This window comes from Elusimicrobiota bacterium, from assembly GCA_026388155.1.
In the GTDB taxonomy this organism is placed as follows: domain Bacteria; phylum Elusimicrobiota; class Elusimicrobia; order Elusimicrobiales; family UBA9959; genus UBA9634.
This window is the reverse complement of record JAPLKI010000017.1, coordinates 1-57671: the sequence shown is the minus strand read 5'-3', so window position 1 is coordinate 57671 and position 57671 is coordinate 1. Positions and strand designations below refer to the sequence as shown.

At 54.5% G+C, this 57671-nt stretch carries 56 protein-coding genes; 41 read left to right on the top strand and 15 right to left on the bottom strand.

Annotation, left to right across the window (positions count from 1 at the left end):
* The first annotated feature begins 237 nt into the window (after positions 1–237).
* From NTX59_07670 to NTX59_07625, 10 genes are all read left to right on the top strand, one after another.
* Positions 238–1374, top strand: a complete 1137-nt coding sequence (locus tag NTX59_07670; GenBank protein ID MCX5785552.1) for a hypothetical protein — start codon at positions 238–240, stop codon at positions 1372–1374.
* Positions 1375–1520: 146 nt separating this feature from the next.
* The gene (locus NTX59_07665; protein MCX5785551.1) at positions 1521–4910 is read left to right on the top strand and encodes a tetratricopeptide repeat protein; all 3390 of its coding nucleotides are present in this window, start codon (positions 1521–1523) and stop codon (positions 4908–4910) included.
* A gap of 139 nt (positions 4911–5049) precedes the next feature.
* Positions 5050–5667 carry a MotA/TolQ/ExbB proton channel family protein gene (locus tag NTX59_07660; GenBank protein ID MCX5785550.1) on the top strand — a complete coding sequence of 206 codons (618 nt, stop codon included), beginning with the start codon at positions 5050–5052 and terminating at the stop codon, positions 5665–5667.
* 75 nt (positions 5668–5742) lie between these two features.
* Positions 5743–6171, top strand: a complete 429-nt coding sequence (locus tag NTX59_07655; GenBank protein ID MCX5785549.1) for a biopolymer transporter ExbD — start codon at positions 5743–5745, stop codon at positions 6169–6171.
* A 105-nt stretch (positions 6172–6276) separates the two neighbouring features.
* Positions 6277–6696: a biopolymer transporter ExbD gene (locus NTX59_07650; protein ID MCX5785548.1), complete on the top strand. Its 420-nt coding sequence runs from the start codon at positions 6277–6279 to the stop codon at positions 6694–6696.
* Between the two features lie 135 nt (positions 6697–6831).
* Complete coding sequence (locus tag NTX59_07645) at positions 6832–7917, top strand: TonB family protein (GenBank protein MCX5785547.1); 1086 nt, start codon at positions 6832–6834, stop codon at positions 7915–7917.
* A gap of 39 nt (positions 7918–7956) precedes the next feature.
* Positions 7957–8901 (top strand): hypothetical protein, encoded by a 945-nt coding sequence (locus NTX59_07640; GenBank protein ID MCX5785546.1) that lies wholly within the window; start codon positions 7957–7959, stop codon positions 8899–8901.
* A gap of 450 nt (positions 8902–9351) precedes the next feature.
* Entirely contained in the window at positions 9352–9669 is a 318-nt protein-coding gene (locus tag NTX59_07635) for a hypothetical protein (GenBank protein ID MCX5785545.1), read from the top strand.
* A complete protein-coding gene (gene avd, locus NTX59_07630; protein MCX5785544.1) occupies positions 9654–10007 on the top strand; it encodes a diversity-generating retroelement protein Avd in 354 nt (117 codons plus the stop codon). The genes NTX59_07635 and avd overlap by 16 nt, the downstream gene beginning before the upstream one ends.
* A 232-nt stretch (positions 10008–10239) precedes the next feature.
* Positions 10240–10395, top strand: coding sequence for a hypothetical protein (locus NTX59_07625; GenBank protein ID MCX5785543.1), 156 nt, complete (start codon positions 10240–10242; stop codon positions 10393–10395).
* Positions 10396–10553: 158 nt separating this feature from the next.
* Here NTX59_07625 and NTX59_07620 read toward each other — a convergent pair whose 3' ends face one another.
* Positions 10554–10964 (bottom strand): hypothetical protein, encoded by a 411-nt coding sequence (locus NTX59_07620; protein ID MCX5785542.1) that lies wholly within the window; start codon positions 10962–10964, stop codon positions 10554–10556.
* A 187-nt stretch (positions 10965–11151) separates the two neighbouring features.
* Here NTX59_07620 and NTX59_07615 point away from each other — a divergent pair, with 187 nt between their 5' ends.
* The 4 genes from NTX59_07615 to NTX59_07600 all read left to right on the top strand — a co-directional run bounded on the left by NTX59_07615 (position 11152) and on the right by NTX59_07600 (position 14835).
* Complete coding sequence (locus NTX59_07615; GenBank protein ID MCX5785541.1) at positions 11152–12204, top strand: reverse transcriptase domain-containing protein; 1053 nt, start codon at positions 11152–11154, stop codon at positions 12202–12204.
* Positions 12205–12608: 404 nt separating this feature from the next.
* Positions 12609–13676, top strand: a complete 1068-nt coding sequence (locus NTX59_07610; protein ID MCX5785540.1) for a hypothetical protein — start codon at positions 12609–12611, stop codon at positions 13674–13676.
* Positions 13673–14557: a hypothetical protein gene (locus NTX59_07605; GenBank protein ID MCX5785539.1), complete on the top strand. Its 885-nt coding sequence runs from the start codon at positions 13673–13675 to the stop codon at positions 14555–14557. The genes NTX59_07610 and NTX59_07605 overlap by 4 nt, the downstream gene beginning before the upstream one ends.
* 71 nt (positions 14558–14628) lie before the next feature.
* Positions 14629–14835 carry a hypothetical protein gene (locus tag NTX59_07600; GenBank protein MCX5785538.1) on the top strand — a complete coding sequence of 69 codons (207 nt, stop codon included), beginning with the start codon at positions 14629–14631 and terminating at the stop codon, positions 14833–14835.
* 59 nt (positions 14836–14894) lie between these two features.
* Here the strand turns inward: NTX59_07600 and NTX59_07595 are convergent, their stop codons facing one another.
* Genes NTX59_07595 through NTX59_07585 form a run of 3 tightly spaced genes read right to left on the bottom strand, consistent with a single transcriptional unit; the run spans position 14895 to position 16020 of the window.
* Entirely contained in the window at positions 14895–15254 is a 360-nt protein-coding gene (locus tag NTX59_07595) for a type II toxin-antitoxin system PemK/MazF family toxin (protein MCX5785537.1), read from the bottom strand.
* Entirely contained in the window at positions 15251–15745 is a 495-nt protein-coding gene (locus NTX59_07590) for a helix-turn-helix transcriptional regulator (protein MCX5785536.1), read from the bottom strand. The genes NTX59_07595 and NTX59_07590 overlap by 4 nt, the downstream gene beginning before the upstream one ends.
* Positions 15742–16020, bottom strand: coding sequence for a hypothetical protein (locus NTX59_07585; GenBank protein MCX5785535.1), 279 nt, complete (start codon positions 16018–16020; stop codon positions 15742–15744). The genes NTX59_07590 and NTX59_07585 overlap by 4 nt, the downstream gene beginning before the upstream one ends.
* A 534-nt stretch (positions 16021–16554) precedes the next feature.
* On the opposite strand from NTX59_07585, the gene NTX59_07580 reads away from it, so the two are divergent.
* The 7 genes from NTX59_07580 (at position 16555) to NTX59_07550 (ending at position 25378) form a co-directional block, all read left to right on the top strand.
* A complete protein-coding gene (locus tag NTX59_07580) occupies positions 16555–18354 on the top strand; it encodes a tetratricopeptide repeat protein (GenBank protein MCX5785534.1) in 1800 nt (599 codons plus the stop codon).
* A gap of 75 nt (positions 18355–18429) precedes the next feature.
* Positions 18430–20037 (top strand): dehydrogenase, encoded by a 1608-nt coding sequence (locus NTX59_07575; protein MCX5785533.1) that lies wholly within the window; start codon positions 18430–18432, stop codon positions 20035–20037.
* On the top strand, positions 20027–21844 hold the full coding sequence (locus NTX59_07570; GenBank protein MCX5785532.1) for an ABC-F family ATP-binding cassette domain-containing protein: 1818 nt from the start codon (positions 20027–20029) through the stop codon (positions 21842–21844). The genes NTX59_07575 and NTX59_07570 overlap by 11 nt, the downstream gene beginning before the upstream one ends.
* Positions 21845–21916: 72 nt before the next feature.
* A complete protein-coding gene (locus tag NTX59_07565; protein MCX5785531.1) occupies positions 21917–22423 on the top strand; it encodes a DJ-1/PfpI family protein in 507 nt (168 codons plus the stop codon).
* Positions 22424–22536: 113 nt separating this feature from the next.
* Complete coding sequence (locus NTX59_07560; GenBank protein MCX5785530.1) at positions 22537–23514, top strand: ABC transporter substrate-binding protein; 978 nt, start codon at positions 22537–22539, stop codon at positions 23512–23514.
* Positions 23511–24224: a cache domain-containing protein gene (locus NTX59_07555; protein ID MCX5785529.1), complete on the top strand. Its 714-nt coding sequence runs from the start codon at positions 23511–23513 to the stop codon at positions 24222–24224. The genes NTX59_07560 and NTX59_07555 overlap by 4 nt, the downstream gene beginning before the upstream one ends.
* Positions 24221–25378, top strand: a complete 1158-nt coding sequence (locus tag NTX59_07550) for a SpoIIE family protein phosphatase (GenBank protein ID MCX5785528.1) — start codon at positions 24221–24223, stop codon at positions 25376–25378. The genes NTX59_07555 and NTX59_07550 overlap by 4 nt, the downstream gene beginning before the upstream one ends.
* Before the next feature lie 91 nt (positions 25379–25469).
* On the opposite strand, the gene NTX59_07545 is transcribed toward NTX59_07550, so the two are convergent.
* Both NTX59_07545 and NTX59_07540 read right to left on the bottom strand, forming a co-directional pair.
* Entirely contained in the window at positions 25470–27188 is a 1719-nt protein-coding gene (locus tag NTX59_07545; GenBank protein MCX5785527.1) for a SpoIIE family protein phosphatase, read from the bottom strand.
* Position 27189: 1 nt separating this feature from the next.
* Positions 27190–27867 (bottom strand): chemotaxis protein, encoded by a 678-nt coding sequence (locus NTX59_07540; GenBank protein ID MCX5785526.1) that lies wholly within the window; start codon positions 27865–27867, stop codon positions 27190–27192.
* A 329-nt stretch (positions 27868–28196) separates the two neighbouring features.
* On the opposite strand from NTX59_07540, the gene NTX59_07535 reads away from it, so the two are divergent.
* From NTX59_07535 to NTX59_07450, 18 genes are all read left to right on the top strand, one after another.
* Entirely contained in the window at positions 28197–30014 is a 1818-nt protein-coding gene (locus NTX59_07535) for an AGE family epimerase/isomerase (GenBank protein ID MCX5785525.1), read from the top strand.
* Between the two features lie 17 nt (positions 30015–30031).
* The gene (locus NTX59_07530; GenBank protein MCX5785524.1) at positions 30032–30376 is read left to right on the top strand and encodes an STAS domain-containing protein; all 345 of its coding nucleotides are present in this window, start codon (positions 30032–30034) and stop codon (positions 30374–30376) included.
* A 4-nt stretch (positions 30377–30380) separates the two neighbouring features.
* Positions 30381–32495, top strand: coding sequence for a glycogen debranching protein GlgX (gene glgX, locus NTX59_07525; protein MCX5785523.1), 2115 nt, complete (start codon positions 30381–30383; stop codon positions 32493–32495).
* Between the two features lie 47 nt (positions 32496–32542).
* Positions 32543–32863 (top strand): STAS domain-containing protein, encoded by a 321-nt coding sequence (locus NTX59_07520; GenBank protein MCX5785522.1) that lies wholly within the window; start codon positions 32543–32545, stop codon positions 32861–32863.
* Positions 32864–32920: 57 nt separating this feature from the next.
* The gene (locus NTX59_07515) at positions 32921–33325 is read left to right on the top strand and encodes an ATP-binding protein (protein MCX5785521.1); all 405 of its coding nucleotides are present in this window, start codon (positions 32921–32923) and stop codon (positions 33323–33325) included.
* Positions 33326–33342: 17 nt separating this feature from the next.
* A complete protein-coding gene (locus NTX59_07510) occupies positions 33343–33915 on the top strand; it encodes a DJ-1/PfpI family protein (GenBank protein MCX5785520.1) in 573 nt (190 codons plus the stop codon).
* A gap of 24 nt (positions 33916–33939) precedes the next feature.
* Entirely contained in the window at positions 33940–34269 is a 330-nt protein-coding gene (locus NTX59_07505) for a cupin domain-containing protein (protein MCX5785519.1), read from the top strand.
* A gap of 42 nt (positions 34270–34311) precedes the next feature.
* A complete protein-coding gene (locus NTX59_07500; protein ID MCX5785518.1) occupies positions 34312–35100 on the top strand; it encodes a DJ-1/PfpI family protein in 789 nt (262 codons plus the stop codon).
* A gap of 80 nt (positions 35101–35180) precedes the next feature.
* Entirely contained in the window at positions 35181–35405 is a 225-nt protein-coding gene (locus NTX59_07495) for a tautomerase family protein (GenBank protein MCX5785517.1), read from the top strand.
* Between the two features lie 95 nt (positions 35406–35500).
* A complete protein-coding gene (locus NTX59_07490; protein MCX5785516.1) occupies positions 35501–37153 on the top strand; it encodes a thiamine pyrophosphate-binding protein in 1653 nt (550 codons plus the stop codon).
* Between the two features lie 247 nt (positions 37154–37400).
* Complete coding sequence (locus NTX59_07485) at positions 37401–39413, top strand: DUF1566 domain-containing protein (protein MCX5785515.1); 2013 nt, start codon at positions 37401–37403, stop codon at positions 39411–39413.
* The gene (locus NTX59_07480) at positions 39410–40822 is read left to right on the top strand and encodes an MFS transporter (protein MCX5785514.1); all 1413 of its coding nucleotides are present in this window, start codon (positions 39410–39412) and stop codon (positions 40820–40822) included. The genes NTX59_07485 and NTX59_07480 overlap by 4 nt, the downstream gene beginning before the upstream one ends.
* Before the next feature lies 1 nt (position 40823).
* Positions 40824–41966, top strand: a complete 1143-nt coding sequence (locus NTX59_07475; GenBank protein ID MCX5785513.1) for a hypothetical protein — start codon at positions 40824–40826, stop codon at positions 41964–41966.
* A gap of 12 nt (positions 41967–41978) precedes the next feature.
* The gene (locus NTX59_07470; GenBank protein ID MCX5785512.1) at positions 41979–43511 is read left to right on the top strand and encodes an SUMF1/EgtB/PvdO family nonheme iron enzyme; all 1533 of its coding nucleotides are present in this window, start codon (positions 41979–41981) and stop codon (positions 43509–43511) included.
* Between the two features lie 22 nt (positions 43512–43533).
* Entirely contained in the window at positions 43534–45027 is a 1494-nt protein-coding gene (locus NTX59_07465; GenBank protein MCX5785511.1) for an outer membrane beta-barrel protein, read from the top strand.
* A 29-nt stretch (positions 45028–45056) separates the two neighbouring features.
* Complete coding sequence (locus NTX59_07460; protein MCX5785510.1) at positions 45057–46610, top strand: SUMF1/EgtB/PvdO family nonheme iron enzyme; 1554 nt, start codon at positions 45057–45059, stop codon at positions 46608–46610.
* A gap of 72 nt (positions 46611–46682) precedes the next feature.
* A complete protein-coding gene (locus tag NTX59_07455; GenBank protein ID MCX5785509.1) occupies positions 46683–47363 on the top strand; it encodes an ion channel in 681 nt (226 codons plus the stop codon).
* A 17-nt stretch (positions 47364–47380) separates the two neighbouring features.
* Positions 47381–47791 (top strand): VOC family protein, encoded by a 411-nt coding sequence (locus NTX59_07450; GenBank protein MCX5785508.1) that lies wholly within the window; start codon positions 47381–47383, stop codon positions 47789–47791.
* A gap of 94 nt (positions 47792–47885) precedes the next feature.
* On the opposite strand, the gene aroA is transcribed toward NTX59_07450, so the two are convergent.
* The 9 genes from aroA to NTX59_07405 all read right to left on the bottom strand — a co-directional run bounded on the left by aroA (position 47886) and on the right by NTX59_07405 (position 55253).
* Entirely contained in the window at positions 47886–49142 is a 1257-nt protein-coding gene (aroA, locus tag NTX59_07445; GenBank protein MCX5785507.1) for a 3-phosphoshikimate 1-carboxyvinyltransferase, read from the bottom strand.
* Entirely contained in the window at positions 49123–49575 is a 453-nt protein-coding gene (locus NTX59_07440; protein ID MCX5785506.1) for a 3-dehydroquinate dehydratase, read from the bottom strand. The genes aroA and NTX59_07440 overlap by 20 nt, the downstream gene beginning before the upstream one ends.
* A 112-nt stretch (positions 49576–49687) precedes the next feature.
* Positions 49688–50803 (bottom strand): 3-dehydroquinate synthase, encoded by a 1116-nt coding sequence (locus tag NTX59_07435; GenBank protein ID MCX5785505.1) that lies wholly within the window; start codon positions 50801–50803, stop codon positions 49688–49690.
* Between the two features lie 39 nt (positions 50804–50842).
* A complete protein-coding gene (locus NTX59_07430) occupies positions 50843–51175 on the bottom strand; it encodes a DUF4404 family protein (protein ID MCX5785504.1) in 333 nt (110 codons plus the stop codon).
* An 84-nt stretch (positions 51176–51259) separates the two neighbouring features.
* Positions 51260–51592 carry a phage holin family protein gene (locus NTX59_07425; GenBank protein ID MCX5785503.1) on the bottom strand — a complete coding sequence of 111 codons (333 nt, stop codon included), beginning with the start codon at positions 51590–51592 and terminating at the stop codon, positions 51260–51262.
* Positions 51593–51630: 38 nt separating this feature from the next.
* Positions 51631–52197, bottom strand: a complete 567-nt coding sequence (locus NTX59_07420) for a hypothetical protein (protein MCX5785502.1) — start codon at positions 52195–52197, stop codon at positions 51631–51633.
* Positions 52158–53183, bottom strand: coding sequence for a chorismate synthase (locus tag NTX59_07415; protein MCX5785501.1), 1026 nt, complete (start codon positions 53181–53183; stop codon positions 52158–52160). Before NTX59_07415 ends, NTX59_07420 begins: the two co-directional genes overlap by 40 nt.
* A 48-nt stretch (positions 53184–53231) precedes the next feature.
* Complete coding sequence (locus tag NTX59_07410; GenBank protein MCX5785500.1) at positions 53232–54074, bottom strand: hypothetical protein; 843 nt, start codon at positions 54072–54074, stop codon at positions 53232–53234.
* An 84-nt stretch (positions 54075–54158) separates the two neighbouring features.
* Positions 54159–55253, bottom strand: a complete 1095-nt coding sequence (locus NTX59_07405; GenBank protein MCX5785499.1) for a chorismate mutase — start codon at positions 55251–55253, stop codon at positions 54159–54161.
* Between the two features lie 172 nt (positions 55254–55425).
* Between NTX59_07405 and prfB the strand changes: the two genes are divergently transcribed.
* Positions 55426–56538: a peptide chain release factor 2 gene (gene prfB, locus NTX59_07400; protein MCX5785498.1), complete on the top strand. Its 1113-nt coding sequence runs from the start codon at positions 55426–55428 to the stop codon at positions 56536–56538.
* A gap of 66 nt (positions 56539–56604) precedes the next feature.
* Positions 56605–57423 (top strand): TatD family hydrolase, encoded by an 819-nt coding sequence (locus NTX59_07395; GenBank protein ID MCX5785497.1) that lies wholly within the window; start codon positions 56605–56607, stop codon positions 57421–57423.
* Positions 57424–57671 lie beyond the last annotated feature (248 nt).

Below are 57671 nucleotides of genomic sequence, written 5' to 3'. Positions count from 1 at the left end.
CCGTCATAATGTCAAGTATACAACGGAAAATACCGGAAGTCAATAGTTCGTTTAGCCCTGTCGTTTAGCCCCGCTCTTTTGGAGCAATCTGCCGGCATGGGTGCGGAAAAGGCAACAAGAGTCTGATACGCCGGCTTACGAAATTGCCGGGATGCCATGGCGCAGTAATTATTTCGGTTATACTTTTTGGTATAATACCATAAGGTATAAATTGATTCGGGGCACGGAGGCTGCGGTATGCTTAACCCTTTTTATTACGGACAAGTCGCTACAGGCGCGGATTTCACCGACAGGACAACGGAGCTTAAAGAGCTTGTGGATGAGCTTTACAGCGGGGCGAGGGTGTTTCTTATTTCTCCAAGGCGGTATGGGAAAACTTCGCTGGCGTTCAACACGCTGGCCGCGCTTAAAGAACGCGGCGTTATAACCGCTTATATGGATATGTATGACGTTTCCACTGTGGAGCAGTTCGCGGCGCATTACGCCAGGGCTGTCGCGAGGGCGGCGGAAACAAAAACCGAAAACATTATCGGTTTTATCAGGGAAGTTATCCCTTCGCTGCGGCCGAGCGTCACTATAAGCGCCGAAGGGGAAATATCGGTGGGGATAGAGGCGGCCCCGAAGAAACCGGAGCTTTCCCTGCTTATCAGGGATCTTCTGGAGATCCCGCAAAAAACAGCGGAGAGGAAAAGGAAGAAATTCGCGGTGTTTTTTGACGAATTCCAGGAAATAAGGAATGTGGGAGGGGAAGCGCTTGAAAAGGCGATGAGAGCCGTTTTCCAGCGCCAGAAGGATGTGGGCTACTTATTTGCCGGTTCAAAGCAGCATATAATGTCCGACATGGTGTTAAATAAAAACAAGCCTTTTTATAAAATGGGGAAAATTATTTTCCTGGGCAAAATCCCCCCGGGCGAGCTTGCCTCTTTCATTTCCGGCAAGTTCGGGGCTTCGGGCAAGACCATAGACGCCGGGACCACGGACGAGATAATAAGAGTTTCGCGGGTGGTTCCGTATTATACGCTGCATTTATGCCACGAAATATGGAGCGGCTGCGCGGACATAAAAAACGTGCCGCGCTCCGCAGTCGCCGAAGCTGTCGGCCGGATTACGCAGGGGCTGTCTCCGATGTTTCTTTCAATGTGGGATTCGCTGGCGCTTTCACAGCGGAAACTGCTGCAGGCTATGGCCGTATCCGGTGGAACCGACTTGTTCTCAATGGGGTTTATCAGTTCCTACCGCCTGGGGTCGGCGTCCTCTGTGCAGAAATCAGAGGCTCTTTTGACGGCTAAAGGTCTGCTTGAGAAGGAGGACGGCGTTGCGGTGTTCTCGGACATCTGGTTTAGCGAATGGATTAAAAAGAAGTATTTTGCTTAAAAAGGCGGCAGGAGCCTTTTCTAATCATCGTGATGCGCGAAGCCCAGCCCTTTTGCTTCAGCAACTGGCGCCGTATGCCAAAGTTTAGGCGGTTAAACTAAGCCAGGGGCAAAAGAGCTGGACGAAGCAGCCGGTTTTGATAAAATATGAAAAAAATGCCATATAATTCCAGAAAAGCGGTGTTGCTGGCCGCTCTGCTTGCCGCAACGGCCCTTCCGGCGCGCGCCCAGCTTGCGGCGCCGCAGCTTAGCGCGGATGAGTCGGCTTTCCAGGCCATTTCCGCGCTTTACCAGACTTCCGCCGACCGCGCGGCCGTAATAGAGGCATTCCGGCAATTCATAAAAAAATACCCGAAAAGCCAAAGGGCAGCGGACGCCCTGTTTATGACAGGGGAAGCGCACATGTCCAAAGCGCTGGAGCTGCTTCACCAGGAAAAAATTTCAAAAAGGGGTCCCGCCGCCGGGCCGGCCGGCGCAAAGCCGGGTTCCATGGCCGAATTCAACTCAGCCGCGGAAATATACGGTTCGGTGGCCGGCAGGTACTCCGGCAGCGGCCTTGAAGCTTCGGCCCTGTATCGCGCAGGCGAGGCATATTACAACATGGGCGACTGGGAACAGGCCGTTAAAGAATTTTCCAAAGTGGAAAGCGACTACCCCAAAAGCTATATAGCGCCGGAAAGCCTGCTTGGACAGGTTTACTCAAATATCGCCCTGAACCGCCGCCGGAACGCGCAAAACATATTTTTTCACTTTGGCGAGATCTATCTGGCCTACGCTTCCGACCCGGCTTTGGTGTTTGCCGGCGGCATAATAGAGCTGAGCCGGAAAAATTACCCGGCCAGCCAGAAGCTTTTTTCACGGCTTGACACTCCCCAGGCGCGGTTTTTCCTGGGGAAGGCCTATCTTTACGAGGGCAGAACCGATATGGCGGCGTCTGTTTTCGGGAAACTTCTCAAGAATTACCCCGGATTTGATTCCATAGAGGAGGCGGAGTTCCTTATATGCGAGTCTTTTTTTTATGCGCGGGATTTTGACGGCGCGATAAGCAAGTACCAGGACTTCATTAAAAACTATCCCGGCTCAAAGCTGAAAACGGCGGCGGTCTTCCGCATAGGCGTTTCGCAGCTTAACAGGAAAGATTACCTGAACGCCCGGCTGAATTTCCGGGCTGTTACAGACAAAAGCCCGTTTAATTATTTCGCGCCCTACTCGTGGTATTTTATCGGCGAATCTTATCTCGCAAACAAACAGACCGGCGACGCCCTATCCGCTTACGCAAAAATTACCGCCGGCTACCCCACCTCTTCGGCGGCGCCTGCAAGTTTTTATAAACTCGCGTGGTGCCGGTACCTACTGGGCGATTATCAGGGGGCCCTGCAGACCCTGGGGAATTTTATCGGCCTTTATCCCGCGCATGCGCTCGCTAAAAACGCTTATTACCTGATGGGCGCCGCAAACCTGGCGCTGAAAAAACCGCAGGAGGCGCTGGGGAATTTCCAGAGCGCGGTTGACCTTGCGCCTTCAAGCGAGGTCGCCGAGCAGGCGCTGTTTATGATCCTCCGCACGGAATACGCCAGGGGCGATTACAACAGTATCCTGACCTCTTACCAGGTGCAGTCTATTTTTAAAAACCCTCCGCCTGCCGGGTCCAAATGGCGGGCGCTGAGCCTGCTGTATGTCGCCGAGGCCTATCTGGCGCGGAACCTTTTTGACGACGCGAAGAATATTTATAACACAGCGGCCCGGCTTTCCCCCGACAAGGTGTCTTTGCTTTACGCCCAGGAAGGCCTGGTGTGGTGCTATGCGCTGTCCGGCGACAGCTCGGGCGCGGCCAAAGCCAGGGAAAAACTCAAAACCGCCAGAGCCGCTTTCCCGGATGCCGGGGCGCTCTCCGGCACGGACGCGCTGTCGGTCGCCGACAGCTATTTCAATGCCAAGGATTTTAAAAAAGCCTTCGGCCTTTACGACGCTTTCGCCTCCGATAACGCCTCAAGCAAATACGCTCCCGCCGCGCTTTATAAGGCCGGCCTTGCGCTTTACCGCCTGCATTATTACACCCAGGCCGTTGAAACCTGGGACAAGCTTGCCAGAAAATATCCGGGGACGCCTGAAACCGAGACCGCGGAGCTGCAAAGCGCCGATACCTGGTTCAGGGCGCAGAAATATGCCGAAGCCGTGACGGCCTATAACGGGATTATCGCCAGATATCCGAAAAACAAGCAGCTGGCGCTCGCCTACCTGCGCCTGGCCCAAATTGACTACAACCGGAAAGAAGACGCGAAAGCGGTGGAACAGTTAAAAACCGTGGTCACGCTATGGCCGGACGTTCCCGAGGCGGCGGATGCTTTTGACCTGATGGAAGCCGCTTTTGACCGGACGGCCGGGCTTGATTTTAAGGCCGAGCTTGGCGCTCTGGCCGCGCGCGAGCCCAAAGACCGGACTTCGGGGGAGGCGCTGTTCAGGCTCGGCAGGCGGCTTTTTGAAAAGAAGGATTACGCGCTCTCCGCCGAAAACCTTAAAAAATTCAGCGTGGATTATGTCGACCATCCTTCAATAAAAGACGCCCAGTTTTATCTTGGCGAGGCGTATTTTCAGACCGGAGACATGCAAAACGCGGCGGAGGTTTTTGAGCGTTTTGCCGTGAATTACCCGGACGCTAAAGAGCATCCGGTGGCGCTTTTCCGGCTTGGCAGCGCGTATTACAACCTTAAAAATTACGAGCCGGCTTCAAAGGCGTACGCGAAGCTCGCCGAGCTTTACCCCGCGAGCGAATATACACAACCCGCGCTTTTTAACCTTGCGCTGTGCTACAAAAACACCGGCTTAAGCGGCCCGGCGGAGGAAACTTACCGCAGATATTACAATCTTGCGGGCAGCTCCGGCGACGCTTTAAGCGCCTTGTGGGAAATTTTCAAGCTGCAAAAAGACAGGGGGGATGTTTCCGCCGCCGTGAAGACTCTTACGGAGATTTACGGGCAGGCGTCCGGCAGGGAGGATTCACTGGAAGCGCTTTACCGCATGGGCGAGCTTTACAGCGACAATAAACAGCCGGAGGAGGCGCTGGACTACTGGGGCAGGCTGGTTTTGCAAAAACCCTACTCAAGCCCATGGCGGCTGCAGGGCCTGATAAAAATCGGCGAAATTTACGAGGCTGAAAAAAATTACCCGGAGGCGGCCAGAGTTTATGACGATATATCCAAAAACTCCGCCGACCCGGAAACGGCCAAAGCGGCGGCCGAAAAAGCGCGGTCCCTGCTTAAAATGAGCGCCATCCCCCAGGCTTCCGACGCCGACGATGTCGTGTCGTCCGTGACAAATCCGGCGGAAGGCGCCGGTTCCCCTCTGACAGTTACAACCACGGCGCCCGCAGCGGGGGCCGGCGCGGATGAGACAACGCCAAAGGCCGGAGAAGAAGCGGCGCCGGTCCAGACCGCTTCTCCGGCGGTTAAAAAAAAGAAAAAGACTGTAAAACCGGTAAAGGCCGCAAAGAAGCGCCCGGCCGTGGCCAAGTCTTCGTCCACAGAGGCCGGACAATAGTCCAAAGGGAAAGTAACCAATAACCGGTAAAAGGTAAAAGGCAGGATAAAACAGCCTAAGCCCGAAAGTTGCAGTTGACCGCAACTTTCGCCCTTCGGGCGAATCCTTCAAGGATTCGGGTAAGTAAAAGGAGAACCATATGGCGCATATTAATTTTCTGGAGGTTTTTAAGGGCAGCTTTACGCTGGTAATTTTGTTTTTTTGCTCGCTTTTGTCTTTTACCTTCGCTTTTGAGCGCTGGTGGGTTTTCCGCAAGTCGCGCCCGAAAAAAGCCGAGGATTTAATGGCGCATGTCAACGGTATACTTGAAAAGGGCAATGTGGACAAGGCCCTTGAATACACCTCCAGAATTGATTCGCCCCAGGCCAGAATCGTGCATTATGCCCTGTTGAACAGGGCAATGCGCAAAAAAGAACTTGAGGAACTGCTGGCCACAAAACGCCAGGAGGAGCGCCTGGAGCTTGAAAAGAACCTCGGAGTGCTGGGCACCATGGGCAATATCGCCCCGTTTATCGGGCTTTTCGGCACGGTGGTCGGCATCATAAAAGCTTTTCAGGATTTGGCGCTTTCGGGTGTTGGAGGCCCCACGGTTGTGGCGCGCGGCATAGCCGAGGCCCTGGTTGCCACGGCGGCGGGCCTTGCGGTGGCTATACCTGCCGTTATCGTTTACAATTATTTCACCCGCAGGCTTAAAGTGGTGGCGAGCGAGCTTGAAATTTTTTCCACGCGCCTGGTGATAATGATAGGGAACCAGTGAAAGCTTTAAGCCATAAGCCGTAAGCCATAAGCTCTAAGGAAGTCCTTAAAGCCTATAGCCTAAAGCGTATGGCATATGGCAGAAAACATGTCCATATCTTCAAATAATTCCGACGGCCCCATAACCGAAATCAACCTTACGCCTATGGTGGATGTCTGTCTGGTGCTGGTCATTATTTTTATGGCCGTCGCTCCTTTCGCCATGCAGGCGGGCATCAGGGTTCTGCAGTCAAAAAAAGCCGGCGCCCGGATAGCCCTGATAGGCAAGGTGTCGCTTTCCGACAGCGTGCAGGTTAAACTTACAAAAGATGGCGTTTTGAGCGTTAACGGCGCGCAAACCGACGCCGAGCACTTCGGCGGAGTGATTTTAAACGCCCTGTCCGCCAGCAAAGACAAGTTTGTTATCGTTAAAGCCGACGAAGCCAATAAGGTCGGGGAAGTGGTCGGGCTTCTCGACGAGGCCAGACAGGCTGGAGCCGTCAAAATGGCGCTGATGAGGAACTGAGGGCGCTGCGCCCGCTGGACAGCTGGACGGCTAGGCAGCCAGAAGGTCTGCAAACCTTAAAAAGCCGCCCAGCTGCCCAGCCGCCTAGCGGCCTGGCAAGGATATATGTCTTTCAAAACTGATGACAACACTGAGATAACGAGCGGCATCAATATCACTCCCCTGGTGGATGTCTGCCTGGTGCTGGTTATTATTTTTATGGTTACGGCTCCGCTTCTCTCCGAACCGGCGTTCAAGGTTAATTTGCCCGCCGCCCGCACGCAGGAAGGGGAGGAAAAGGAGAAAATAATAATTTCCATCTCCGACGGTGAAAAGTATTCCGTAAATGAAGTGGTTTTTAAAACGAAAGAAGAGCTTTTTAAGGGGATCGATAAGGCGCTTGGCGCCAGCGACCTTAAGGTTGTGGTTATAAAGGCCGATAAGAATGCCGGCTTCGGCATTCTTACCGATGTGATGGCTAAAGCCAAAGCCGCCGGCGCCGTAAACATTACCATCGCCACCGAGCAGCTGAAGAAGGGTAAATAGTGAATTCCGTTAATGAGGATTTAAAAATCGGCCGGGCGGCGAGGCAGCTGGAAAGCTGGACAGTTTTTTAAGGTTTACAGATCTTATGGCTGCCAAGCTGCCTCGCCGCCTAGCCGCCAAGCAGTAAAATAAATTATGCACCCGCAGTCTGATAAATTGGTCTGGTTTTCCCTGGCCGGCTCCGTGGCTTTCCACGGGCTTCTGTTTTTTTTGTGCCTGAAATTCATCCTTTTGCGCCCTGAAACCAGGAAGATAGTAATCGGCAATGTCGACCTTATAATGCAGGAAAAAGCCGCCCGCGCGCAGGCGGGCCCGGCGCGGAACAAAATTTTTAAATTCCTCAAACTCGCCCTGCCGCAAATTACCCGGCCGGCCGCGCCGGAAATGCCCGCCCTGGATATAAAAACGCCGGAAAGCCGCCGCAGGATTTTTGAGCTTCCGCAAAAACTTTCGGAACGGGAGGGCAAGCTGAAAGTGGAAGAAAAGCTGGACATGGCTGGTTCCAGGCGGGCCGCTTCCGCTATTAAGGACGCCGCGCTTGTCATGGCGCCGGAACGCGGACAGGCGGCGCTCGCTCCAAAAATTGAGCTGGAAGAGGTGGGGCTGAAAAAAGCGCCTAAACTGCCTGAAAATCTTAAATTTGACGACGAATCGCGCGAGGCGGTACGGCCTCGCGACATGGCGGAACTTGACATCGCCATCAGGCGGGCCGCGTCCGCCGCGGCCGCTCCGCAGGCTCTCTCAGGCAGAGCCGGTTCAATAATCGCGCCCCATGAGGCCGCGCGGGCAATTCCCGCCGCGCCTGAGCGCCTGCCGGAGGCCAGGCAGGCCAAAGAGGCGGCCATAAACCCCCGCCGCGCTCAGCCTGTCATTTCGGCTTCCGCCCTGTTGGACAGGGCGGGGGGGCTGAAAACGGCGGATGAGGGAAAAAAGAAAATTAAAATTACCGGTCCGCTTTCAAAGCGTAAAATACTCAGGTATTACGCTCCGCCCTTCCCCGCCTGGGCGCGTGAGCGCGGCCTGCTTGAAGCCGTTGTGGCGCTTAAATTTTATGTTGACAACTTAGGCCGCGTACTTGATACCGTAACGGTGGAGAGCAGTTCCGGCTACGGCGCCCTGGACAGGCTGGCCGTTGAAGCCATAAAACAATGGGCATTTGAGCCGTTGGACGGCCCGGCGTCAAACCAGTGGGGAGTTATAACTTTCAGATTCGTGAATTAGGGCTTGTGACCACGAGCCCTAAATAAAGGAGTCTTATTTATGTTGAAATTTACCGGTGTATTTATCCTTATCCTGGCGGCCCCGCCGCTGGCCGCGGGCGCGGAAGTAAACGCCTCCACTGCGGCTTATGATTCAATTCCCCGGGAAGTGGTCATAAAATCCGAAACCGACTCGGAAATGCGCACAAAAAAACCGCCGCTTGAAATTAAAACCGATGAACTTGAAAGTATTGAAAAATCACTGGAGCCGGATACGGAACTGTTTCTTTTTGAGTCCGGCGATTTTGCCGGCTATTCCAGAAACTATCCTGAAACAATTTCCAGTTTCCGCGTTATAAAGCCCTGGCGCACGGGGTTCGGCGATATGCCGGTTATCACGTTTTATCCCGGGAAAAAATTCAAAGAGTTGTTCGGCCGCGCAGACAGCGGCCGCACCTCTAAAGAAATACAATGGACGCTGTCCGTAACCGACGAGGAGGGTAAAATCTTTCAAAAGTACGGCGGCGCGGGCTTTCCGCCTGAAACTATAAACTGGAGCGGTGAAAACGACCGGCATGACTGGCTGAAGGCCGGGCACAGCTACGCTCCCGTATATGTGTTCGTGGACGGGGATGGTTCATCCAAAACGGCGATAGGCGAGCGTATAAAGTACACCGCTATGGTTTTTCAGAAGGAAGGCGGTACCGGCATCGGCCTGGATTCGGCTGTGGTTTTCGGGTCTGACAAAGCGCTTAAAAACATAGAAACACCGGACGGGGAAGCCATGCTGGACGCCGCGACCGACCTTGTCAAAAGGCGCTATTACGGCCTGCCGATGAAAGTGAGTGTGTACGCGCAAACAAAGGAGCTGGCGGACTTGCAGGCGGAGTTGATAAGGAAATATCTTAAAACCGGGTTAATGGCGGCGGAAAATATAATTTCCTGCGAGGGTTTTGCGGACACTTTCTCACAGCAGCGCGTTGACATAATGCTGGCGAATAAGTAGGTTTTCGTGCTTTCTGTGCATGTTAATATATGGACAACTTATCGTTAAAAATTCATCTGCCTGCCTGCCTGCCTGCCTGCCTGCCTGCCTGCCTGCCTGCCTGCCTGCCTGCCTGCCTGCCTGCCTGCCTGCCTGCCTGCCTGCCTAGATTTTTTTGGCATTTTTTCAGGCTTTTGTCAATGCTTGCGCAGATGCCGTATCGGGGGTTATGCCCCGCTTTTTTGGGTTATAATGTTCAGCCCAAAAGGGCGGGACTATGCCCATCAGACGGCCGACAAAATTCACCCACAAACTTCCGCCCGCTATTTCAATACTTGCGTAGGTGCCGCAACACGCACGATGTGCATCAAGCGGCCAGCGGGCGCGCGTTGTACTGGCGAGCGTATATTTCGATGCAAACCCGCCCTCACACCAACCGGGTTGGTGTGAGGGTAAAAAGGCGGTATTTTTATGAGCATTAGCGAAGAATATAAAACAACCAAGGAAAAACACGCGGACGAGATCTTGCTTTTTCAGGCCGGGATTTTCTACAGGATAATGTTTGAAGACGCTAAAAAAGTAAGTGACGCGCTGGGCCTTAAACTGCGTGTTGAAGGAAACGCCGACGCGCCGCTGTATTTTTGCGGTTTTCCCAAAAGCGGGCTGGATAAGTATATAGGCAAACTTGTGAGAGCGGGCTTTTCAGTCGCGGTTTGCAGCCAGATAAAGCTGGATGGCGGCGGAGTTAAAAGGGAAGTTTCGGAAATAATAAAATGCTCAAAGACCTGATAGTTTTCCAAAAAGCGTATGAGCTTTTAAAATGGATTCATCTGGTGACGGCCAAATTCCCGAAATCGGAGAAGTTTGTGCTGGCGCAGAAAACGGAGAATGCGGCGCTGGACTTTCTTGAGGCGGTTATCGAGGCCAATGAAAGCGTTGATAAAACCGAGCCATTAAAAAAAGCCGTTCTGGCCCTTGAAAAACTGCGGATCTGGCTGCGCCTGTCCTTTGAAATGAGATATATCGCCATCAAGCAGTATGAATATGGTTCAAAAATGGTCGACGAGGCTGGCCGCCTGCTGGGCGGCTGGAATAAACGTTTTGGCGGCGCTGTGCTGCTGAAATAAAAGTAAGAGAGTATGGAGAATTAGTTTTCCTTGTTGTTTAGGAGATTTCTGCTTCGGGAGGTTCAGCGCAGCGACCAAGCGAAGCGCAGGAAGCAAGCGACGAGTTAACGGAGGGCAGAGCCCTCCTTGTGGAGCACCGGGCGCCACCTTATAAAGCCCGGCGGTTAATCCGCCCCGCGCGCTGTGCAGTGCGGCGCGGGGTGCGACAGAGGGGCAGGTCCGAAAGAAAGCGGTGATCCGGGGTGGCAACTGGAACAACGGCGCGAACGACGGGGTGTTCGCCTTCAACGCGAACAACGCCCCGTCCAACTCGAACGACAACATCGGGTTCCGCTGCGGCAGAGGGGAGCGCTCGTATTGTTTTATCGCGAGCGCTTGTGCCAGATGACGCGTCTTTACGGAGGCGCGTTCCGCGCAACCCTCCCTACGGCAGACCTGCTCCTTTCACCTCCCCAAGTTTGGGGAGATGAGAAAAACGAAGCGCCCCGGGGAGGCCTGGTAGTCCGCCTCAGGCGGACGAACGGCCGAACCGGGCGATTTGGATTATTATTTTGGGGTTTCCAGCAGGGTAATACGGCTTTCGTGGTTTTGCAGCTTATCGTGTTGCTCCATCAGCATATGGCCGCGTTCCAGATCCCTTCTTCTATAATTCCTGGCTTCGCCCGCGAATTTGTCTATCGCGGACAGGATTTCGCTTTTGAAACCTCTGAGCGCTGTCATCATATTGTTTTCTGCCCGGTCTATATGCAAATGCGTTTTAGCCAGTTCAACACCCAGTGTGTTTACTTTCTGGTCCAGCGTATTCACTTTCTGGTCCAAAAGGTCCATATTAGTTTTCAGTTCGGTTTTAACGGCCTGCAAGTCGCCTTTAACAGCTTGCAAGTCGCCTTTTGTGGCTGGCTGGTTTTCCCATTGATTATCCGCCATAACTTTTTCCCTCCAATTCTTTTCTTCCATTCTTTGAGTTCCCAGGCGAATGCATTGCGATCATCCTTTATTATAACGGCCAGCTTGTTTAGCGCGTCCAATATCCGGTTTATATCGTCTTTTGTGGCAAGTCAGTCCCAACTAAGTTCTGCCATGCGATTATTTTACAAGATTTCAGTTGACCGCGTAAGGGCCAAAAGGCCCATGGGAGTGGAGGATGAAAACCTATAAATTACTTTATGAGCAAGTGTGTTCCTTTGAAAATATGTATGAGGCCTTCCGCAAGGCGGCCAAGGGGAAAAGCCTGCGTCTGGACTGCGCCGGATTCGCCTATAACAGAGAGCGGGAAATTTTTAAACTTCAGGCGGAACTGCTGGACGGAACATATCGTCACGGGCCTTACAGAGAATTTGAGGTCAGGGACCCGAAGCGCCGCCAGGTAAAGGCGGCTCGCTTTTGTGACAGGGTGGTACATCATGCGCTTTGCAACATTATTGAGCCGATATTTGAAGCCCGTTTCATCCCAGACAGCTTTGCCTGCCGCAAAGGCAAGGGAACTTTTGCGGCTCTGGCGCGGTGCAGCGCGCTTGCGCGCCGTTTTTCAACCGGTTATGTTCTTAAGGCGGATATTTCCAAGTTTTTTTATAGCGTGGACCACGCTATTATGCTTAATACGCTGGGCCGCCGGATAGCCGATAAACGGGTGCTGGCCTTAATCGCCGAGATACTTGGTTCCTCCGAAGACAAGCGTTTCAGGAGTTATTTCCCAAATGACGACCTGTTCGCGCTTCAGCGGCCTACCGGCATTCCAATAGGTAACCTTACTTCGCAGTTGTTTTCCAATATCTATCTGACTGAGCTGGATTATTTTGTCAAACAGGAACTGCGTTGGAAGCCATACCTGCGCTATATGGACGATTTTCTGTTTTTCGGACCGGATAAAAAAGAGTTATGGTTTGTCCTTTCCCGAATTGAGGCGTTCTTGGCTGAAAAATTGAGATTGCGCGTTCACCCGGAAAAACGGACGGTTTCCCCTGTGAAATGCGGAATTGACTGGGTGGGGTATACAGTGTTTCCGGAGCGTGTGCGGGTCAGGCGGCGCAATATTTTCCGCTTCCGGTCCCGGAACCGGAAACTGCGCGAGCTTTTTAAACGCGGACGAATTCATGTGCGGGATATAAAGCAGTCCGTAATGAGTTTTTGCGCCTACACTTCGCACGCCGACGCGAATAAACTTACCCGGGATTTACTGGAGCTGGAAATTTTTTAATTCCAGGGACCGCCCTCGAAAAAGATGTGATATGATGAGAAACAGAAATCCGTTTCAACCGGGGATAAGAGTTCCTCAAGCACGACATCCGAGGTTGAAAAACAGCACCATGCTTTTGCGCCCGAAGATTATGGCCGTTTAAAAAACCGGGAATTCCTGCTTTTCCATGAAACCGGCGTCGCGCCCGGCCGGGTGCGCGATATCGACAGCCGGCAGAACGACGCTATAAAAACCATTGATTATACCCCCAGGACTGATTTGGTCGAATATATGAAGGATTTATGATAAACTAAGCGTATGGTGCCGCCGCAAGGGTTGTTTCCTATATAGGAAAACGGTATAAATAAGAAAAAGACCTTGAAATATTTCCTATTTTGTGCTATATTCCTATATAGGAGATAATTATGACATTTTCGCCCCTACTCACTGGAAAAGAAATTTTAGCCAGGATTGAAAGCCAAAAAAGTCTCTATGCCCCTCTTCAGATCGTTTCGATAGAGGAGCAGCCAGTGGTCGGCTTGGGCTATAGGCCGGATGTCAGAGTAACTTTAGGCTTGCAAAACCGCAATGTTGTTTTCTTTGCGGAAATCAAAAACAGGACTGCCCCAAAGATAATAGAGGAAACCCTCTGGCGCATCAAAAAAATGGCTGTTTCCGCCGGTTCAAACTTTTTGCTCATTGTCCCGTATCTGTCCCCCAGTATTGTGGAATTGCTTAACAGTGAGAAGGTAAACGGTATTGATTTGAACGGCAACTATCTTATACAGGTCCCGGATATGATAGCCATGCGTTTGGACCGGAAAAACAGCTTCCCCGAATCCCAGCCGATTAAAAACATTTTTGCCGGCAGTAGTTCACTGGTGGGAAGACTCTTTCTCGCTGCCGCCCGCCGATTCCAATCTGTTAATGAGGTTTTTTCCGGTATAAATAATCTTGGTGGTGGCCTTTCCATGTCCGCAGTATCCAAAGTCCTCAAAGGTCTTGAGGAAGAATTGATTATCGAGAAGGGGGCTGACGGGATATCCCTGCTTCAGCCGGAGAAGCTCTTGCAAAAACTCGGTGAAAATTACCGTCCGCCGAGAATTTTGGGTTCGGTAAAGTTGAAGATCCCGGGGATAACCGGCCAAACCGATTTAAAGATGACGGATGAACTGGCCGGCGCTTTAAAGGGAGGCCGGTGGGTTATCTCAGGGGAGAGCTCTGCGCGGCGTTACGCCGTCATGGCCGACGCCTCGGTGTTAAAACTATACGTCACGGATGACGCTTCCCTGTTGAAATACCAGGATGACCGGTTTTATAATGTGTTGGCGCAAAAGACTGATGCCGAGTTCCCTTATTTCGACACCAGGGAAAACAACGGCTTGCGCTGGGCCTCGCCGGTGCAATGCTGGCTGGAACTTTCCAGGCTGGACAAAAGAGAACGTGAAATTGCGGCCGGGGTGCGCGAGGTTATATTAGGGAGGTCAAAATGACCGCTGGTGATAACGATCCGCTGGTCTACCATCTGGCTGAACTGGCCAGGGAACTGGACACGGAAAACATTCCAATCATCCTTGGCGGCGGCATGTGCCTCTATCTGCGCCAGAAATTCCTGAGCGTCCGCAATCCGCGTTACCCTTTCGACCTCCCGGCGCGCTCAACCGCGGACCTGGATATATTTCTGTCTTCCCGGCTTATCATCGACGCCGGAAAAATTGAAAGTCTCAGGCGGGTGATTGGCCATTTGGGCTACAATGTTTTGCCGGAAGCCAAAAACTTCCAATTTGCGAAGAAAATCATGCTTTATGGTCAGGAACGAACAATTAAAATAGACCTTCTTGCCGCCCCGCCGCGCGATGAAGATCTGTCCCTGGTGTCCGTTCATGGGCTGCGGATCAAACCCAAGGGCGCGGCGGGTATTCATGCCTACTTAACGGATGAATCAGAGGGAATAGAATTCGGAAAGCTGTTCATAGACCCCGGACGCCTTGAACCTTCGCTCACTCTGAAAAACAAAATCCTCTTTATCCCGTCGGCTTTCAATTTCCTGATCCTTAAGTTCCACGCATTTAATGACAGGAAAAACGATGAGGCAAGAGATTTAGGGCGCTATCACGCCTGGGATATTTTCGCGACAGTAGTCAGAATGAGCGAAGTAGACTGGACGGACGCCAAAGAGCATTTGGCCGCCCGCGCCGCCCGCCCTTACATAAATAAAGCCGCCGAAATCCGTAAAACTGATTTTTCCGCCCGGACCGCTTTAGGCCTGCTGCGCCTTAGAGAGAACGAAGCCTATAAGCGGGAACGGGACCTTTACGACAAATACCTGGAACCGTTTATAGAGGACCTTGCCGCCCTGTTGCCAGATTTGTAATTTGGCATGGTGGGATGTCATAACCTGCCGTGAATTATTGGTGATGGAAAAGTGTCTTGAAAGGGGGTCTTATGAAAAACAAAAACGGAGCTGTCATAAGCGAGGAAATAGTTGTTCTGGGAAAGACGGTGAAAAAATCTGTTCTCCCGGAAATCTACCGCCTTGCAAGCGCTAATAAGGCGGCGCTGGAAGAAAATATAAAGGGTATGATGGCGGCGCAAGGCTTTACCAATGCCGGCAGTGCCATGGCGCAGTTGGAGAGCGACCTCGAAAGTTAAGGAAGAAAATTTGGACTGGTAAAGAGACAAGTTATCTGTAGAAGAAGAACGGGTGCGGGTTACGGTTGCTCTACGCTGATTCCCAGTGCGTTAAGGACAGCATCGGTCAAGGCTTCCACTGTTGACGAAGATAGCTTCCCTATGTGCGGACCGAGGCGGGCGGCGTCAAGCGCCCGCATCTGAAAGGCCAGAGCCACGCTGTCCCGCGAAAGCCCCCCGTCTCCCTGTCTAATAAGACATGTGCCGGGCAGGCCGAGGCGTTTAATATTGGATGTTAAAGGGATACAAAGTGCCGTGGAGGTGAACCGTGCCAGGTCCGGATTCTGAAAGACGACAATTGGCCGTGTTTTGCCCTGCTCAGATCCACGGACGGGTTCAAGGTTTGCGTTGTAAACTTCACCGGTAAGAACCTTGCTCATGACTTGCGGTCCTCCCTCTCAAGCGATTTGGACCACTCGTCCATGTCAGCGTTGATCCAATCTGAATCTTCCCTTGTTTTTTCGTGCCCCGGCATTTTTAATAGATCTGTTGTTTTTAAATCAAGTGATCGGGCCACGCGCTGGACAGTTGCTATCTTGGGCGCGTGGCGACCGGTTTCAAAACGGGCGATATTTGCCCGAGCAATCCCAGTCAGCTTTGCCAAGTCTTCTTGGGTCAAATTCTTTCTCTCACGCGCGGTCCGAATCTTTTGGCCTATGGACCAGGCCAGAGCGCCGCCTTTACTTGCTTTGGTTTGAATATAAATTCTGCCCCTGCGGTTGATCACGCCAGCGGCAGGAAAGGTAATAATCTGCTTCAAACCTTGAAGAATCTGCGGGTTGAATGCTTGGTTGAGTACCCCGATAATTCGTTTGGAATTATCGAACAAGCGTCTTTCGCCCGTTGATAGCTGAGTGATCGGCACGGTCATTTGGCTGGCTCCTTTGCCGCAATCTTACCGAGCAGATTGCTATTTTCGGCGCGCAGTGCGACAACCTCCACACGAAGATGCTCATTAACCTGCCGAAAGGCCTCATACTCACGATAGAGCATTTTATAATGCTCCACCAGTTTGTGATACATGGCGATCAGTTTATTACGCTCTATTTTGACGGTGGTCATTTCATTGGCCTGAACCAGATTGCCGATAATGCTCCCGATTGCGACAATACCCAGAAGATCGTGATTGGCAGAAATAGTTTTCATGGTATCCTCCTGTTATATTGTATCACAAATGATACATTTGTCAAGAAGTGGTAAAGGCGAGTACCCAAAATCCTTGGAGAGTAATAAACAGGGGAAGACGAATGAGGCGAAACAGAAGTGAAGGAGGGCTCCGGGGCAACTGTGAGCGCCGGGAGGAACTCTTATTGATAGGGATTAGGAAGAATTTTTGCGGGTATTCATTATCGGCTTTTCAAAGTAAGTTATCTCGAATTGTAAAAAGCAATGTGCCCACACCATGAGGCACATCTCTTCAAAAGTGGTGCAATTTTTGGTGCAACTCGGGAAACCCGGCCCATCATAAACTGGCATACACGGTCAAAGTGGGGTTTGGAATTTACGACGGGGAACCGAAACTGTCAAACGCCATCATAATACGAGTTTCGCTTACAAGGCGGTTGCTCTACCGCTGAGCTACGTCGGCGTTTGTATTGCTAATTTTACAATATTTATATGGGCTTTAATTCGAGGCAGCGGAGTACAATGTTGCCTGAATGAAAAAGTATAATAGCCTTCATGCCGCAGATCAGCCGGAATAATCCAGAAAGCGCGACGCTCAAACGCTGGCTCGAAGCCGCGGTACTTGCGGCCGCGGTGGCCGCCGCGTTCGCGAACTCTCTGCCCAACGCATTCGTCTTTGACGACCGCCGGGTCATCGTGGAAAATAAGATGGTGACCCGGGCGGATTTCAAGGGAATATGGACGCGGCATTCCTCATGGTTTCCGGACAAGGATGATATAGTCTGGAGGCCGCTGACCTCCACGAGTTTCGCCCTCAATTGGAAGCTGAAAGGATCCAATCCCGCGGACTTTCGCGCCTTCAACCTGCTTATACACACCGCCAACTGCGTCCTGACGGTCCATCTGGCCGAGTTTCTGGGACTCGCCGGACCCGTCCCCATGGTCGCCGGACTTCTTTTCGCCCTCCATCCCATCCATACCGAGGTTCTCAATTCCATTGTGGGCCGGGCCGATCTTTTGGCCACGTTCTTCGTGCTGCTCGCCTGCCTGGCCTATGGGCGCGGCTGGCGCTTCCGGGCCATGGTTTTCTTCGGTCTCGGCCTGCTCTCCAAGGAAAGCGCCGTTCCTTTCATTTTGCTGGTTCCTCTGATAGCCTGGGTCAAGTTTCCGGGCCGCCCCGACTGGCGGCGCATTTGGCGCGACTGCATACTGCTCGCGGCTATCGCGGCCGGGTATATTATTTACCGTGAGATGGCTATCGGGGCATTTGTGCCCCGCCTGAGCGTTCCCTTTTGCCACGGCGATGCCGCTGTCCTTGCCGGGAAATCCGCGCTGGCCCTCGACAACCCCCTGGCCGCCATGCCGTTTCCGGAAAGATTCTCGAACGCCCTTTATATACTGTGGCGCTACCTGCTGCTTTGCCTTCTGCCCTGGACGCTTTCGGCCGACTACTCCCCTAACGCCATCCCGCTCCTCGGGGTTTTTGCTTTCCGGAATATTTTCGCGGCCGCGGTACTCGCCGCTGCCTGCGGCCTTATCTGGAAATGGTCCCAAAAACGCCGGGAAGTCCTGTTTTCCGCCGGATTCTTCCTGCTGACTTTCACGCTGGTCTCTAACATTCCCTTCCCCATCGGCACCATCATGGGTGAAAGGCTCGTGTATCTCCCGTCTATAGGTTTCTGCCTGCTTGTGGCCATGGCCCTCTCGAAGCTTGGCCGGCGCCCCTTGATAGCTCTTGCCGCCCTGATCCTCTGTTTTTACGCCGGCCGCAGCTTCGTGCGCAACCGGGATTGGAAGGACGACAATACCCTTTTTCTTAGGACCGCGGAAACTTCCCCCGATTCCATCCGGGCCATGGTCAATGCCTCCCAGGCGCTGGTGGAGCGCAAGAAATTTCAGGAAGCGCGGGACCTGGTCCTGCAGGCCCTCAGGTTGTCTCCGACCACCGACAAGTTCCCCCTTCCCTATAACGTTCTGGGACTGGCCTACATGGGATCGGGAAACCTGAAATCGGCAGAATTTGCGTTCCAGGAGGCCGCTAAACGCGACCCGGGAGATTTGGACGCTCTGGTGAACATCGGCATCATTTTCGCCAAAGAGCGACGTTACGACGGGGCCATCTCAGCCTTTGAGACGGCTCTCCTGCAGGAGCCCGAGGCCGCGAAGCTTCACTATAATCTGGCGCTGGCCTGCAAGCAAAAGGGCGAAGTCGTATATGTCTGGGGGCAAAAAGACGAGGCCCGTGAACTTTTCCGGAAAGCCAGGGCCCATTACGATAAAGCCCTGGAACTTAAGCCTGACTATATGGAAGCCCGCGCCAGTTCCCAGGCGCTTCTGCCCTGGCTGCAGAAGTAAGGTCAAAAACAAAAACGCGTCTGCACTGCCGGTGAAAAACAGTAAAAGACCTGCCTGTATATCGTATTATCTACTATGGCTTTGGAGCTTATCATAGGCGGTTTGCTTGTTCCCGTTGAGATCGACGGGCCCGGAGAATACTTAACATCCGCCGCGCGCAGGCTTAAGGTCTCCGGGCATGAGCTCAAGGTCGTCCGGATACTTTCCAAAACGCTGGTTTCCGGCGACAGGCGGCAGTTCTACTACGAATTATCGCTGGTTATAAGCGTCCCCGCCGGTTACGAGAACAAAGACAATTTCCCTCTGTACGCCGGAAAACCGGCTGCGCGGCCTAAGCCCGCGCCGGCGGGCCGGCGGCCTGTAATAATCGGTTTCGGCCCGGCCGGGATGTTCGCCGCGCTTGAGCTTATCGAGTACGGGCTTAAACCCCTCGTCTTTGAACGGGGCAAAAAACTGGAAGAACGCCACGCGGACGTGCAAAGATTTATCAGCGAACGGACGCTGGCCCCGGAGTCCAACATTCAGTTCGGGGAAGGCGGCGCCGGCGCCTATTCCGACGGAAAACTGTTTTCAAGGCTTAACAATTCCGCGCACGCAAGCAAGGTGCTGGACACTTTTATTAAATTCGGCGCGCCGCCGGAAACGGGGTATGTCAGCAAGCCGCACCTGGGCACCGATGTGCTGCGCAAAATAACGGCCAATATCAGGAATTATATCCTTCAGGCGGGCGGCGAAATATATTACGGCTCAAAAATGACGGATATACTTATCTCCGGAGGCAAAGTTTCCGGCGTGATAATTAATGGTTCGACGGAGCGCCTTTGCTCAAGCGTCTACCTGGCTATAGGCAATTCTGCGCGTGACACCTTTGAACTGCTGCACAAAAAAGGCGTCAGCCTTGAACCCAAGCCCATCTCGGTGGGAGTGAGGGTCGAGCACCCGGCCAAGACCATCAACCTTATCAGATACGGCAGCAAGTATAGGGATTTTCCCGGCATAGGCGCCGCCACCTATTCCTTTAACTGTACGAACCGCAAAACCGGCCGCGGCGCGTACACCTTCTGCATGTGCCCCGGCGGCGAGGTTATAAACGCGTCCTCGGAAGAGGGCGGGCTCGCGCTCAACGGCATGAGCTACTCGGCCAGGGACTCCGCATTCTCAAACTCCGCCATCGCGGTAACCTGCACCACCGCTGATTACGGATCAAACAACCCAATGGCCGGAGTTGAGTTCCAGAAAGATATAGAGCGCAAAGCTTTCAGCGCGGGCGGGGGTAACTGGAAGGCGCCGGCGCAGAACCTCAGGGATTTCTTAAGCGGGACGCCGTCCGCCGCGTTAAACAGTAATTCCTACAAGATGGGGGTTAGCAGCGCGGACCTGAACCGCGTCTTCCCGGCTTTTATAAGCGAAACGCTTCGTTCCGCTTTTAACCAATGGAAAACGGAGTGCCCGTTATTCGTGGGCGACGACGCCATACTTATGGGTCCGGAAACAAGAACCTCCTCGCCTGTGCGGATCAGGCGCGGGAAAAATTTTGAATCGGTAAATATACGGAACCTCTACCCCATCGGCGAAGGGTCGGGGTATAGCGGCGGGATAACCAGTTCCGCCTCCGACGCCATAAAAGCCGTGGAAGCCGCGCTGCGGGGCGCGGGCGCGGCAAAAACCGAATGTGCGGTCTGACGCTGCCATGGCCATACTGCTAAGTTGTCAAAATCTTTCCAAAAGTTTCGGGGTGCGCCCGTTGTTCGAGGGGCTGTCCTTCGGTCTTTCCGAGGGCGAGCGTACCGGGCTCATAGGCCCCAACGGGGCCGGCAAATCCACGCTGCTGAAAATACTGGCCGGGAACGAAACGCCCGACTCCGGCGAGGTTACAGCCCGGCGCGGCCTGCGGCTGGGTTATCTGGCCCAGCAGGACCGCTTCGAAGCGGCCCCGCAGGACTGGAACGTCCGTGGCGAGGTCGTAAAGGCGCTGCAAGGCCTCGGTCTGCAGGACTATGAAATAGACATGCGCGCCTCGGCCGCTCTTGCGGCCGCCGGCTTCACGGACCCCGCGCGGCAGGTAAACGCGCTTTCAGGCGGCTGGCGCAAGCGCCTGGCCATACTTGCGCAGGTAGCGCGCGGGCCGGACCTGCTGCTGCTGGACGAGCCTACCAACCATCTTGACATAGAAGGCGTGCTCTGGCTGGAGAGGTTTATTTCGGAACTCAAATTTCCTTTTCTCGTGGTCACTCATGACCGCCGTTTTCTGGAGCGCGTCACCAACCGCGTGATAGAGCTGAACAAGCGCTACCCGGATGGGCATTTCAGCAGCGTCGGCAACTACAGCCAGTTCCTTGAAAACCGAGAGGCCTACTTTGATACGCAGGCTTCGCGCGAAGACTCGGTGCGCAATATCGTGCGGGGGGAAATAGCCTGGCTGCGCAAAGGCCCCAGAGCTCGCGCGACAAAGCAGAAGGCCCGCATAGACCGGGCGGGGGAACTGATAAATGAACTTTCAGAACTGGAATACCACAACGCGCAGGGCCGCGCCGCCGATATAGACTTTACGTCCGGGGACCGCCAGGCCAACCGCCTTATAAGCGCCGTGAAGGTTGAAAAAAGCCTGGGCGGCCGCAAGTTGTTCGGCCCGCTGGACCTGACGCTCACCCCCAGCGACAAGCTGGGCCTGCTGGGCGGCAATGGCAGCGGCAAAACGACCCTGCTTAAAATACTGGCCGGCGAACTTGCCCCGGACACTGGCACGCTGAAACAGGCCGAAGGTCTGCGCGTGGCCACCTTTGACCAACACCGCGCCCGCCTGGACCTGGACCTCACGCTCAAGCGGGCCTTGTGCGGCAACGGCGAGCATGTCTGTTATAAAGGCGCCAACATCCATGTGCGCGGCTGGGCCTCGCGCTTCCTTTTCCGCCAGGAGCAGCTGGACATGCCGCTGCGGCTGCTGTCCGGCGGCGAGCAGGCCCGCGTTCTTATAGCCGGGTTCATGCTGCGGCCCGCCGATGTGCTGTTGCTGGACGAGCCCACAAACGACCTGGATTTACAATCACTGGAGGTGCTTGAAAGCAGCATGCAGGAATTTCCGGGCGCCCTGGTGCTGGTCACGCACGACCGCTACCTGCTTGAGCGGGTAAGCAGCCGCCTGCTGGCGCTGGATGGCCGGGGAAACGCCCGCTTTTTTGCCGACCTCTCCCAATGGGAGAGCTGGATGGCGCAGCAGCAGGAAGAGCTGCCGCACGCGCCCGCTGTCGGCGAACCCCAGCAGGGCCCTTCCGCCAAAGAGACACGGGAGCATAAGAACTCCCTCCGGAAACTGGAAGCCGAAATACAGACCGCTGAGGATAGGGCTGCAAAGGCCCGTCTGTCCCTTGAAGACGCCGCCATAGCCACCGACGCGGAGGAACTTGCCAAACGCCACGCGAAACTGGACGCCGCCCTGCACAAAGTGGAAACCCTCTTTGCCCGCTGGTCCGAACTGCAAAAAGGACGATAAGGGGATTTGTTTTAAATTTTTAGAATGAGCAGAAAAGGCAGCAGGATTTTATAGAATATTTGCGGAGGGAAAATGAAAAAAGTCGCCATGTTCATAGCTTTTCAGGGTTTTCGGGACGAGGAATACATTGAGCCCAAAAAAATACTTGAAGCCGCCGGAGTAGAAGTGGACACGGTTTCAACCGCAAAGGGGCAGGCGAAGGGCAAGTTCAGCGCCGTCGCGCAGGTGGACAAGGTAATTGACGAAATAAACCCCGCCGACTACGACGCCCTTACTTTGGTGGGGGGGCCGGGCGCGCTTGAGCATCTGGACAACCCGAAGGTTCAGGCTGTTTTTAAAAAAGCCGAAGGGCTCGGCAAGCTTATAGGGGCCATCTGCATTTCGCCCGTAGTGCTGGCCCACGCCGGGCTCTTAAAAAATAAAAAAGCCACTGTCTGGCCCGACGGGTCCGGAGAACTTGAAAAAGCCGGGGCAGAGTATACCGGCGCCGAAGTTGAAATTGACGGGAAACTTATAACCGCGTCCGGCCCTGTTCCGGCGCGCGCTTACGGCAGGGCGCTGGCGGAAGCTTTAAAATAATCACCAGTTGTATAAAGGCCAGTTGACATCCGTTCTATTGTTTTGTAAAAAATATGACATTTTAATTTCGATCCAAGACAATGTTTACGCGGCATAAATTCTAAAGTGCGACAATGATAAAAAAGTTCATTTTCCTGGCCGGAGCCGTGCTCATTCTCTCTGCCGGCGTTTGCAGGGGGGAAGGGGCGCTTAAAAAGGCGTCTTTTGTTCCGTTGTGGAGCCCGCAGGCCCAGTTCGCGGGGTATTATGTCGCTCATGACAAGGGTATTTACAAAGCTCACGGGCTTGACGTAAATATCCTCCCCAGCGGGCCGAATGTTCCTCCCGGCCCGATGCTGAAAAGCGGCAAAACCGATTTCGCCCTCCTTTGGCTTTCAGCCGGGGTCAGGGAGCGCGCTAACGGCCTTCCCGTAGTCAACCTGTTCCAGTCAACGCAGCGTTCGGCGCTCATCCTTGTGGCGAGAAAGTCGAGCGGCATCACCAACCCCGGGGACCTGAACGGCAGGAAGATAAGCTATTGGGAAGGAGACCTCAGTATCCAGCCTAAAGCCTTTCTTTCAAAATACAAGATCAAGGCGACGAGTGTTCTGCAGGCTTACACCCCCAACCTGTTCCTGCGCGGCGGGGTCGACGCGGTCTCCGCCATGGTGTACAACGAATACCATACCATCCTTAATTCCGGCCTTAACCCGGAAGAGCTCATTCTGTTCCATTACGAACAGTATGGCTTGAATTTCCCGGAGGACGGCATTTATGCCGGGGAAAGCCTGTATAAACGCTCTCCCGCAATGTGCCGGGCATTCGTGGAGGCTTCTTTGGAAGGGTGGAATTACGCGTTCGCCCATGAAGAAGAGGCGCTGGATATTACCCTGAAATACATGAAGGACGCGGGCCTGCCCGCGAACAGGGCCCATCAGAAATGGATGCTGGAAAGAATAAAAGAACTGATGGCGCCTGTCGAAAAGGGAGGGGCCGCGGGGGTCCTTAAAAAGGACGATTATAACCGTGTAGCCTCCGAGATGCTGAAAATCGGCGTCATTAAGGCTATTCCCGATTTTACCTCATTTTATAAGCCGGTGCTGCCCCGATGATAAAATACAAAAGCCTGGCCTTCAAGCTTATTCTCTTCCTTTCGGGAAGCTGCTCGCTGATACTGCTGGTGATCTTCACGGTCAATTACCGGTTTTCCAGAAAGATGATATTGAAAAGCGTGGAAGAGAATGCGCGGAACCTCACGCTGCGGACCGTTAACAAAATAGACGCCGTCGCGCTTTCAGTGCAGAAGATCCCCAATGGCCTGGCCCGTTTCCTGGAAAGCGGGACCATTGACCGGCAGCGGATGCTTACCATGCTCCGCACTGAGGTGACAGAGAGCAGGGAGATCGTAGGAGGAGCGGTAATATTCGCCCCCTACGCTTTTCAAAAAGACCTGCGCTACTATGCCCCGTATTATTATGAGTCGGACGGGAAACTGCAATACTCCGACTACCCCAATTACTTCCTTGAAGACGTCTACCAGGTGCCCATGGAACTGGAGGCTTCCGTATGGAGCGAGCCTTACATCGACGCCAAGGCGAAAATACTTGAGGTTACCTATTCCGCGCCGTTCTACGGGCGGTCCGCGGGGAAAAGACAAATTAAAGGCATAGTTACCGCGGACATTTCCCTGGCATGGCTGGAGAAAGTGGTCTCGTCCATAAAGGTGCTGAAGACCGGTGACGCTTTCCTTATTTCCCGGAACGGCACTATCATAACCCATCCCGTGAAAGACCTCATCTCCGGGAAACAGGCAGGAAGATGATACGCGGCGAATCCGGCTTTGTGCGGTTTACGTCGCTTGCGAGGCATAAAGCAAGCTGGATGTGCTTTGAACCTGTGCCGTCCACCGGCTGGTCGCTGGGCGTGATATTTCCCGAAGACGAGTTTATGGAAGACATAACGCGGCTGAACCATGTTGTGGCCGCTGTCGGGTTTGCCGGCATGGCGCTGCTGGTCTTAGTTATTTTCATTATTGCGCGTTCCATCACCGGACCTTTGCACGGTATGGCGCATGCGGCGAAAGCTATCGGCGCCGGGAACCTGGACGCGGAACTGCCGGCGGTAACCTCCGAGGATGAAGTGGGGCAGCTGGCGGCGGCGTTCCGTTACATGAAAACATCGCTGAAAAAATATATCAGCGACCTCAAAGAAACGACCGCCGCCAAAGAGCGCATTGAGAGCGAGCTGAATATCGCGCGTGAGATACAGTCGAGCATGCTGCCGCACATCTTCCCGCCGTTCCCTCATAAGAAGGAGTTCGAGCTTTTCGCCGTGATGGTGCCGGCGAAAGAAGTGGGCGGGGATTTTTTTGATTTTTTCCTGACCGCGGAGAACAAGCTCTTTTTCCTTATAGGCGACGTTTCCGGCAAAGGGGTGCCGGCGGCCCTGTTCATGATGATCACTAAAACCCTGATGAAGAACGAAGCGCTGCAGCACCTGGCGCCGCATGAAGTGCTGTGCAAGGTCAATAAGATCATCGCTCTCGACAATGATTCAGCCATGTTCGCCACTATTTTCTGCGGCGTCCTGGATACGGAAACCGGCGAAGTGGAATTCGCGAACGCCGGGCATAACCCGCCGGTACTCTGCCGCAAAAGCCTTCCAAATGAGTTTCTCAAGATGGACCACGGCTTTGTGCTGGGCCCCATGCCGGACTCGCAATTCACCGTTCAAAAGACGCGGCTTGACCCGGGCGACACGCTGTTCATGTATACCGACGGCGTGACCGAGGCGATGAACCCGCAAAAACAGCTATTTTCGGAAAAACGGCTTCAACAGGTTCTGACGGGGCTGCAGGACAGGGATGTTACGGCTCTTATTAACGCTCTGCGCGCCGAGATCAAGCTTTATGCCGGCAATGAGCCCCAATCGGACGATATAACCATGCTGGCCCTTAAATTCAGGGGCGGGGCTTGAAATAAAAATCAAAATTAAAGAATGGCGGGGATCCGGGCGGCTTTCAAACGCCCGCGCCGCGGTTTGTTAAATCGCGGCGCGGGTTTTCCGTTCAGGACTTTTTAGGGCCGCGGTATTTAAGGACTATCATTGTGATGTCGTCGGACTGGGGGGTGCCGGCGGCAAAGGCCGCTATTTCCACCCGTATCCTGCGCAGTATGTTCTCCGCGCTTTCGTTTTTAAGCGTGTTAAGGACCGCCTGCAGTTTTTTCTCGGAGAACAGCGCGTTTTCAGGGTTCATCGCCTCGGTCACGCCGTCCGTATATAAAAACATGGTGTCTCCCTCCGACAGCCGGATTTTGCCGGAATTGTACGGGAAACTTTCAGCCACCCCGAGGACCATCCCGCTTTCCATTGTGAGGAATTCAAACCGGCCGGGGCCCGCGCAGAGCAGCGGCGGGTTGTGCCCGGCGTTCGCGAATTCCATTTCGCCGGTTTCCGTATCCAGAACGGCGCAGAATACCGTGGCGAACATGCAGGCGTCGTTGTCGGGGAAAAGGATGGCGTTGACGGCGGCCAGGATCTTGCACGGGGGGAGGCCCCTGAGGCCTTCGGTTTTAAGCAGGGTCTTGGTTATCACCATGTACAGCGCGGCGGGCACGCCCTTGCCCGATACGTCCGCGATGATGATGCAGAGCTTGTTTTCCGTGACGAAGAAAAAATCAAAAAAATCCCCGCCCACTTCCTTGGCTGGTTCCATTGAGGCATGCAGGTCGAATTCTTTTCTTTCCGGGAACGGGGGGAAAAGGCGCGGGAGCATGCCGGCCTGTATCCCCTTCGCTATTGAAAGCTCGCTTTCTATCCTTTCTTTGGCGGCGGTCGTTTCCTGGAGGTTTTTGATGTACACTTTCAGGTCGTCCGTCATCTTGTTGAAAGCTCTCGCCAGGTCCCCGACTTCGTCGCCTGAGGCTTCCGCCTGGTGGAATGAGAGGTCGCCTTTCGCCACTTTCTCCACCCCGTCGTGAAGGGCCAGGAGCGGCTTCATCATGGCGGCCGTAACCCTGTCGATCACTATCACCATGATCAGGAGCAGAAAGCCCATTATCAGGATGAGCTTGTTGCGCAGGCTTGCAGTCGCCTTTTCAGCCTTTTCCATGGAAAAGCCGACCCGGAAAGCTCCCCAATGCCGGCCTTTCACTAAAACCGGGAAGGTAACATCCCACATAAGTTCGCCGGTATCCCTCTTGTATATCTGGAGAAAATAATTGTTCTCCGCATGGGAGGCGCTTTTTATTCCCACTTCGTCGTTGAAAATACGCTTGGTCCTGTTGTGCAGAAGATCGAAGGCGAAATCCCCCGTCAGCGGCCTGTTGTAGATCGAGTTATGAGCGGGAACATAGCCGTTTATGTCGACCATGACCGCATAAGTGAACTGCGGATCCCTGAGGAATTCGTCTTCTACCGGCAAAACCAGATTGTCCAGATAGGAGTCCATTCCGGTTGCATAGTGGTATTTCTGCACGGAGGAAAGGCTTTTCGGCTCAATGCCGGCGGCGAGGTACTTCCGGGTTATAGCGGAAGGAAGCTTAATAGGGACCAGTTCCCGGTCAAAAACCTCGTTTATTGAAAAAATTCCGTTGTCGATCATATTGTCCAGCGTGTTGCCGGTAAATCTGGCTCCTACGGTGGCCGCCGTGATCCCCTTTTCCAGTATAAGCCGGTCCATTTCCTTCGTGCGGTTTCTGATAAGGCCAACGGTAAATAGCGCCATCAGGAGCGACATTATGGCGATCAGGGCCAGGGATATTTTTGTGGAAAGTTTCCTGAACATTTTACTCTCCTCTCCCGTATAGGATCCTCAAAGCTCCCCAGTGGCGGTTCAGCACGAAAACGGGGACCGAAATGTCGGCGGTGATTTCCCCTGTGTCCCTGCGGTAGATCTGTAAAAGGAACTCCCGGGTATTTATGGCGGCTTGGTAGCCGGTTACATCGTTGAAAATGCGTTTTGTCCTGTGGTTTTTCAAGTCAATTTCCGGGTTGCCGGTCAGGGGACGCGAATATTTTGAATTATGAGAAGGAAGATATCCGTTTATGTCCAACAGCACAACGGCAAGTATTGCCTTGTCTTTGGCCAGATACGAATCCTCTATCGGGGTTATGACCTTGTCCGTATAATCGTCGTAAAATGTTGAAAAGGCCGGGGGAGATGTAACGGGCAGCAGGGGAAAATAAAGCGTGCTGAAGATCTCTTCTTCGTTTTTTTGGCCTGATTTAACCGCGTTTTCAAGAGCCCTGGCGCATTCGCCGGCGGCCGCTTTCGCCAATGCCAGTATCCGCTTGTCCGTTTCCGTCATGTCTTCAATGCTTATCGCGTTTCTGGCCAGGCTCTCGGCCGGGGAACTTTTCCCGGCGCCGGCCCTGAGTTCTTTTTTCTGCGCGGCCGCGGCATGGGAAAGCGGGATGAGCGGGAAAACGAAAAAAAGCAGCAGTATGGAAATAATGTGTTTCATGCGTGGCTCAGGTAATGAAAGTCCAAGATTGATCAGCGAATTCATATCAGTCCGTCCTTCTGAAAGCTCCGGCCTTTCTGAAACCTTCGCGGATGAAGATCGGCCCGGCAGGATGCTTTCGCGTGGATCTTTAAGTTCCCGTGCTTCAATTTTAAAGTCCCCGGTTTCTATTTAAGCAAATACGGCATGGGGTAGAAAAGCGAAAAACATCGCGGCCGGGCCGGAATTGTTTCTTTTTCAAGGGCTTAAAATAATAACTTGCCGTATACCTGACAATTCTGCTATAAATTAACGTGCCGTTCCGGGTAAAACGGATTAAGGAGGAATCTATGGAGCTTATGCAATTCGAGTTTTCGGACCTTATCGCCGGTTATGTGACCAATTTTGACAAAGATAAAAAAATTTTCGGGCTGAAAACCACGGACGGCCGCGAGTTCCAGGTAAAACTGACCAATAACACTTTCGCCCGCGGGCTACGCAACCTGGAAGAGCCGTATTTCGACTGCACAGGGCAGCTTGCGGAACTGCTGGTTCCGGGGCAGTACATGTTCGCCTACGGGGTTTTCTATCCGGAAAAAGGGAGCCACGTTTTCGAAGCTAAGACGCTGGATTTCCCCGGGCGCAAGCTCGGAAAGTTCAGGTTCGAAGAGCCGGACTGGTGGATAAAACAGGCGCGCAGCATAGCGGATTTTTTTATCAGGGCGCAGTTCCTGGGCAAAGAGATAGATTACCGCAATTACCGCACGTTCCTGAGCCTCGGCGGCAACCGTAAAGGCGATTTCCGCCAGGAAACGGACACCATCTCGCGCCTGGTGTACGGTTTCGCCTCCACTTTCCTCCTGACCGGAGAGGACCGGTTCCTTGAGGCCGCGGAAAAAGGCACACAATACCTGCGCGACCACATGCGGTTCTACGATTATGACGAAAACATCGTCTACTGGTACCACGGCATCGACGTGAAAGGCGAGCAGGAGCATAAGATATTCGCCTCTGAGTTCGGCGACGACTGGGACGCCATCCCCATGTACGAGCAGATCTACGCGCTTGCGGGCCCCACGCAGACATACCGGATAAACGGCGATCCTTCCATCATGAAGGATATTAAGATGACGATCGACCTGTTCGACCGTTTTTTTATAGACAAAAAGGGAGAGGGGTATTTCTCGCACCTTGACCCCATTACTCTTGACCCCCGCAGCGACAGTCTTGGCCTCAACAAGGCCCGCAAGAACTGGAACTCGGTCGGCGACCACGCGCCCGCGTACCTTATCAACCTCTACCTTGCCACCGGCGACCCGAAATACAAAGATTTTCTGGCTTATACCGCGGACTGCATCGTAAATCATTTTCCGGATTATGAGAACAGCCCGTTCGTCAATGAGCGCTTTTTTGAGGACTGGAGCCACGACCTGACCTGGCGGTGGCAGCAGAACCAGGCGGTAATAGGCCATAATCTGAAGATAGCCTGGAACCTGATGCGCATTAACAGCCTGAAACCGGACAACCGCTACGTTGAGCTGGCAAAAAAGATAGCCGAGGTGATGCCGAAGGTCGGCATGGATAAGCAGCGCGGCGGCTGGTACGACGTCATGGAACGCACCCTCAAACAGGGGGAAGAAGCCCATCGCTTTTCCTGGCACGACCGGAAAGCCTGGTGGCAGCAGGAACAGGGGATTCTTGCGTATCAGATATTGTACGGAGTGCTGAAAGACAAGGAATATCTCAAATACGGCAGGGAATCGGCCTCGTTCTATAATTCGTTCTATCTTGACCATGACGACGGCTCCGTGTACTTCAACGTCTTAAATAACGGCCTGCCCTACCTGATGGGAAATGAGCGTCTTAAAGGCAGCCATTCGATGAGCGGCTATCATTCCATAGAGCTTTGTTATCTTTCGCAGGTGTATACTAACTTTCTCAACACCAAACAGCCGCTTGATCTGTATTTCAAACCTATGGTCGGCGGGTTTGGCAATGATGTGCTGCGGGTCCAGCCCGACATCCTGCCGCAGGGCAGCGTGCGCATCTCGGCTGTCTGGATAGACGGCAATCCGTGGACCAAGTTCGACGCCGAGAAACTGATCGTGGAGCTGCCTAACCTTACGTCCCGGCCCAAGATAAAAGTGCGGCTCGAGCCTGCGGCCTGAGCGAGGATATCAAAAATATGGAAATAAAGACCGCGATACACGATGAAGTCAACGTAATCAGCATTTCCGGGAGCCTTGACGGCGCTACGGCCCCGCAGGCGCAGGAACAGATCCTGCCTAACATCGCTTCCGGCTGCTGTCTGGTGCTCGACTTTGAAAAGTGCGTATATATATCCAGCGCGGGGCTGCGGGTGCTGCTGATGATAGCGAAACAGCTGCCCGCCAAAAACGGGTGCTGGGCCTTCGCGGGGCTCTCCGCCGAGATAAAAGACGTAATGGATATGACCGGCTTCAGCAGTTTTTTCTCCATCTTTGATACGGTGGCGGAAGCTGTGGCCTCGGTCAAGAACGTACACCGTTAAACATATGCTGCGCATCGATACACATCCGACACACACCGTTAATGGCTTCGAAGTGCGGGTAGGCAAACCGCTGCCTTTCGGGGCGACGATAGTGCCCGGAGGGGTGAATTTTTCCGTCTATTCCAGCCAAGCCCGCTCCTGCGAGCTGGTCCTTTTCAAAAAACACGGGGCCCGGCCCTTTGCCTCCATCCCGTTCCCCGACGAGTTCAGGATAGGCAATGTATTCACCATGGTCGTGTTCGATCTGGATTACGAGGATATCGAGTACGGCTTTCGCATGGACGGCCCGTTCGCGCCCAATGAGGGGCACCGCTTTGACAAGACAAAGATCCTGATGGACCCGTACGCGAAAACCATAGGCGGCAGGGACGTCTGGGGCGTGGACCCGGACTGGAGCGACATCTACCCGCACCGCGCCCGCGTGCTTCTGGACGATTTTGACTGGGAGAACGATCATCCCCTTGAAACTCCCATAGAAGACCTTATTATCTACGAAATGCACGTGCGCGGTTTTACCAGGCATCCGTCTTCCGGCGTAAAACATCCCGGGACGTTCGCGGGAATACGGGAAAAAATACCGTACCTCAAAGAGCTCGGAGTAAATTGCGTGGAGCTGATGCCGATACACGAGTTCGACGAGTTCGAGAATTCGCGCGTGTCAAAAGCCACGGGCGAGCGGCTGATGAACTATTGGGGCTACAGCAACGTCGGTTTTTTCGCGCCCAAGTCCGGTTTCGCCGCCACGGGAAAGTTCGGTATGCAGGCGGATGAGCTGAAAACCCTTATCAAGGACCTTCACAAGAACGGCCTTGAGGTTATACTGGACGTGGTTTTCAATCACACCGCGGAGGGCAACGAACGCGGCCCTTACATCTCGTACCGGGGCATTGACAACAAAACATATTACATCCTGACGCCCGACGGCTATTACTATAATTTCAGCGGCTGCGGCAATACCCTCAACTGCAACAACCCGATAGTGCGCAATATGATACTGGACTGCCTGCGCTACTGGGCCACCGACTACCATGTGGACGGTTTCAGGTTCGACCTCGCCTCCATACTGGGGCGCGATCAGAACGGCGCTCCCATGCACAGCCCGCCGCTTCTGGAAACGCTCGCTTTCGACCCGATACTCGGCAAATGCAAACTGATAGCCGAGGCCTGGGACGCGGGCGGCCTTTACCAGGTGGGTTCGTTCCCTTCATGGGGGCGATGGGCCGAATGGAACGGCAAATTCCGCGACGACGCGCGCAAATTCCTGAAAGGCGAACCGGGCCTTGCCGGCGCCATGTCGCAGCGCCTGCAGGGCTCTCCCGACCTTTATCAGTGGCAGAACAGGGGAACGCGCGCCTCTATCAATTTCATAACCGCGCATGACGGATTTACACTGATGGACATGGTTTCTTATGACGGGAAGCATAATGAGGCCAACGGCGAGAACAATTCGGACGGGTCCAACGACAACTACAGCTGGAACTGCGGCTGGGAAGGCCCGTCAACGGACCCCGGGGTCAACAGCCTGCGCGTGAAGCAGATAAAGAACGCTCTGGCCATGCTGCTGGTCAGCCGGGGGACTCCCATGATCCTTTCCGGCGACGAGATGGGCAATGTGCAGGGCGGCAATAATAACGCCTACTGCCAGGACAACGGGATATCGTGGCTGGACTGGGGGCTGCTGAAGGACAACGCCGGGCTATTCAACTACTGTAAAAAGATGATAGCGTTCAGAAACGCGCATCCGGCGCTGCGTTCCTGCCACCATTTTACGAACAACAACTTAAACAACGGCTACCCGGACATCTCCTGGCACGGAACAAAGGCCTGGAGCTGCGACTGGGCCCCTGAAAGCCGGGTACTCGCGTTCCTGCTGAACGGCGAAAGCGTGAAAGTCGGCGCCGTGTGCGACACTTTCATATATGTCGCGATGAACATGCATTGGGAGATGCGCGGTTTCGGGCTGCCCCAACTGCCGCAGGGAATGCGCTGGCACGTTGCGGTAAACACGGATATGCCGTCGCCGGAAGATGTCGCGGAAACAGGGCGGGAGAAAAAAATCGAAAATCAGTCCGAGTTCCTTGTCGGTCCTCGTTCGGTAGTGGTTCTCTTGGGAAAATAACGTAAGATAAGGGACCCGGCGGCAACAGACGGAGCAGGAGGAAAACAATGGCGGAAAATATTTCAGTAACATGCGCGGACGGATGTGCAAAGATCGTGCTTTCCGGCAGGCTGGACGCCACAAGCGCCCCCGGTTTGCAGGAAGAGCTGAAGAAACTGATCGGGCAGAAAATAGCGAAACTGGTGTTTTTCGCGGGCGACCTGGAATACATTTCAAGCGCGGGCCTCCGGGTCATTATCTTCGCGAAGCAGAAGATAGGCGTTGACTCAAAGGTGTATTTTATCGGCGGGCAGGAGGCGGTGGTCAATGTCATCAAAATGAGCGGGCTTGATAATTTTATGGCTATACAGCCGGTCTTTAATGAATAGCACCACATGAGAGGCGAGCGTATAGCGTATAGGGATTAGGGAAGGAGTCCCTTATTTATGGTAAAAATAGAAGCGCCCGCGATATTGGCAAATCTGGAAAAGATGACGGGTTTTACCGCCGGTTTCGCGGAAAAACAGGGCTTTAACAAGGAAGCCGTCGGCCAGATACGGCTTGCTTCCGAAGAAGCGCTGATAAACGTGATCAACTACGCCTATCCCGGCGCGGAGGGAACGGTGGAGGTAAGCTGCGATACGGCCGGGGGCGGGGCTATAAGGATAGAGATAAAAGATTCCGGCATACCGTTCGACCCGCTGTCGCTGCCGGCGCCCGACACAACGCTGCCCATGGAACAGCGGAAGATCGGCGGGCTGGGCATTTTTATGATACGCAAGCTAATGAGCGACGTGAAATACCGCAGAGACGGCGGATGCAACGTTTTGACCCTGATAAAAAACAAATAACATACGGAGATGCTTTTATGCTGCCCGCGAAAAAAATAGGGATTTTGCTTGAGAACAGGTTCATCGACCAGGAAATAGTCTATTATTCCCACCGGTTCAGGGAGGAGGGGATCGAAACGGAGTTCCTGACGCGTCTTTGGGGCCAGCCGCGCCTGACGTTCAAGGGGCTGGAACTCGGAATGCAGATGACGGTAGACAAGAGCTTCGAAACAATGGACGACGCGGCCCTCCGCGCTTATTCGGCTATCATCGTGCCCGCGGGCATGGTGGCGGACATGCTGCGTTACGCCGAGAAACCGGGCGATCTGGCCCCCGCCGTTCAGTTCATGCGGCGGGCCATGGCGGAGAAAAATATTTTAAAAGGGCTGATCTGCCATGCGTTATGGATCTTCGACCCTATTCCGGACGCGATACGGGGACGCAAGGTCACCTGCCACAACAACGTCATAGGCAGCGTCCGCAACACCGGCGCCCAGTATGTGGACCAGGACATAGTGGTGGACGGCGACCTGGTGACGGCCCGGACGGGAGGGCTGTTCGCGCCCTTTGCCAGAACTATTATCGGGGAAATTGCCAAGCGGGGCGGATAACGCGCCGCGCGGGAGGATGAAACTATGTTCTGCTACCATAAGAAAATAGCGAAGAAGGACCTGGGAAAAGGCGTGATCGTCCAGGAACTCGGCCACGGAGACAGGATGAATGTGCTGCACTGGAATATGGCGGATAAGAGCGTGGTCACGCTTCACCAGCATCCGGAGGAACAGTTCGGATACGTGATCAAAGGCGGTTTCAATATGCTCGTCGGAAATGAAACCACCGTGCTGGAAGCGGGAGACGCCTATTTCCTGCCCTCCGGCGTGCCGCACTCTTTTACCGCCATCGGGGAAACGGAAGCGATCGACATTTTTAATCCCATTAAAATAGACATGCCCTGGAGGAAATAGAACAGATTTCGGTCATATTAAGAATAATAAGGAGAAAAAATCATGAGCAACAGTAAAAAAGTGCTTATACTAGCCACGAACTACGGCACATGGGGCGAGGAATTGCAGGCGCCCTGGGACATCATTAAGAAAGCGGGGCATCAGGTGACCTTGGCCACGCCCCTGGGCAAAAAGCCCCTTCCCTTAGCGGTCAGCATGAATCCGGATTTTGTGGATCCGATCATCAACGCCAAGACCAACCCGCCGGAAGTCTGCAAACGCATCAAAGAGCTGACGGATGGGGACGAATGGGCGCACTCCATCAAGTTCAAGGACGCGAACATGAAGGACTATGACGCCATCGTACTGACGGGCGGCCTGGGCGCCATGATCGACATGTGCAACAACTACAACGTGCACAAGCTTATCCTGGACGCTTACAAATCCAACAAGCTTATAGGCGCCCTCTGCTACGCGGTGACCACGCTGGCCTTCTGCCGCGACCCGAAGGACAAAACAAAGAGCATCATATACGGTAAAAAGATCACGGCCCATCCCGCCGCCTGGGATTTCTACGGCCCGGATTTCGATTTTACCTACGATCTCTACGGCGTCACCCCCGACAACAAAGGGACCGACGTGCATACCCCCGGCTTCCTTTGGCCTATAGAGCACATCGTGCGCGACGCGGTGGGCCCGAAAGGGCAGTGCATCTCCAGGGAAAGCGCCAACCGGGCAAACCCGGAAGTGGCCTTCGACTGGCCCTTTGTCACAGGGACTTCCGTGGAATCCTCGATCGCCTACGGAGAAAAGATCGTCGAAGTTCTGGCGGGAGTTCTGGCGGCGAAGTAGAATCGCTTAGCGACAGCCGCGCGCGGTACGCCGCAGCAAAGGCGTACCGCGCGCAGCGCCGCGGAGAAAAGGGGTATAAAATGCCGGCTATCACCGTCCAGAGCCTGGAATTGACAGACGAACAAAAAGAGATCGTGGCCGACAAGTTCGGCGCTATCTTTTCTGAAATAACCAAAGTGCCCAAGGACAGAATATATATTTTCTTCGACGGCTATGCGCTTGATTGCGCGGCCGCCGACGGGGTGCTTTTTTCCAAAAGACCGCCCAAGGCGGCCATAGGCAAATTTAACCAGAAAAAAGACTGACCCGGAGTAAGTCATAACACGGTCGCACATTCATACTTTTACGCCATAGAACCGGCCAAGCCGTCTGTACAATTGCCGTAAACGGAGGACCTATCATGGATGTCAACGAAGCTATTGTAAAAACTCTGGAATCCATCGGGGTGGACCATGTGTACGGCGGTTCGGGGCAGGTCAACGGCAGTATGCTTCTGGCCTTGAAAAAATCCGGCAAGATCAAGACCGTCATCATCCGGAACGAGCAGGCGGCTTCGTTCATGGCGTGCGGCTACGCCATGTTCTCCGACAAACTCGGCGTATGCTTCTCCACCGGCGGGCCCGGGGCGTTCAACCTGTTCTCCGGCATGGCGGTGGCTTATTCGGATTCCTTACCCGTTCTGGGCATCACCGGCTACGTGTCGGCGGGCATCAAAGGCAAGGGGGCCTTGAACGAGTCGTCGGGTTTAAGCAGAACACCGGATTCCCACAAAATGTTCTCCCTCACCACCAAAAAATCTTTTATCATCGAAAAAGCGGAAGACACCTGCGATATACTTGAAGAAGCCATCAACCTCGCCTATGACGGACGTCCCGGCCCGGTGCATATCCACGTGCCCAAGGACATCACCATCGCTCCCGTGCCCAATTTCAGGCCTATCCGCCTGAACATCAAGCCGGTGCGGCCCGATCCGGAAAAGATCCGGAAAATGGCTGAAGACCTGGCGCAGGCCATGGCCAAAAAAGAGCCGGTGATGGCCTGGATAGGTTACGGCTGCATCCGGAGCCACGCCGAGAAAGAAATTCTTCATTTCCTTGAAACGTTCCAGATACCGTTCGTAACGACCATGGACGCCAAAGGCATTGTGCCGGAGGACCACGCTCTTTCTCTGGGCGTGCTCGGCACTTCGGGGGATCCCGGCGCGAAGAAATATTTTGAGCAGGCCAAGTTAATTCTGGCCGTGGGGAACTCTTTCGCCGAAAACGCGACCTATTCTTTTAAAAAAGACCTCATGAACGGCAAGACGCTCATGCATATCAATATAGATCCCCATGAAATCGGCAAAGTCTACCCGGCGGACCATGCCCTGGTCAGCGACGTCAGGCCGGCCATCGTCGCCTTGCAGGACGCCTTATCATTGAAAGTGAAATCGGTGGAGCCCGCAGCGGTCGAAAAGGATAAATATTGGGACAAGGCGCTTCCCTCAGACGGGAAGGCAATTCATCCCGGCCGGCTCGTGCAGGCCCTCTCGAAAAATCTGCCCGAAAACGCCATTGTTATGGGCGACGCCGGGTCCCACATGCTTTGGCTGAACTGCTATCTGCATCTGACTAAAAACCAGCGTTACCAGAACCCCGGCAGTTTCGGGCCCATGGCCAGCCACGTGAACGGCGCTATCGGAGTGAAGTGCGCCAATCCCGACAAGACCGTAGTCTGCGGCTGCGGCGACGGGGCCTATCTAATGGCCGGGTTCGAGCTGCTGACGGCGGTGCAGAACGACATCCCCGTCATCTGGATCATTTTTAAAAACGGGGAGTTCAACGTGATCAGGAAGTTCCTGCTGAACCTTTTTGGCGAAGAGGCGTTCATGCAGTTCAAAAATCCGGACTATGTGAAATACGCGCAGGCCTGCGGGGCGGACGGGTACCGGGTGGAAAAACTGGAAGAATTCGACGGCGTTTTTCAAAAGGCTCTGGCGTCGAACCGGCCTGCGCTGATCGACGTGGCCGTCGATCCGGACGTGTTTCCGCCGTTCAGTCTCGCCAAAGTTTAACCCGAATCCTGCAGTTAAAGCCGGTTTTTATTGGAAAATCGGCGGATAAAAAAATGCAGGATTCCCCGCAGAAGCGGGTCGTGAATTTCCAGCGCTATGCGAGGAAATTCACGAGGGCGGCCGCTTGATGCACACAGTGCTTGATGCGGCACCTGCGCACGCATTGTATCCACCGCGAAGCGGTCCCCGAGCACTGCGAGGGGGAATTCTTCGACTGAGGAATTCGGATTAATTTGCGGAGGATGTTATGACGAAAGGCGCTTCAGATTTCAGGCTGCCGGACACGGGAGTGCTCCGGTGTTTCGACGATGCGTCCCGGGAGATAGAGATCCCCCGGCCCGGAGAGCCGTTCTACGGCCAGAACGGCTGCTTTCAGGCGAACCCCCTGTCATTCTCAAAACTCGGGGCGCAGGGAGAGGAAATCGCCGCGGGCGCTTCGTGGGAAGACGGTCTGCGGATGGTTAAGGATAATAATACCGGGCTTGTGTGGGAAGTCAAATCCCCCCGGGCGGGAGACGTGAACTACGCCGACGACCGTTACACCTGGCAGGAAGCCCGGGACGTATACGCGGCAAAACTTAACCGCCAGAAATACGGCGGCTTTGACGATTGGCGGGTTCCTTTCAAGGATGAGTTAAGGTCCATAGTGGATTACGGCCGTTCCGGGCCCGCCGTCGACCCCGTATATTTCCCCTATTGCAGGTCGGACTTTTATTGGACGAATGCGGAATACAAAATGCATCCCACGCTTGCCTGGGGGATCGTTTTCGGCCTCGGAAGCGCCATCGTCCACGGCAAAAAGATGGCCCGCCACGTGCGGGCGGTAAGGGGCGGCGCCTCAGGGGCTTTCGGCCCGGCGGATGCCTCACGGTTCAAGGACAACGGCGACGGAACTGTAACCGACCCTCTCACGGGGCTCATGTGGCAGAAAGGCGAGAACGAGCGCATGGGCTGGTACGCCGCCATGAAGAAATGCCAGACCATGACCCTGGCCGGGCACACCGACTGGCGGCTTCCCAATATCAAGGAGCTCAACACCATCCTGAACCTCGACTACGCGGACGGCTGGTGGTATTATAAGAATGTTTTTCCCGCGGCCGGGCTCAAGCCGCCCCTGCTGCATTATTTTTCTTCAACGCCGCATGAAAATTATTACGTCTGGGTGACTAATTTCTGTTTCGGCTACGACGGTTATTACGCCGGCAAGAACGCCCCGCTGCTGTTCCGCGCGGTGCGCAGCGCGGCCCCGGCCCGCTTGAAAAGCCCGGAATTCAGGTTCCCGGAAACGGGCCAGCGCTCATTCTTCGACGATGACGGGAATTCCATCCCCGCCGGCTCAAAGGGGTCCCGGTTCTACGGCCAGGACGGCAGCTTCGTTACCGCGCCCATGTCGTTTTGCAAGCTTGGCGAAGGTGAAAGGCCGCTGCCCGGAGAAGCGCGGTGGGAGGACGGGCTGCGGATGGTGCGCGACGAGAACACGGGGCTTGTGTGGGAAGCGAAATCGACGGTCCCGGGAGATTTTAATTACAAGGACGACCGCTACAGCCGGGTGGATGCCGATGAAAAATTTATCGCCGAAATGAACCGTAAGGGTTACGGCGGTTTTTACGACTGGCGCCTGCCCAACCGCGAAGAGCTGCGTAGTATAGTGGATTATGGCGGCGCCTCTCCCGCGGTGAACGGCGGGTTCTTCCCGGACTGCGCGGCGGAATTCTATTGGGCCAAAGATACCAACGGGTTCGATCCCAAGTTGAACTGGGGGATCTATTTCGGGTATGGCTGCGCCATCAGCTATCCCAAGGTCAACAGCTACCGCGCGCGGGCCGTCCGCGGGGGATATTGCAGGGCTTTCGGAGATACCTCGCGGTTCGCTTTGAAGGATAACGGGGACGGCACTGTGACGGACTTCAACACCGGGTTTATGTGGAAAAAGGACGAGTCCCCTGAACTGACGGTGGAAGAGGCCCTGAAATACTGCGAAACGCTTTCACTCGCGGGGCACGCCGACTGGCGGCTGCCGAACATGAAGGAGATAGCCACCCTTATCAACCCCGCCTATAAGGACGGCGCGTGGTTCCACAAGGATCTTTTCCCCGGCGTTAAGACGAGCCCGCTCGGGTTCTACCAGTCTTCTTCCGTCTACGGGGGGACGTTCGGCTGGGGCGTTAATTTTCAGTTCGGGTATGACGGCTATTACGCGGACAGGAAGGCCGGCCGCTACCCTTTCCGCCCCGTCCGCAGCGTAAAAAAACAAATATGAACCGCCGATTGACCCTCAGCATTTTGTCCGTTTCCCTTCTTACCATCATGGCCTCGGCCGCCATTTCCCCGGCACTTGCCAAGATAGCGCAGGCGTTCCCGGGCGCGGACAAAACGCTGATCAAGCTGATACTTACCATGCCTTCCCTGCTGATCACCCCGTTCGCCCTTTTGTCCGGCTGGCTGGCTATCCGCGTAAGTAAAAAGTCCATCCTTTTCTGGGGACTGGCTATTTATTGCGTGGCCGGCGTCGGCGGCGGGTTCGCCCGGACCATTCCGCAATTGCTGGTCATACGCGCCATTCTGGGCATAGGCATCGGTTTGATCATGCCCCTTTCCACCACGCTGATCGCCGATTTCTTCGAGGGGGAGGCCCGCACCAAAATGATGGGGCTTTCGGGAGCGGTCAACAATATCGGTGGCGTGGCCTTTTTATCCGTTTCCGGCTGGCTGGCCTGCATAAGCTGGCGCCTGTCGTTCGGGGTGTACGCGCTGTCCCTGGTCACTATGGTCATGACCTTCCTGTGGCTTCCGGAACCCCGGGCGCAGGCGTCAGCCGGTCCGGCGCGTTTGAACGGCTCGGTGTTCCGCTGTTCCCTGTACGGCCTTCTGATGATGATCGCGTTCTACGCCCTGCCCACCAACCTGGCGCTCTTCATAGAAAGCCAAAGGACCCTCTTTTACTCCCAAAAGCCGCTGTTCAAGAACGCGGAAGACCTCCGCCAGCATTTGGAAACCGGGACAGTTTCGGATATTACCCTGGCGGCGTTCCGGGACAGCGGAATAACTCTTAAGGAGCCCGTCTTGTTATCGGCAGAGGAACCCGGGAAAAAATGGAAGATCCGCGACGCCGCCCGGGAATACCTGGTGCAGAAGGAAGACAAACGCCTGGTCATCCTCGCGGAAAGGCTGGGCCGCCCGGCCATCGCCGGCTATGCGCTCTCGGTCATGACGCTGGGCGGAGTTCTGTCGGGCCTGCTGCTGCCGTTATTGTCCCGGCGGATGGGAAGGTTAGCCTATCCCTTTTGCATCGCACTGATGGGACTCGGTTTTTATATTCTGGGACGGTCCACGTCGCTGTGGATGGTTTTTGCAAGCGTCCCCCTGATCGGTTTCAGCTCGGGCGTGCTGGTGCCGGCGCTATTTCTCACGGTCCAGAAAACGGTGGAGCCGCAATCGCGGGCACTGGGGATGGCCGTTGTCGGCGGCGGTATTTTCCTCGGGCAATTCCTTTCGCCGCTCGCCCTGAAGGTGACGGCGCTCTTTCCCGGGCGGGACCCCGGCGTGACGACGTTCATGACGGTGGCCGCCGGACTTTTTGCGGCCGCGATCGTCGGTCTTTTTATGTCGAAGCCGAAAGGCGGCCCTGCCGTAGCTGCGGGACCCGCCGTGAACGGGGGGAAAGCGTAGAATGGCCAGACTCAAAATTTTAATTGCGGCGGGATTGGTCATAATGGTATTCCGATGCGAAGCCCGGTCCGCGGATATCAAATGGGGCGGCGGGGGCCTGTTCCTGTGGGATTACGACAGCAGCGCCGAAGTCCGCAACAATAAAACCACCGGCGTCATGAAAAAAACGACACTGCGAAAGAACGTCGTTTTTAACATGTACTGGCTGGACGCCGACGCGAAGATCAACGACGACCTTTCCTTTTCCGCCCGCCTCAGCAACATGTCCGCCGCCAAGTGGAACGCGCTCATGGTGGAGGGCACCGGCTCCTCCGGTTCCGAGGTGGTGGCTTTTCAGCATGCTTATGCCAGTTTCAACGCCCCCTCGCATCCCTCTTTGAAGTTCAACGTGGGGCTTCTGCCCGTAGACCGCAACATGGAACCCCTGCAGGCGCATTTTACTCCCCAACAAACCTCCTGGAGCTCATTCTGGAAGGCGACCATGGGCAACATTGAAGGGGTGAACGTACAGTTCCCTGTTCATTCCGGCGCGACAAAGATAAAAGGCGGTGTTACCGTTTCAAAATTCCAGAACGGGACCGGGAGGAAAGTCGTCAGCCAGACGGGAGTGCCGGATGTTGTCGTTCCCGACAACGACCAGGTGGACACTATAGTCTCTTTTCCTGTTTCAAGGGGAGCTTTCCAGTTCACGCCTCTGGCGGCCTTGCGCTATTCAGTGAGCGGGCTGCCGCCCCGGGCGACCTATGGTTTCACCAGTTCTTATGTTTATTCGCCGAGGTTCAATATCTCGCTGGGAACGGGCTTCAGCTCCTGCGATACCGGCTATCCGCGGGGCTCTGCGGACCCGAACGCGCAGGACAACCGGACAATGTTCCTTCGCTTTGTTCCTGCCTTTGGACTGGGAAAGGGCCAGTTGATGCTGGATATGAAGTACTCCACCTATCTTGACAGGAACGCCGCGCGCAATGTTTTCTATCGCTACCCGGTAGTGGACCTGAAATACAGCTTCAAGATGCATGAAAATCTGACGATAGTATTTCCTTTTGTGCGCTACCTCGGGGCGTCTTATAAAGACCCTAACACAAATATTCATTATTCCAAGGACCGCGTATGCACCTACTTCGTGGTTGTAGTCGTGATCTGATTGGGGGGACCAATGAAAATTGATCGGGCGGTATTGGGAGCTGCGAACGCCGGCGGTGCGGCGGACATCCGTTTCGGCCTTTCCTGGGAAGGCGTTTGGAAAAACGACGTCAATTGCGACGGCGTGTGGGCCTTCGCGAAGTTCCGCGTTAAGGACGGCAACTGGCGCCATGTGACACTTGGCGCGGCCAGCGCCGTAGAGTTCGACGGCACGGACCGGTCCCCGGCGGGGTTTTCCGCGGGCTCAGCGGCGGAGGCGGGGCTTTGGGTGCCTGGATCCAAAAAAGGTTTTTTTGTTTTCCGGACGCGGGGCCGGGGTCCCGTCCGCCTGGAAAACGCGGTTTTCGCCTGGGATTACCGGAAAGACGGGGTGAAAGAAAGTGATTTAAAGGAAACGGAGATCCGTCTCTTCGGCCTTGAAATGGTCCATGTGCCGGAGGGAAAATTTTACCTGGGCGATCCGCAGGGCCCCAAAGGCCCCGACAACTGCTTTTACACCTATCCGGATAATGGAGCCTATCTCGTCGCTTCCGAAAATGAGATAACCATGGACGCGCGGGAAGGCTGCCTCTATTGCAACAGGGTTCCGCCGAGGCCAGAGAGCAGCCGGGACGAAACCCCCTTCGTTATCCCCGGGGCGTTCCCAAAGGGGTTCAAGTCTTTCTGGTGCATGAAATACGGGCTGAACACGCGCAACTACGCGGATTTTCTCAACACTCTGACCCGCCGGCAGCAGCAGGCCCGCGTGACTTCGGATATCAGCGGCGACCGGATAGAAAATTATTACGTAATGTCCGGCACAAAAGCCGAAACGCAAAGACAGCCCATAGTGTGCCCGCGCACCGGCAACGGGACCGACGTGCCGGTGAAATTTTATACGTCCGCGCCGGAGCGGGCGTGCAATTGTCTTTCCTGGGTGGACGTCGCGGCCTACGGCGCCTGGGCGGCTTTGCGGCCGATCACGGAACTGGAATTTGAAAAAGCCTGCCGGGGAACGGCCCAGCCGGTCGCCGGAGAGTACGCCTGGGGCAGCACCAGGATCGGGCGCGTGGACGCCTTCGCCGGCGCCGACGGCAGCGGCGCGGAAACCAAAATTCCGGTGACGGGCGTTGTCAACTGCGCCTATGAGGGCGGCATCGCTCCGTACCACAAGGCGGAATGGAAGGAACCCAAAAATCCGGGATTCGAAGGGCCGGTGAGCAACGGCCTTTTTTCCCGGACGCGGCACGCGGGCGTACCCTCGCGTGAGAACGACGGCGCCACGTTCTACGGCATCATGGAAATGTCCGGCAATCTTTGGGAGCCCATCGTTACCGTCGGAAATCCCAAGGGACGGCTTTACACAGGAGAGCACGGGGACGGCTCGCTGGACGCGGACGGCTATGCCGACGTAAAAAGCTGGCCGGACCGCACTGCCACGGGCGCGGGCATGCGCGGCGCGACGTGGGAAAGCGACCCCAGATACCTTACGCTGGCCATCCGCGAGGTGGCTAATTTCCCAAGGCCGGTCCGCGGCACTAAGAGCGGCTGCCGGCTGGGGTTCTGATGCCTTTCAGGGAGGAGCACTTATGAAAAACAAAATATTATTCGCCGCGGCGGCTTTACTGTCCGTCAGCGGAGCCGTGTCTGCCGGCGAGAACAGGTCTTTGCTAGAGGGACTTAGTATTACCGGCGGACTGACCCACGTCGCGGAGTCCGACAGCCGTATAGACGGCGTTCACAACCGGGAGGGGAATGAAGGGTCCATTCAAACACAGGACTTTGACCCTGTAAAGCACCTCGGCTATTCCCTGGGCGCAGAATACCTTTGGCCGGCGGGGGGCGGATTTGTGCTGGGCCCGGGCGTCGAATATAATTCCCCGGGCACGCTCCAGCGTATTTACGGCAATAACATGCTGAAGCGGCGCATTTCGGCGCAGGAAGAAGTCTACAAAGACCTCTCGAACATACCCGTCTACTTCACATTAGGCTATCATTTTAAAACCGCCTCCTCCGCCAAGCCTTTTATATTCGGGCGCTGGGGATATTCTTTCAACCGGATGGGTTCCTATTCGATGACCCTGTATGAGGAAGGACCCATGCCGCTGACCGGGCCTCCCGTCGAAGCGGCCGGGGACAACGTTACCCGCACTTCAGACGTCAGGGACCTGGCGGCCAGCCCGTATTATGGTATAGGAATGGGCCTCCGGTTCAAGGACCGATATTTCATCCAGGCCCTGTACAGCTACACCAGTATGCGGTTCAGGGCTTTCTATCCGACCAGCTACACGTATTACAACGTCCCGCAGGCTGCTACCGTAAACGAGTCGTTCCAGGTCATTGAAACGCATCAGCTTAATTACAGCCGGGTGCAGTTCAATCTGGGCTACAGCTTCGGGCCCTTGGAGAATTCCGATAGCGCGGCCGGCGGCGGCGAACGGGAAAGAAATTGGCGCAACGGATTCAACCTGAAGATCGGGTTGAACAAAAATCTTCCCATGACGTCCCAATTGACGCATATTAACGCGACCGTTATTAACCAGTACGGCCAGGTGGCCCGTTCCGTTCAGAATGTAGTCAGCCGTCCGGTGGAAGACCTGTCGGGCTCGGTGTCGCTGGAATATCTGCATCCCGTATTCCGGCGCTTCGATGTGGGCATCGGCGTCATGCATAACTTAAAACATACGTATGAGAAAGTGCAGACCACCGCGACCGGCGGGTACACTCAGATCCGCATTGAGGATTTTACGAATACGGTGCCGTATGCGGCGCTGCGTTACTGCTTCAAACCCGACTCCGATCTGGAGCCGTATCTCGTCGGACGGATCGGCTATTCCTACAACAAGTTCAAATATAATAAATACAACAACGAGGCGGTCATGGCCGGGGTTTCGGCGGCGGATATCAAGAACGGGCTTTACACGGCGCTCGGCATAGGGTCCAGACTCTCGCGGCATGTCTTCGGCGAACTCGTCTATGATGTCACCAAGTCGGGGCATACAAAACCCCCTTACAACGGAGACAGTGAAGAGTTTAAGACAAAGTTGCAGAGTATTCACTTCGATCTGGGTTACAATTTCTGACAGTTCAATAATAAACTAGGGAGGTCTGAATGAAACTCAAATGGCTGGAAATTAAAAATGTTTCCTTGCAGAAGGGGGACGGGAAGATCGTTTGCGACGTTTCCTGGCCCGGAGCATGGAAGAACGACGTGAACTGCGACGGGGTTTGGCTGTTCGCAAAATACCGCGCAGGCAGCGGTCCCTGGAAGCATGTTACGCTTAAATCGGCCAGCAAGGCCGAGTTCAATTACACCGACCAGTCCCCGGAGGGCTTTTCAAAAGGCTCCGGCGGGACAAGCGCGGAGATGGGGCTTTGGGTCCCGCCCGCGAAGAAAGGTTTTTTTATCTTCCGTACCCGGGGACAAGGGGACGCCATTGCTGAAAAGGTCACCCTGGCCTGGGACCTGGCCGCGGCCGGCCTGTCGACGAAAGACCTTGAGAACTTCCAGGTGCACGTGGCGGGCCTGGAGATGGTGCACGTTCCCAAGGCTCCCTTCTACCTCGGGGACCCCGACGGGCCGGACGGTCCGGTCAATTGTTTCTACACTTTCTATAATGCGGGCGCCTACTATGTGAAGTCCGAAGACGCCATCCTGGTGGATGCCAAGGAGGGCTGCCTCTATTCCGGCATAGGCTATCCGCCCCAGGTGGGAAAGAACAGCCGGGACGAAGTTCCGTTCACCATCCCGGCGGAGTTCCCCAAAGGCTACAACGCCTTCTGGATAATGAAATACGGGATGGACAGCCGGCATTACATTGAATTCCTGAACCTGCTGACCCGCAAACAGCAGCAGGCCCGCGTAGCCTCCGACATCAGCGGCGACGCCGTGGCGAACGTTTATGTGATGACCAACACCCCGCAGGAACGTCTCAGGAACGAAATCGTCTGCCCGGCGTCAGGGAACGGGACGGACAAGCCTGTGATCTTCATCACCAGCGCGCCAGCCCGCACGGTTAACTTCATAGAATGGGCCGATCAGGCCGCTTATGCCGCCTGGGCCGGCCTTCGCCCCCTGACCGAGATGGAATACGAGAAGACCTGCCGCGGCACGGCCGCGCCGATCCCCTACGAATACGCCTGGGGGACCACCCGCATCGGCCGCGTGGAGGGGTTTGCGGGAGTGGACGGCGGCGGCGAGGAAACTAAGCTGCCTGCGACGGGCGTAGTCAACGCCTGCTACGACGGGGGCATCGGGCCTATGCACCGCGGCAAGCAGACCAAACTGAAGCATGAGGGCTTTGTGGGCGCGGTCAGCGCCGGGCTGTTCGCCCGGACGCGGCACGAAGGCGTGCCGCAGCGTGAGAACGACGGCGCCGGGTTTTACGGGGCCATGGAACTGTCGGGCAACGCCTGGGACGTTTTTGTGACCCTGGGCCATCCCAAAGGCCGCGCGTTCACGCGGGTCTACGGCGACGGAGAGCTGGATGCCGACGGCTATGCCAATGTTCCCACGTGGCCCGCCAGGGACGCCCAGGGCATAGGCGCGCGCGGAGGTGTGTGGGTCAGCCCGGGCTGCATCTATCTCTGTATGGCACGGCGGCAGGCCGGAGCCGACGGCCATGTCGGCCGCCGCGAAAACGGCAGTATCCGGATCGGGTTCTGAAGAACGTGGTCTATACGGTCATTCCCCCGGAGAGGGTGCGGATCCTCTCCGGGGGATTTATAAAACCAGAACATGCTCGAAACCTTCAAGAAAATATTCGTCGGCCCTAAAACGGTTTTCCATGCGTCGGCCTATGGGACTTACCAGCAGCAGCTCCTCGATATAAAACAGCTGTGGAACGACGAGAAAACTCCTTCGTGCGGTCTGGAGCGCGTGTTCCGGCTGTTTTTGTGTCTGGTGCAGTTCTTCTATCCCACACTCCTGATCCGGACATTGGCGGGGCGCACAACCACGGCGCGGAAATTGTCGATGGAGTGTTACGCGCTTTTCAAGTTGTTTTTCCCCGTTCTGCTGCTTACTACGGGCTTATACATCAGTAAGCCCGCGCTTATCCTCGTCGTTTACTTTCTCACTGAAACTGTTTTCAGCGTCCTGGGCCTTATTTTTCTTTCCGACGTCTATTCCGCGCTCCTGACGTTCAACCGCTCCATGATCCTGATTCTTTTGAACTATTTCGAAGTTACTCTGGACTTTTCCGTGTTCCATATGAAATACGAAGCGTTAAATAAGGCCTTGTCTCCTCTTTCGGCGGTCTATTACAGTTTCGTGACGGGTGCCACTCTGGGGTACGGAGATCTTTACCCTGTAACCGCTTTCGGGCAGTTCCTGGTCATAGCGCAACTGGCCATTTTCGTGCTTTTTATCCTGCTCTTCGTTAATTATTTCACTGCGAGGTCCGGCGAGGATGAGTGAAGGCCGGAGGAACTAATATGGAAAAAGCCGCGTTTTCCCACATCGGGCTTACCTGCGCGGACCCGGAACGCGTCGAAAAGTTTTACACCCGCTATTTCGGGTTCAAAAGGGCGCGGGTTTACGCGCCGGGCCCCGGCCAGGTGGTGATGATAAAATCGGGCAATTTTTATCTTGAGCTTTTCAAGGCGGCTGAAAAATCTCCCGTTCCTCCGGCAAAAGGGGCGGGCCCCGACTATCCGGGCTGGAAGCATATCTGTTTTCTGGTCGCTGACCTTGACGCGAAGCTGAAAGAATTGGGGAACGCCGTAAAAATAACCAAGGGCCCTGTGGACATGGGCGGTTTGATACCGGGTATGAAAGTGTGCTGGGTAGCCGATCCGGAGGGGAATATAGTTGAACTGAACCAGGGATATGTGGATGAATGCTGATTTGAACGGTTCCGCAAAGATAACCTGACAGAAAACCTGAAAACGCAGGCACAGCATTAACCTGAAAAAATCAGTTAAAGGCGAATTTTTTGGGTTATAAAAAAACTTTTTTAAAATCGGAAAAAAAAGCCGGATATGATTTTTTTACGCAGCCGGCGTTCTTGATCTTTACGGGTTTTTCAGCCAGCAGGCTTCCGACCGCCGCCGCCATAGCTATGCGGTGGTCATTGAAGGTGTCGACCGGTTTTCCGCCAATAATCTTCTGCGGTCCCCTGATAGTAAGGGCGTCTTTTTTTATCTCGGCTTTAAGCCCGAATGCCTTTAAAAGGGCCAGGGTACTTTGCACTCTGTCGGATTCCTTAAATCTAAGTTCGCCCAGTCCCGGCAATACCGTGGTTCCTTCGGCCTGGGTTGCCACCAGCGCCAGCAGCGGTATTTCGTCTATCATGGCCGGTATCCGCGCTGGTTTTATGCGGATTCCTTTCAGTGCGGAGCCCCAGATGAATATGTCCCCCGCCGGCTCGGGGTTTGAGGTTTTAACGGTCAAACCTATATTGGCCCCCATGGCGCTGAGCGCCTGTATAAAACCCAGCCGTCCGGGATTGAGGCCGGTGTCCTTGATTATATGTTTTGACCCTTTCAGCAGGCAGGCCGCCGCCAGGAAAGGCGCGGCCGAGGAAATGTCGCCGGGGATCTTGATGCGGCCGGCTTTAAGAGGCCCCGGCTTTAAAATCGTTTTAAGGCCGATCACTTTTATTTTGGCGCCAAAGTGCTTAAGCAGCCTTTCCGTGTGGTCGCGGGTTTTAAAGCGTTCCGTCACCGAGGTGCGGCCCGCGGCGTAAAGTCCCGCGATCAACGCCGCCGATTTTACCTGCGCGCTTGGCGCGGAAAGTATAAGGCGGGTCCCGGCAAGAGGAGAGCCTGTTATTTTTAGCGGCGGCCGGCCGCCGCGGGAACTTATTCCGGCCCCCATGGCCGAAAGCGGCTCCGTTACGCGCGCCATCGGCCTTTTTAAAAGCGAGTCGCGTCCGGTAATTACCGAATCGAAACCCTGCCCGGCCAGCAGGCCTGCCATAAGCCGCATTGTGGCGCCGGACTCTCCGGCGTTAAGCGGGCGCATCGGGGGGGTGAGGCCCTTAAGGCCGCGGCCTTCCACAGTTATCTGTTTTTTTGAAATATGGAACTTTACCCCGAGAGTTTTGAGGCAGCTTAGGGTCGCGGAGGTGTCTTCACACAATAGCGGGTTTTTAATGTTAACGCGGCCTTCCGCTATCGCGCCTAAAAGCAGCGCGCGTATGGTTATGGATTTATCAGGCGGAGGGGTATAGGTTTTATCCGGGTTTTTTTCCATTTTTCCCCGCCGAGGCCAGGCAGAAGTCTATGGCTTTGAGATAGGAACCGGAACCAAAACCGGTTAGCTGCTTAATGCAGACGGGTTTTATAACAGATATTTTACGGAACGGCTCGCGCTTTGAAATGTCGCTCAAATGAACCTCTACCGCGCTCAAGGCCAGGGCCTTTATCGCGTCGCGGATGGCGTAGCTGTAATGGGTGTAAGCGGCCGGGTTTATCACCAGCATATCGGCCCAGGCGGCGTTAGCCGTCAGCAGGTCGATAATGGCGCCTTCGCAGTTGCTTTGGAAACAGCGGACTTTAGCCCCGCGCGCGGTGGCGTGTTTTTTTATCAGCGCGTTCAGGGTTTTGAGCGTGGTTTTCCCGTAAACTCCGGGTTCACGCTTTCCAAGCAAATGTAAATTCGGGCCGTGTATGACCAGTATGTTCATAAAAATCAGCTCCAGTTTAAGATTCCGGCTTCAAGATTCCAGATTTAAGATTCAAAATTTAAAATTTACCCCTCCAGCCCCCAATCTTGAATCCGGAATCTTGAATCTTAAATCATTTTAGCCTTAGTGTTCTTTCCAAGGCGATCTTCAATATGACCGGCTTTATGTTTTCCACCGCTTCTATAAGGCCGGGGGCTTTTATCAGCAGAAAACGGTTGGCCAGCCCGCGCGCTTTTTTGTCTTTTGAAACAAGCGCGAGGAATTGTTGAAAATTTCCGCACGCCCTGCACGGGTGGGGAAGGCCGATCCCGCTTATCAGGGAGTTTAATTTATTAAATTCTTTTTCCGGCAGCAGGCCTGTTTCTTTTGAAACTATCAGCGCAAAACGCAGGCCGTGCGCCACGGCTTCCCCGTGGGGCAGTTCGCCTTTTGAAAGCGCTTCAAAAGCGTGCGCGGCCGTGTGGCCGAAATTCAATATCTCGCGCCGGCCGTCTTCGTCCTTTTCGTCCTTTGAAACAACGAACATCTTGAATTCGGCGCAGGCTTTGACGCATTTAAAAAGGGCGCGCCGGTCGCCTTTGAGGGCGGCATCCAGGTTCGTGAGCACGGTTTCGCGCAGTGGGGGCTCGCCTATAAAGGCGTATTTTAAGAGTTCCCCGGCGCCGGAGAGCAATTCCTTCCGCGGCAGGGAATCCAGAAATGCGGTGTCGCAGACGGTCAGGCCCGGCTGATGAAAAGAGCCGAGTACGTTTTTTACGCCGCCGAAATTAACGGCGGTTTTACCGCCAAGGCCCGCGTCTATCTGGCCCAGAAAAGTGGTGGGAACGCTTACCCAGTTTATTCCCCTCATGTAAATCGAGGCGGCAAACCCGGCCAGGTCCGTAACCGAGCCGCCCCCGACCGCTATTATAAGCGATTTGCGCGAAAAATTGTTCTGGAGCAGGAAAAGGCACAACTTTTCAAGCTCGGCTATCGTTTTTCCTCCGTCCCTGGCGGCGAGGCCGTAATAAAAAAATTGTTCGCGCCCCGGGCCAAGCAGGCGTTCCAGATTTTTTTTGATTTTTTCCCCGGCAAGCGCCTCCGTTACCACGCAGACCCTGTCCGCTTCGTCAAAAAGCCCGCTGAAAATACCCGGCAGATCTTCGATCCCCCGCGCAAAAACCGTTTTGACGGTTTTTTCATCTTTGATATTCAAAGCGAGTATTTCAGTTTTTATTCTTTCTTCCATAGTCTGCCGTGTGTGCGGCTGTGTTCCGTTACGCCCTGATCATATCCCCATGCGGGCCAGCATCATGCAGAGTTCGTTGGTTATCTCCACCAGCCGCGGGTGGGAGACTTCAAAGCTTTTTACAGAAAGCCCCATGCCGGAGATGGAAAGATCTTTAAGTTCCGCGCTCCTGTTTACCCTGGTAACTTCGTGGGCGGCGGTTTCGGTAAAATGGGCCACGCTGCGCGCGTCATCCATCCTGGACTCGGGCAGCGCCGCGAGCTCGGCCTTAAGCTGATTAAGAAGGGAGACCAGCCTGGCCTTCTCCTTCCCATCGACCGCCTGGATCTTGGCTATAGCCGCCTCTACCTTCGACAATGTCTCTTTTATCATAAGCCTCCCGCTTTATAATTCAAATATTTATTTTTAATCCTTGGGTTTCCGACTTTTCAATCATGAAGACTTGAACCAGCATCACTATTTAAGTCTGGAAAGAAAGGCATTGATTATCCACAATACCAGGGCAAACACCAGCGCCCACCAGAAGTTCGCCACGTGGAAGCCCGGCACCAGCCAGCTGACCAGCTGCACCATCCCGCCGATGATAACGAAAGTGAACAGCCCCAGTGTCAGTATGTTTATAGGCAGGGTAAGGATTATAAGTATAGGCCGCAGCACAGTATTTACCGCGCCCAAAACCACCGCCACCACCAGCGCGGTTACAAAGCCGTCCAGCGTTACGCCCGGCAGAATTTTGGCGGTGACAAAAACCGCCACCGTGCTTAAAATCAAATGGACAATTATTTTCATAACCCTATAATATCAATTTCCCGGCCTGCCCTCTAACTTTATAAAAGCAGGCGCAGCTTTCTAATATTCAGCTTCCGGGCTATAAGAGCCGCCGTTTGGGCCGGGGTGAGCCTGCCGGCGTTTATTTCCAGATCTGCCAGCCGGTAGAACGGCAGCCTTTTTGAGTAAAGTTTATTGGCGCGCTTGCGCGCCTGCTCCCAATGGCCGCTAAGCCGCGGCCTCAGGTCCCGCGCGATCTTAAGCCTTTTTTCAAGCTCCGGCCAGGCACAGTGCAGGTAAACCGTCACGCCGGTACTTTTTAGTAACCCCGCCCATCTGCGCGAGGGGTAAATTCCGCCGCCCAAAGCCGCCGCGAGCCCGCGTTTTCCGGCCAGTGCGCGCACGGCCCCGGCTTCAAGTTTTCTGAACGCTCTCAGCCCCTTAGTATCCACCAGTTCAGCTATTTTAATTCCGGCTTGTTTTTCAACCAGCCGGTCCGAATCCGCGAATTTGCGTTTAAGCAGCCGCGCCAGGGCTTTGCCGGTAGAAGTTTTGCCGGCGCACATGAAGCCGGTAAGATAAATGTTTACAGATGTCTGAGTATTTTTCCGGTTTTTGTCCGCCATAGGTCCACCCGCTGTTTTATTTCCTCAAAAGTGTCGCCGCCGAATTTCTCGAGCAAGGCACCGGCGAGCGCCAGCGCGGCCGCGTGCTCCGCTATAACAGCCGCGGCGAATACAGCCGTGGTGTCGGAGGTTTTTGAAACGGCGCGGGTATTTTTAAAAGTTTTCAGGTCCATTGAAGGCGCCCCAGCCGCCAGCCCCGGCACGGGTTTTACCGCGCAGCGCATTACCAGAACCCGGCCATTCGTCACTCCGCCGTCCAGCCCGCCTGAAAGTTCGGGGTTTTTGGCGGCTTCGCGCCCGCTTATAGCCGCAAGCGCAAAACCGCCGCCCAGCTCAAAGCCCTTAACACCGTTTATGCTCATAAGAGCCGCGGCCAGATGCGCGCTTAGCTTCGCGTCCCACTGGTTAAAATTGCCAAGGCCCGCCGGCAGATTCTCGGCCGTTATCTCAAAAACTCCTCCCAGAGTGTCGCCCGCAGCGCGCGCCTGTTTGATTTCCTCCGCGGCGCTTTCAGCTGTAATTGCATTCATTCCGCCTAAAGCCACAACCCTTGAGTTTATGTAAATACCCAGAAGTTCATTAAGACGCAGGGCGAAAGAGCCCAAAGCCACCCGGGCCGCGGTTTCGCGGGCGCTGGCGCGTTCGCGTATAAGGGCGGCGTTTAAAGTGTCGTATTTAAGCATTCCCGCCAGATCGGCGTGCCCCGGCCTTGGAACGCTTGAAAAAGGCAATTCGCCCAGGACCTTGATATTTTTTATCAGCGCGGTTATGGGCGCGCCGGTGGTTACATTCCCGGTGATGCCGGAAATTATTTCAAAGGAGTCGGTTTCAACCGCCTGACGCGCGCTTCTGCCCGGCGCCTGGCGCCTGCGTTTCAATTGAGCGGCTATATATTGCTTTGTAACCCGCACGCCGGCCGGAAATCCTTCCAGAATACCGGCCAGATATTTTCCGTGCGACTCTCCCGCGGTAAGGTATCTCAACATTTAGAGGCTCCTGTTAAAGCAGCGAATAGCGAATAGCCAACCTGAATCTTAAATCTTGAATCCGGAATCTTGAATTTTTAATTTTCTTATCGTTTCCCTTTTCAATTCTACAATTTCCGCGATATGTTTATCAGTCCAGAATTCAAGCGAGCGCGCGGCCTGATAAACCAGTATTTCCTTGCCGTCTATTAGCGTTTTGGCTCCTGCTTCGCGCGCCGAACGGAGGAACCCGGTTTCGCCGCCCAGGTAAGCCAGGTCACAATAAGCGGACTTCCGGTTAAAAGCGGCGTTCAGCCGTCCGGGCTCGTACATCCCTACCGGTGTGGCGTTTATAAAAATATCGGTTTTTTCGGACCTTTCACGGAAGCTGCGGACCTTAAATTTGATCTTCGGAAAAAGCCCGGAAAAGATAACAGCAAGGGCGCGCGCTTTTTCAGTGTCGCGGTTATGCAGGCTTATTTCCGCCGCTTTATTCTCCGCCAGAAACCAGAGGGCGGCTTTTGCCGCTCCGCCGGCGCCCCACACAACGGCGGTTTTGCCTTTTACCTTAATTTTTTTTTCGCGGAAAGCGTCGGCGAGCGCCCGCGCGTCGGTGTTGATCCCCACAATTCCGTTCTTGTGAAATTTCAGCGTGTTGGCGGCTTTCACGCTGAAAACCGCCTGGTCTGAAGCGGTTAAAAAACCGGTTACGGCTTCTTTCAAAGGCAGGGTTACATTTACCCCTGTCCAGCCGGCGGAACGCAGCCGCTTTAAAGCGGCCGCCAGGTCTTTTTCGTGTGTTTCTTTGAGGGTATAGGTGATCCTGATGCCGGTAAGGTCCGAGAATATTTTAAAAATTTCAGGCGAGAGGGAGTTTTTAAGCGGATAGCCTATCAGGCCGGTTTTAAGCATTTGGAGTGTTTTGAGTACTACTTAAGTAGACAGGAGTCAGTAGTCAGAATTCAGAATTGTGGAACAGTTCTCTTCTTTGGAATCTTAATTCTGGCTCCTGAATTCTGGCTTCTGTCTACTTGAGTCGTTATGTATTTTCGTTATTTTCTTTACCAGCGCGCTGAAAACGGGCAGGCTGATGGTCTGCTTGCCGTCCACCAGGGCGGTTTCGGGGGAGACGCTGGCCTCTATTAAAAGACCGTCGGCGCCGGCCCCGGCGGCTTCAAGCGCGAAGCGCTCCGCCAAGATCCGGTCTTTTGAAGAGTGACTCGGGTCGGCTAGCACCGGCAGGCCTGAGGCGGCTTTGGCCTGGCGCAGCAGTTCCAGGTCAAGGCCGGCCTTGTCGCTGGAAAAAGTCGTGTCGCCTCTTTCGCAGAGTATCAGGGTTTTGCAGCCGAATTTAAGCAGGTATTCCGCCGACATCAGCCATTCCCTCAGGCTGGCGCGCATCGCGCGTTTTAGGAGGGCGGGCTTTCCGCTGCGGCCTATTTCTTTGAGCAGTTCATAATTGCGCATATTGCGCGCGCCTATCTGCAGAACGTCCACGGCGGCGGAAAGCTGCTCGACCTGGCGGGTGTCGGTGGCTTCCGTCACCAGCGGCAGGCCGGTAAGTTTTTTGGCTTTCGCAAGTATTGGAAGGCCCGAAAAGCCTATTCCCTGAAAAGCGTAGGGCAAAGAACGCGGCTTGAAAAGAGCGGCCCTGAGCGCGTGCGCCCCCGCTTTTTTAAGCGCGAGAGCCGAGGCCAGGTAAATTTTTTCGTTTTCAACGGCGCATGGCCCGGCTATGAAAATAAACGGGTTTTTTACAAAATCAAGCGGCTGCTCAGGCAGCTGGCGGCCTTTTAGCCGCGTCGCCAGCGGGCAGAGTTCATCCATGCTAAGCTCCACCCTGCTTACATCCGGCAGGTTTTCTATCAGCGCCACCGCGTCGGCCATTTTTTCCGTTTTCAGTCCGCTTACCACTATGCCGGAGTTTTTTTGCGCGTTAGCCAGCACCACTTTTTCGCGGGCGCGGTCAATTATTGTTTTTTTAAGGTCTTTCAGCGAAAGCACCACTACAAAACGTCTGGCCAGCAGGCGGCAAATTTTTTCGTCTATAACATCTATATTGTACCTTTTTCTTTGCAGTTCGCTGCGCATTTCATAATTCTATTAAATTATGGGGGGAGGGGGTACTAAAACTATGGAGTTGCTAAGTAGATAGAATTCAGAAGTCAGAATCCAGAATTTGGCATTCTGACTACTGAATCCTGACTTCTGGCTCCTTCCGCGGTTCCTAACTATTGTAAAATACTCTTATGGCCGGGGAACACTGGAATTTAAAGACGCGGAAAATAAACTGGAACAGCTTGAGACGGCGCTCTCGGCTTCGTCCGCGCTTTTCGGCCTGGAAACCAAAAAAACGGAGCTTAAAGAGAAAGAGGCCGGTTCCCTTGAAGCCGGCTTCTGGGATAAGACGGAGAAAGCCCAGTCGCACCTGAAGGAGCTAAACGATTTAAAAAAGGGCGTTGAACTGGTGGATAAACTGGGACGCGAGCTGGGAGATTGCCGGGCGCACCTGGAGCTTGCCAGAGAAAGCGGCGGTGTGAGCGAGCTGCCGTTCATAATGGAGGCGCTCGCTGCGGCCGAGCAAAAACTGAGCGCTTTTGATTTTGAACTGAAACTCTCGGGCCCTCACGACAAAGCGGGTGCTATTATAAGCATACACTCGGGCGCCGGCGGCACCGAGGCCTGCGACTGGGCGCAGATGCTGTTGCGGATGTACACGCGCTGGGCGCAGAGAAAAGGCTTTCCTTTCGCTATCACGGATATACTGCAGGGCGAGGAAGCCGGCATAAAAAGCGTTACCGCGTTTATAAACGGCAAGTACGCCTACGGCTACCTCAGGAGCGAAATTGGCGTGCATCGCCTGGTGCGCATCTCGCCTTTTGACGCCAATAAGCGCCGCCACACCTCGTTCGCCTCGGTGGACGTGCTGGCCGACATCGAAGAGGAAATAGAAATAAAGATAGATGAAAAAGACCTGCATACCGACACCTACCGCTCCGGCGGGGCGGGCGGCCAGAACGTGAACAAGGTTGAAACGGCGGTGCGCATTACGCATATACCGTCGGGCATAGTCGTGCAGTGCCAGATAGAGCGCAGCCAGCACCAGAACCGCGAAACGGCCATGAAGATGCTGAAGGCCAAGCTTTACGAAGTTGAAATGGACAAGAAACGCTCCGAGATGGAGCGCCACTACGACGCCAAGGGCGACATAGGCTGGGGCCACCAGATACGCTCTTATGTGTTCATGCCATATCAGATGGTGAAAGATCTGCGCACCGATCACGAAACTTCCCAGATACAGAACGTTATGGACGGTGACCTGGACCCGTTCATGCAGTCCTACCTCTCCTGGTCAGCCGCCGGCAGAAAGAGCTAAATTTCCCCGGGTCCTTTTTCTATAACACTGTTCCTTCGGCGGCCGCTGAAATGATTAAATGTAGTGATGGATTTTATTGAGACACACTGCCATTTGAACGACGAGGCTTTTAACGGGGACCGCGATGCCGTTATTGAAAAAAGCTTTAAAAGCGGCGTTTCAAAGCTGGTGGAAATAGCCTGCGGGGCTAAAGAATGGGAACCTGCCTCTGTTTTATGCTCCAAATATGCGGGCAAAATTTACGCCTGTTTCGGCATACACCCGGGTTATTGTGAAGAGCTTTGCCCGGAAAACCTGGCGACGCTTGAGCGATACCTTAAAAAAAGCGTTTCAAAAGGCCTGGGGGAGATAGGCCTGGATTATTACTGGGACGCCGCGAAAAAAGAACAGCAGAACCTTCTGTTTGAGGCGATGATAAGCCTGTCGAACAGGCTGGGCCTTGTTGCGGTGTTCCACGCACGCAGCGGCAAGGACGCTAAAAAAGACAATGCTTACGCCGATCTGGCCGCCCTGCTTAAAAACAAATGGAATTATGCGCCCAAAGGCAGGAAATTTCGCGGCATACTGCACTGTTTTTCCGGCGGCTGGGAAGACGCGCGGGCGGCGCTCGATATGGGGCTTGCGCTCGGAGTGAACGGCACTTTCACCTACAAAAAAAATGACGAGCTGCGGGCGATAGTTAAAAAAACGGGCCTTGAAAACATAGTTTTTGAAACCGATTGTCCGTATCTGCCGCCGCAGAGCGCCCGCGGCAAAAGGAACGATCCTTCGTATATACCGGAAATTGCCGGCGCTGTCGCCGCGTATCTGGGCGTAACGCCATCACGGGCCGCCGATGTCACCACAGCAAATGCCATGGAGATATTCAGAATTTGTGACTACTAAGGTAGACAGAATCCAGAAGTCAGAATTCAGAATGGGCTGCGATTTCTTACTTCTGACTCCTGAATTCTGACTTCTGGCTACTTGTGTGTTACCGGAGTCTTATGAAAAACCTGCTTAAAGAAAAAATAATTATTTTTGACGGCGCCACCGGCTCCTATCTGCAGACCATGGCGCTTAAACCCGCCGATTACGGCAAACCGGAATACGAGGGCTTGAACGAATATCTCTCGATTTCAAAACCCGAGGCC

Excerpts from the sequence above, each read along its gene's own strand:
- NTX59_07565 (MCX5785531.1), top strand. The coding sequence starts at position 21,917 with ATGAAAAAAGTCGCCATGTTCATAGCTTTTCAGGGTTTTCGGGACGAG.
- NTX59_07545 (MCX5785527.1), bottom strand. The coding sequence starts at position 27,188 with ATGTTCAGGAAACTTTCCACAAAAATATCCCTGGCCCTGATCGCCATA.
- NTX59_07650 (MCX5785548.1), top strand. The coding sequence starts at position 6,277 with ATGTCTTTCAAAACTGATGACAACACTGAGATAACGAGCGGCATCAAT.
- NTX59_07520 (MCX5785522.1), top strand. The coding sequence starts at position 32,543 with ATGGCGGAAAATATTTCAGTAACATGCGCGGACGGATGTGCAAAGATC.
- NTX59_07505 (MCX5785519.1), top strand. The coding sequence starts at position 33,940 with ATGTTCTGCTACCATAAGAAAATAGCGAAGAAGGACCTGGGAAAAGGC.
- NTX59_07535 (MCX5785525.1), top strand. The coding sequence starts at position 28,197 with ATGGAGCTTATGCAATTCGAGTTTTCGGACCTTATCGCCGGTTATGTG.
- NTX59_07455 (MCX5785509.1), top strand. The coding sequence starts at position 46,683 with ATGCTCGAAACCTTCAAGAAAATATTCGTCGGCCCTAAAACGGTTTTC.
- NTX59_07425 (MCX5785503.1), bottom strand. The coding sequence starts at position 51,592 with ATGAAAATAATTGTCCATTTGATTTTAAGCACGGTGGCGGTTTTTGTC.
- NTX59_07500 (MCX5785518.1), top strand. The coding sequence starts at position 34,312 with ATGAGCAACAGTAAAAAAGTGCTTATACTAGCCACGAACTACGGCACA.
- NTX59_07635 (MCX5785545.1), top strand. The coding sequence starts at position 9,352 with ATGAGCATTAGCGAAGAATATAAAACAACCAAGGAAAAACACGCGGAC.
- NTX59_07640 (MCX5785546.1), top strand. The coding sequence starts at position 7,957 with ATGTTGAAATTTACCGGTGTATTTATCCTTATCCTGGCGGCCCCGCCG.
- NTX59_07600 (MCX5785538.1), top strand. The coding sequence starts at position 14,629 with ATGAAAAACAAAAACGGAGCTGTCATAAGCGAGGAAATAGTTGTTCTG.
- NTX59_07575 (MCX5785533.1), top strand. The coding sequence starts at position 18,430 with ATGGCTTTGGAGCTTATCATAGGCGGTTTGCTTGTTCCCGTTGAGATC.
- NTX59_07620 (MCX5785542.1), bottom strand. The coding sequence starts at position 10,964 with ATGGAAGAAAAGAATTGGAGGGAAAAAGTTATGGCGGATAATCAATGG.
- NTX59_07655 (MCX5785549.1), top strand. The coding sequence starts at position 5,743 with ATGGCAGAAAACATGTCCATATCTTCAAATAATTCCGACGGCCCCATA.
- NTX59_07420 (MCX5785502.1), bottom strand. The coding sequence starts at position 52,197 with ATGGCGGACAAAAACCGGAAAAATACTCAGACATCTGTAAACATTTAT.
- NTX59_07580 (MCX5785534.1), top strand. The coding sequence starts at position 16,555 with ATGCCGCAGATCAGCCGGAATAATCCAGAAAGCGCGACGCTCAAACGC.
- NTX59_07405 (MCX5785499.1), bottom strand. The coding sequence starts at position 55,253 with ATGCGCAGCGAACTGCAAAGAAAAAGGTACAATATAGATGTTATAGAC.
- NTX59_07485 (MCX5785515.1), top strand. The coding sequence starts at position 37,401 with ATGACGAAAGGCGCTTCAGATTTCAGGCTGCCGGACACGGGAGTGCTC.
- NTX59_07660 (MCX5785550.1), top strand. The coding sequence starts at position 5,050 with ATGGCGCATATTAATTTTCTGGAGGTTTTTAAGGGCAGCTTTACGCTG.
- NTX59_07410 (MCX5785500.1), bottom strand. The coding sequence starts at position 54,074 with ATGCTTAAAACCGGCCTGATAGGCTATCCGCTTAAAAACTCCCTCTCG.
- NTX59_07615 (MCX5785541.1), top strand. The coding sequence starts at position 11,152 with ATGAAAACCTATAAATTACTTTATGAGCAAGTGTGTTCCTTTGAAAAT.
- NTX59_07540 (MCX5785526.1), bottom strand. The coding sequence starts at position 27,867 with ATGAAACACATTATTTCCATACTGCTGCTTTTTTTCGTTTTCCCGCTC.
- glgX (MCX5785523.1), top strand. The coding sequence starts at position 30,381 with ATGCTGCGCATCGATACACATCCGACACACACCGTTAATGGCTTCGAA.
- NTX59_07395 (MCX5785497.1), top strand. The coding sequence starts at position 56,605 with ATGGATTTTATTGAGACACACTGCCATTTGAACGACGAGGCTTTTAAC.
- NTX59_07475 (MCX5785513.1), top strand. The coding sequence starts at position 40,824 with ATGGCCAGACTCAAAATTTTAATTGCGGCGGGATTGGTCATAATGGTA.
- NTX59_07435 (MCX5785505.1), bottom strand. The coding sequence starts at position 50,803 with ATGGAAGAAAGAATAAAAACTGAAATACTCGCTTTGAATATCAAAGAT.
- NTX59_07430 (MCX5785504.1), bottom strand. The coding sequence starts at position 51,175 with ATGATAAAAGAGACATTGTCGAAGGTAGAGGCGGCTATAGCCAAGATC.
- NTX59_07560 (MCX5785530.1), top strand. The coding sequence starts at position 22,537 with ATGATAAAAAAGTTCATTTTCCTGGCCGGAGCCGTGCTCATTCTCTCT.
- NTX59_07610 (MCX5785540.1), top strand. The coding sequence starts at position 12,609 with ATGACATTTTCGCCCCTACTCACTGGAAAAGAAATTTTAGCCAGGATT.
- NTX59_07555 (MCX5785529.1), top strand. The coding sequence starts at position 23,511 with ATGATAAAATACAAAAGCCTGGCCTTCAAGCTTATTCTCTTCCTTTCG.
- NTX59_07590 (MCX5785536.1), bottom strand. The coding sequence starts at position 15,745 with ATGACCGTGCCGATCACTCAGCTATCAACGGGCGAAAGACGCTTGTTC.
- NTX59_07460 (MCX5785510.1), top strand. The coding sequence starts at position 45,057 with ATGAAACTCAAATGGCTGGAAATTAAAAATGTTTCCTTGCAGAAGGGG.
- aroA (MCX5785507.1), bottom strand. The coding sequence starts at position 49,142 with ATGGAAAAAAACCCGGATAAAACCTATACCCCTCCGCCTGATAAATCC.
- NTX59_07670 (MCX5785552.1), top strand. The coding sequence starts at position 238 with ATGCTTAACCCTTTTTATTACGGACAAGTCGCTACAGGCGCGGATTTC.
- NTX59_07490 (MCX5785516.1), top strand. The coding sequence starts at position 35,501 with ATGGATGTCAACGAAGCTATTGTAAAAACTCTGGAATCCATCGGGGTG.
- NTX59_07530 (MCX5785524.1), top strand. The coding sequence starts at position 30,032 with ATGGAAATAAAGACCGCGATACACGATGAAGTCAACGTAATCAGCATT.
- NTX59_07605 (MCX5785539.1), top strand. The coding sequence starts at position 13,673 with ATGACCGCTGGTGATAACGATCCGCTGGTCTACCATCTGGCTGAACTG.
- NTX59_07510 (MCX5785520.1), top strand. The coding sequence starts at position 33,343 with ATGCTGCCCGCGAAAAAAATAGGGATTTTGCTTGAGAACAGGTTCATC.
- NTX59_07465 (MCX5785511.1), top strand. The coding sequence starts at position 43,534 with ATGAAAAACAAAATATTATTCGCCGCGGCGGCTTTACTGTCCGTCAGC.
- NTX59_07515 (MCX5785521.1), top strand. The coding sequence starts at position 32,921 with ATGGTAAAAATAGAAGCGCCCGCGATATTGGCAAATCTGGAAAAGATG.
- NTX59_07585 (MCX5785535.1), bottom strand. The coding sequence starts at position 16,020 with ATGAAAACTATTTCTGCCAATCACGATCTTCTGGGTATTGTCGCAATC.
- NTX59_07470 (MCX5785512.1), top strand. The coding sequence starts at position 41,979 with ATGAAAATTGATCGGGCGGTATTGGGAGCTGCGAACGCCGGCGGTGCG.
- NTX59_07665 (MCX5785551.1), top strand. The coding sequence starts at position 1,521 with ATGAAAAAAATGCCATATAATTCCAGAAAAGCGGTGTTGCTGGCCGCT.
- NTX59_07595 (MCX5785537.1), bottom strand. The coding sequence starts at position 15,254 with ATGAGCAAGGTTCTTACCGGTGAAGTTTACAACGCAAACCTTGAACCC.
- NTX59_07495 (MCX5785517.1), top strand. The coding sequence starts at position 35,181 with ATGCCGGCTATCACCGTCCAGAGCCTGGAATTGACAGACGAACAAAAA.
- NTX59_07480 (MCX5785514.1), top strand. The coding sequence starts at position 39,410 with ATGAACCGCCGATTGACCCTCAGCATTTTGTCCGTTTCCCTTCTTACC.
- NTX59_07440 (MCX5785506.1), bottom strand. The coding sequence starts at position 49,575 with ATGAACATACTGGTCATACACGGCCCGAATTTACATTTGCTTGGAAAG.
- avd (MCX5785544.1), top strand. The coding sequence starts at position 9,654 with ATGCTCAAAGACCTGATAGTTTTCCAAAAAGCGTATGAGCTTTTAAAA.
- NTX59_07450 (MCX5785508.1), top strand. The coding sequence starts at position 47,381 with ATGGAAAAAGCCGCGTTTTCCCACATCGGGCTTACCTGCGCGGACCCG.
- NTX59_07645 (MCX5785547.1), top strand. The coding sequence starts at position 6,832 with ATGCACCCGCAGTCTGATAAATTGGTCTGGTTTTCCCTGGCCGGCTCC.
- NTX59_07415 (MCX5785501.1), bottom strand. The coding sequence starts at position 53,183 with ATGTTGAGATACCTTACCGCGGGAGAGTCGCACGGAAAATATCTGGCC.
- NTX59_07550 (MCX5785528.1), top strand. The coding sequence starts at position 24,221 with ATGATACGCGGCGAATCCGGCTTTGTGCGGTTTACGTCGCTTGCGAGG.